Source organism: Ornithinimicrobium cavernae (genome assembly GCF_003121625.1).
GTDB classification, from domain to species: Bacteria; Actinomycetota; Actinomycetes; order Actinomycetales; family Dermatophilaceae; genus Ornithinicoccus; species Ornithinicoccus cavernae.
Map to the genome: position 1 here is coordinate 57672 of NZ_QDDJ01000020.1, position 48326 is coordinate 105997.

46 protein-coding genes (1 of these 46 only partly in view) are annotated in these 48326 nt (G+C 69.8%); 36 read left to right on the forward strand and 10 right to left on the reverse strand.

Annotated elements, in window-relative coordinates; genetic code table 11:
* The 8 genes from DA085_RS19510 to DA085_RS19545 form a co-directional block, all read left to right on the forward strand.
* On the forward strand, positions 1 to 831 hold the 3' end of the coding sequence (locus tag DA085_RS19510) for an LVIVD repeat-containing protein (protein WP_202619334.1). 1050 nt of this gene lie to the left of the window's left edge; 831 of the gene's 1881 nt are visible here — the last part of the coding sequence; its start codon lies off the left edge, out of view; its stop codon occupies positions 829 to 831.
* Positions 832 to 988: 157 nt separating this feature from the next.
* The gene (locus tag DA085_RS19515; protein ID WP_109474669.1) at positions 989 to 2371 is read left to right on the forward strand and encodes a VOC family protein; all 1383 of its coding nucleotides are present in this window, start codon (positions 989 to 991) and stop codon (positions 2369 to 2371) included.
* Between the two features lie 124 nt (positions 2372 to 2495).
* Positions 2496 to 5087: a PxKF domain-containing protein gene (locus DA085_RS19520; RefSeq protein ID WP_109474670.1), complete on the forward strand. Its 2592-nt coding sequence runs from the start codon at positions 2496 to 2498 to the stop codon at positions 5085 to 5087.
* Between the two features lie 205 nt (positions 5088 to 5292).
* On the forward strand, positions 5293 to 6213 hold the full coding sequence (locus tag DA085_RS19525; protein ID WP_161958582.1) for an ABC transporter substrate-binding protein: 921 nt from the start codon (positions 5293 to 5295) through the stop codon (positions 6211 to 6213).
* The gene (locus tag DA085_RS19530; RefSeq protein ID WP_237565623.1) at positions 6210 to 7169 is read left to right on the forward strand and encodes an amino acid ABC transporter permease; all 960 of its coding nucleotides are present in this window, start codon (positions 6210 to 6212) and stop codon (positions 7167 to 7169) included. The genes DA085_RS19525 and DA085_RS19530 overlap by 4 nt, the downstream gene beginning before the upstream one ends.
* Positions 7166 to 7942 (forward strand): amino acid ABC transporter ATP-binding protein, encoded by a 777-nt coding sequence (locus tag DA085_RS19535; RefSeq protein ID WP_272914506.1) that lies wholly within the window; start codon positions 7166 to 7168, stop codon positions 7940 to 7942. Before DA085_RS19530 ends, DA085_RS19535 begins: the two co-directional genes overlap by 4 nt.
* Positions 7943 to 8005: 63 nt before the next feature.
* Positions 8006 to 9160: an NAD(P)/FAD-dependent oxidoreductase gene (locus DA085_RS19540; RefSeq protein ID WP_109474673.1), complete on the forward strand. Its 1155-nt coding sequence runs from the start codon at positions 8006 to 8008 to the stop codon at positions 9158 to 9160.
* Positions 9161 to 9220: 60 nt separating this feature from the next.
* Entirely contained in the window at positions 9221 to 9934 is a 714-nt protein-coding gene (locus DA085_RS19545; protein ID WP_109474674.1) for a GntR family transcriptional regulator, read from the forward strand.
* A 38-nt stretch (positions 9935 to 9972) separates the two neighbouring features.
* Here the strand turns inward: DA085_RS19545 and DA085_RS19550 are convergent, their stop codons facing one another.
* Positions 9973 to 11079 carry a hypothetical protein gene (locus DA085_RS19550; protein WP_109474675.1) on the reverse strand — a complete coding sequence of 369 codons (1107 nt, stop codon included), beginning with the start codon at positions 11077 to 11079 and terminating at the stop codon, positions 9973 to 9975.
* Positions 11076 to 11603: a SigE family RNA polymerase sigma factor gene (locus tag DA085_RS19555; RefSeq protein ID WP_237565624.1), complete on the reverse strand. Its 528-nt coding sequence runs from the start codon at positions 11601 to 11603 to the stop codon at positions 11076 to 11078. Before DA085_RS19555 ends, DA085_RS19550 begins: the two co-directional genes overlap by 4 nt.
* A 198-nt stretch (positions 11604 to 11801) precedes the next feature.
* Here DA085_RS19555 and DA085_RS19560 point away from each other — a divergent pair, with 198 nt between their 5' ends.
* The 10 genes from DA085_RS19560 (at position 11802) to DA085_RS19605 (ending at position 22107) form a co-directional block, all read left to right on the forward strand.
* Positions 11802 to 13976, forward strand: coding sequence for a malate synthase G (locus tag DA085_RS19560; protein ID WP_109474676.1), 2175 nt, complete (start codon positions 11802 to 11804; stop codon positions 13974 to 13976).
* 308 nt (positions 13977 to 14284) lie between these two features.
* The gene (locus DA085_RS19565; protein WP_109474677.1) at positions 14285 to 14629 is read left to right on the forward strand and encodes a carboxymuconolactone decarboxylase family protein; all 345 of its coding nucleotides are present in this window, start codon (positions 14285 to 14287) and stop codon (positions 14627 to 14629) included.
* A gap of 11 nt (positions 14630 to 14640) precedes the next feature.
* Complete coding sequence (locus tag DA085_RS19570; protein ID WP_109474678.1) at positions 14641 to 15855, forward strand: CaiB/BaiF CoA transferase family protein; 1215 nt, start codon at positions 14641 to 14643, stop codon at positions 15853 to 15855.
* On the forward strand, positions 15852 to 16577 hold the full coding sequence (locus DA085_RS19575; protein ID WP_109474679.1) for an enoyl-CoA hydratase-related protein: 726 nt from the start codon (positions 15852 to 15854) through the stop codon (positions 16575 to 16577). The genes DA085_RS19570 and DA085_RS19575 overlap by 4 nt, the downstream gene beginning before the upstream one ends.
* Before the next feature lie 92 nt (positions 16578 to 16669).
* Positions 16670 to 17650: a Bug family tripartite tricarboxylate transporter substrate binding protein gene (locus tag DA085_RS19580; protein ID WP_109474680.1), complete on the forward strand. Its 981-nt coding sequence runs from the start codon at positions 16670 to 16672 to the stop codon at positions 17648 to 17650.
* 55 nt (positions 17651 to 17705) lie between these two features.
* Entirely contained in the window at positions 17706 to 18152 is a 447-nt protein-coding gene (locus DA085_RS19585; protein WP_161958583.1) for a tripartite tricarboxylate transporter TctB family protein, read from the forward strand.
* Positions 18153 to 18167: 15 nt separating this feature from the next.
* Positions 18168 to 19685, forward strand: coding sequence for a tripartite tricarboxylate transporter permease (locus DA085_RS19590; protein ID WP_109474682.1), 1518 nt, complete (start codon positions 18168 to 18170; stop codon positions 19683 to 19685).
* A gap of 78 nt (positions 19686 to 19763) precedes the next feature.
* On the forward strand, positions 19764 to 21023 hold the full coding sequence (locus DA085_RS21055) for a hypothetical protein (protein ID WP_154402263.1): 1260 nt from the start codon (positions 19764 to 19766) through the stop codon (positions 21021 to 21023).
* A gap of 103 nt (positions 21024 to 21126) precedes the next feature.
* Entirely contained in the window at positions 21127 to 21741 is a 615-nt protein-coding gene (locus DA085_RS19600; protein WP_161958584.1) for a TetR/AcrR family transcriptional regulator, read from the forward strand.
* 90 nt (positions 21742 to 21831) lie between these two features.
* Complete coding sequence (locus DA085_RS19605; RefSeq protein ID WP_109474685.1) at positions 21832 to 22107, forward strand: hypothetical protein; 276 nt, start codon at positions 21832 to 21834, stop codon at positions 22105 to 22107.
* An 84-nt stretch (positions 22108 to 22191) separates the two neighbouring features.
* Here DA085_RS19605 and DA085_RS21060 read toward each other — a convergent pair whose 3' ends face one another.
* From DA085_RS21060 to DA085_RS19620, 4 genes are all read right to left on the reverse strand, one after another.
* On the reverse strand, positions 22192 to 22350 hold the full coding sequence (locus tag DA085_RS21060; RefSeq protein WP_154402264.1) for a hypothetical protein: 159 nt from the start codon (positions 22348 to 22350) through the stop codon (positions 22192 to 22194).
* A 420-nt stretch (positions 22351 to 22770) separates the two neighbouring features.
* A complete protein-coding gene (locus DA085_RS19610) occupies positions 22771 to 23454 on the reverse strand; it encodes a GntR family transcriptional regulator (RefSeq protein ID WP_109474686.1) in 684 nt (227 codons plus the stop codon).
* Between the two features lie 40 nt (positions 23455 to 23494).
* The gene (locus DA085_RS19615; protein WP_109474687.1) at positions 23495 to 24439 is read right to left on the reverse strand and encodes a beta/alpha barrel domain-containing protein; all 945 of its coding nucleotides are present in this window, start codon (positions 24437 to 24439) and stop codon (positions 23495 to 23497) included.
* Positions 24436 to 25665 (reverse strand): CaiB/BaiF CoA transferase family protein, encoded by a 1230-nt coding sequence (locus tag DA085_RS19620; protein ID WP_237565625.1) that lies wholly within the window; start codon positions 25663 to 25665, stop codon positions 24436 to 24438. The genes DA085_RS19615 and DA085_RS19620 overlap by 4 nt, the downstream gene beginning before the upstream one ends.
* A 237-nt stretch (positions 25666 to 25902) precedes the next feature.
* Here DA085_RS19620 and DA085_RS19625 point away from each other — a divergent pair, with 237 nt between their 5' ends.
* The 4 genes from DA085_RS19625 to DA085_RS19640 are packed head-to-tail and all read left to right on the forward strand — an operon-like array spanning position 25903 to position 30939.
* Positions 25903 to 27984 carry a hydantoinase/oxoprolinase family protein gene (locus DA085_RS19625; RefSeq protein ID WP_109474689.1) on the forward strand — a complete coding sequence of 694 codons (2082 nt, stop codon included), beginning with the start codon at positions 25903 to 25905 and terminating at the stop codon, positions 27982 to 27984.
* Positions 27985 to 27987: 3 nt separating this feature from the next.
* A complete protein-coding gene (locus tag DA085_RS19630; protein WP_109474690.1) occupies positions 27988 to 29859 on the forward strand; it encodes a hydantoinase B/oxoprolinase family protein in 1872 nt (623 codons plus the stop codon).
* Positions 29856 to 30482 carry an isochorismatase family protein gene (locus tag DA085_RS19635; RefSeq protein WP_109474691.1) on the forward strand — a complete coding sequence of 209 codons (627 nt, stop codon included), beginning with the start codon at positions 29856 to 29858 and terminating at the stop codon, positions 30480 to 30482. Before DA085_RS19630 ends, DA085_RS19635 begins: the two co-directional genes overlap by 4 nt.
* 31 nt (positions 30483 to 30513) lie before the next feature.
* Positions 30514 to 30939: a nuclear transport factor 2 family protein gene (locus tag DA085_RS19640; RefSeq protein ID WP_161958585.1), complete on the forward strand. Its 426-nt coding sequence runs from the start codon at positions 30514 to 30516 to the stop codon at positions 30937 to 30939.
* 36 nt (positions 30940 to 30975) lie between these two features.
* On the opposite strand, the gene DA085_RS19645 is transcribed toward DA085_RS19640, so the two are convergent.
* On the reverse strand, positions 30976 to 32268 hold the full coding sequence (locus tag DA085_RS19645) for a hypothetical protein (protein ID WP_202619335.1): 1293 nt from the start codon (positions 32266 to 32268) through the stop codon (positions 30976 to 30978).
* A gap of 187 nt (positions 32269 to 32455) precedes the next feature.
* On the opposite strand from DA085_RS19645, the gene DA085_RS21065 reads away from it, so the two are divergent.
* From DA085_RS21065 to DA085_RS19655, 3 genes are read left to right on the forward strand one after another with little or no spacing between them, the layout of a single operon-like run.
* Complete coding sequence (locus tag DA085_RS21065; RefSeq protein ID WP_154402265.1) at positions 32456 to 32923, forward strand: hotdog family protein; 468 nt, start codon at positions 32456 to 32458, stop codon at positions 32921 to 32923.
* A complete protein-coding gene (locus tag DA085_RS19650) occupies positions 32920 to 34500 on the forward strand; it encodes a class I adenylate-forming enzyme family protein (protein WP_161958586.1) in 1581 nt (526 codons plus the stop codon). Before DA085_RS21065 ends, DA085_RS19650 begins: the two co-directional genes overlap by 4 nt.
* Positions 34497 to 35957 (forward strand): APC family permease, encoded by a 1461-nt coding sequence (locus DA085_RS19655; protein WP_109474694.1) that lies wholly within the window; start codon positions 34497 to 34499, stop codon positions 35955 to 35957. The genes DA085_RS19650 and DA085_RS19655 overlap by 4 nt, the downstream gene beginning before the upstream one ends.
* A 13-nt stretch (positions 35958 to 35970) precedes the next feature.
* On the opposite strand, the gene DA085_RS19660 is transcribed toward DA085_RS19655, so the two are convergent.
* The 3 genes from DA085_RS19660 to DA085_RS19670 all read right to left on the reverse strand — a co-directional run bounded on the left by DA085_RS19660 (position 35971) and on the right by DA085_RS19670 (position 38084).
* Positions 35971 to 36579 carry a TetR/AcrR family transcriptional regulator gene (locus DA085_RS19660; RefSeq protein WP_109474695.1) on the reverse strand — a complete coding sequence of 203 codons (609 nt, stop codon included), beginning with the start codon at positions 36577 to 36579 and terminating at the stop codon, positions 35971 to 35973.
* On the reverse strand, positions 36576 to 37358 hold the full coding sequence (locus DA085_RS19665; RefSeq protein WP_109474696.1) for an arylamine N-acetyltransferase: 783 nt from the start codon (positions 37356 to 37358) through the stop codon (positions 36576 to 36578). Before DA085_RS19665 ends, DA085_RS19660 begins: the two co-directional genes overlap by 4 nt.
* A 66-nt stretch (positions 37359 to 37424) precedes the next feature.
* Entirely contained in the window at positions 37425 to 38084 is a 660-nt protein-coding gene (locus DA085_RS19670) for a hypothetical protein (RefSeq protein WP_109474697.1), read from the reverse strand.
* Positions 38085 to 38162: 78 nt separating this feature from the next.
* Here DA085_RS19670 and DA085_RS19675 point away from each other — a divergent pair, with 78 nt between their 5' ends.
* The 11 genes from DA085_RS19675 to DA085_RS21440 all read left to right on the forward strand — a co-directional run bounded on the left by DA085_RS19675 (position 38163) and on the right by DA085_RS21440 (position 47953).
* Positions 38163 to 38897: a YggS family pyridoxal phosphate-dependent enzyme gene (locus DA085_RS19675; protein ID WP_109474698.1), complete on the forward strand. Its 735-nt coding sequence runs from the start codon at positions 38163 to 38165 to the stop codon at positions 38895 to 38897.
* A 44-nt stretch (positions 38898 to 38941) separates the two neighbouring features.
* Complete coding sequence (locus DA085_RS19680; RefSeq protein WP_109474699.1) at positions 38942 to 39454, forward strand: cell division protein SepF; 513 nt, start codon at positions 38942 to 38944, stop codon at positions 39452 to 39454.
* A 104-nt stretch (positions 39455 to 39558) separates the two neighbouring features.
* The gene (locus DA085_RS19685; RefSeq protein ID WP_109474700.1) at positions 39559 to 39843 is read left to right on the forward strand and encodes a YggT family protein; all 285 of its coding nucleotides are present in this window, start codon (positions 39559 to 39561) and stop codon (positions 39841 to 39843) included.
* A 151-nt stretch (positions 39844 to 39994) separates the two neighbouring features.
* A complete protein-coding gene (locus DA085_RS19690) occupies positions 39995 to 41149 on the forward strand; it encodes a DivIVA domain-containing protein (protein WP_161958587.1) in 1155 nt (384 codons plus the stop codon).
* Between the two features lie 314 nt (positions 41150 to 41463).
* Positions 41464 to 42030 (forward strand): TraR/DksA C4-type zinc finger protein, encoded by a 567-nt coding sequence (locus DA085_RS19695; RefSeq protein WP_109474702.1) that lies wholly within the window; start codon positions 41464 to 41466, stop codon positions 42028 to 42030.
* The gene (gene lspA / locus DA085_RS19700; protein ID WP_109474703.1) at positions 42003 to 42713 is read left to right on the forward strand and encodes a signal peptidase II; all 711 of its coding nucleotides are present in this window, start codon (positions 42003 to 42005) and stop codon (positions 42711 to 42713) included. The genes DA085_RS19695 and lspA overlap by 28 nt, the downstream gene beginning before the upstream one ends.
* On the forward strand, positions 42710 to 43639 hold the full coding sequence (locus tag DA085_RS19705) for an RluA family pseudouridine synthase (protein ID WP_109474704.1): 930 nt from the start codon (positions 42710 to 42712) through the stop codon (positions 43637 to 43639). Before lspA ends, DA085_RS19705 begins: the two co-directional genes overlap by 4 nt.
* Positions 43640 to 43656: 17 nt before the next feature.
* Complete coding sequence (locus DA085_RS19710; protein WP_109474705.1) at positions 43657 to 44496, forward strand: META domain-containing protein; 840 nt, start codon at positions 43657 to 43659, stop codon at positions 44494 to 44496.
* 224 nt (positions 44497 to 44720) lie between these two features.
* A complete protein-coding gene (locus DA085_RS19715; protein ID WP_109474706.1) occupies positions 44721 to 45032 on the forward strand; it encodes a hypothetical protein in 312 nt (103 codons plus the stop codon).
* Positions 44999 to 46135 (forward strand): flavin-containing monooxygenase, encoded by a 1137-nt coding sequence (locus DA085_RS19720; RefSeq protein ID WP_109474707.1) that lies wholly within the window; start codon positions 44999 to 45001, stop codon positions 46133 to 46135. Before DA085_RS19715 ends, DA085_RS19720 begins: the two co-directional genes overlap by 34 nt.
* Before the next feature lie 21 nt (positions 46136 to 46156).
* Positions 46157 to 47953, forward strand: coding sequence for a helix-turn-helix transcriptional regulator (locus tag DA085_RS21440; RefSeq protein WP_202619336.1), 1797 nt, complete (start codon positions 46157 to 46159; stop codon positions 47951 to 47953).
* The last annotated feature ends 373 nt before the right edge of the window (positions 47954 to 48326 follow it).

Consider the following 48326-nt stretch of genomic DNA (forward strand, 5'->3'; position numbering starts at 1 on the left):
CCGGTCCGGATCGACGCGGTGGCCGACGAGAACTTCGCCTACTGGCACTCGGCGAACTTCAACAACGACGGCACCACCGTGATGTTCACGGACGAGTGGGGCGGCGGTGTCGGAGCCCGTTGCGCGCCCAACCACCAGCTGGCGTGGGGCGCCAACGCGGTCTTCACCATCGACCGCAGCGGACCGACCCCGCAGCTGGTCTTCCAGGACTACTACAAGCTCCCGACGTCACAGACGAACCAGGAGAACTGCGTCGCGCACCAGGCCAACCTGGTGCCCGTGCCGGGGCGCGACATCGTGGTCCAGGGCTGGTACCAGGGCGGAGTGTCGATGTTCGACATGACCGATCCCGCCAACCCGGTCGAGATCGCCTACTTCGACCGCGGTCCGATCAGCGCTTCCGAGCTCGTCCTCGGCGGGTTCTGGTCCGCCTACTGGTACAACGGCCAGGTCTACGGCTCGGAGATCGCCAGAGGCGTGGACGTCTTTGAGGTCACGCCGACCGACCTGCTCAGCGAGAACGAGATCGAGGCGGCCAAGGAGGTCGTGCTCGAGGAGCACAACGCGATGGCGATGCGTGCCTACACCTGGGACCCCAGCTTCGCCGTGGCCGGTGCGTTCGTCGACCAGGCGGAACGCTCTGGAGCGCTCACCGGGGACACCCTCGCCGAGGTGCGCGAGCACCTCGCGACGGCCGAGGAGCTCGCGGACGGCAATGCGAGGGACCGCGCGGTGGTGGCCCAGCTGGACAACGCGATCCGCAAGGTCGGTGACGCCGACCCGGCGGTGACGCAGGCACTGCAGGAGCTGCGCGCCACGTTCCTGGACTGACTGCCAGGACCCGGAGGGCTACCCGCCTGGGTGGCGTGTTCTCCACGGCGCCCGGGATCTACAGAAAACAGGTCCCGCCGCTGGCGTCACCGGACTGATTTCAGGACCGTCAGTTCCAGGACGCCGATCGTCCGGATCCGGTGGGACGATCGGGGTCATGAGCGAGATCCCGACCTCGACAGAGAGCACGAACACACCACAGACACTGTCGGCCAAGCAGTTCCAGGAGGTCAGCGGCACGGAGCACTGGAGAGTGCTGGGCGCCGGTGCCGCGGCCTGGTTCAGCGCTGCCTCGCACGGCGCGGGGGCAGAGCTCGCGGTGCGGGCGGTGGACGCCGCCGCCGAGTCCGGCCGCGCACTCGAGACGAGCATCCGCTCCCTCGGCGTCCACGTGCGCCTGCCCCTCGGCCCGACCGACGGCGGGTTCACGCAGGAGCACGCGGACCTGGCCCGTGCCGTCTCCGCCGCAGCCGAGGAGCTCGGCCTCGAGGCTGACCCAGCTGCTCTGCAGGACGTGCAGCTGACGATGGACACCATGGACCAGGCCGCGGTCCTGCCCTTCTGGGAGGCTGCGCTCGGCTATGACCCGGTCGGCGACGAGGACCTGCTCGACCGGTTCCACCGGCACCCGCCGATCTGGTTCCAGGACCAGGACGCCCCCCGGCCCCTGCGCAACCGGGTGCACCTGGACTCGGTCATGCCCCAGAAGGTCGCGACGGAGACACTGGCGGCACTCCGCGAGCGCGGCGCGTCCTCGGTGGCCGAGCACGGCTACTACGCGACGGTCGCCGACGCCGAGGGCAACGAGGTCGACGTCCTCCCGCTGCCCGAGGGCAGCGACCGCTGGGAGCGCCCGGGCACCGAGGACTGGCGCCTGGTGTTCTCGGCCATGGCGTGTTACCCCGTCGGGACGGTAGTGCAGGGGACAGGTCGGTCGACCGGGTCGGCTGCCGCGTTCGTGCAGGCCGTGGCCGCGCTCGCCGACGAGGCGGGCCTACCGCTGGGCATCGACGTGCGCCCCGCAGCGGCCGGGCAGAGCCTGGTGGTGCTCGACAGCGGCAAGGACCGCTGGGAGATGACCGAGGGCTACGAGGCGCTGGCGGCGCGCGTGCAGGAGACGGCCCGCGGGATGGGTCTGACCGCGGACGTGGCCGCGCCACGCTTTGTCCAGATCGGCATCGACGCGGTCGACCTCCCTGCTGTCCGGGAGTTCTGGCGTGCTGCCCTCGGCTACGAAGAGGACCCGCGTGCGCACGTCACCGACATCGTCGACCCCCACCAGGTCAATGTGCCGCTCTTCCTCCAGGGTATGGACGCGGGCGACGAGGCCCGGCGTGCCCAGCGCAACCGGATCCACGTCGACCTGTTCCTGCCGCACGACCAGCTCCGGGCCCGTCTGGAGGCGGCACTGGCTGCCGGCGGGACCGTCGTCCGCGACGCCGGGCCGATCTCGTGGACCGTCACCGACCCCGAGGGGAACGAGATCGACCTGACCACCGCCTACGGCCGTGAGGAGCACTGGGCCGCCCAGCAGGGGTAAGGGCTCGGACTCATCCGCTGTATGTATGTGGGCCAGTACTTTTGGCTCACCGCACGCTCCTTCTAGCCGACGCGGTGGCAGGGCCCGCACCGCGAGGGTGGTCGCGTCCCCGAAGGAGGATCCTGTGAGACCACCCCGATCTGCCGCGGCCGGCATCCTGCTCCTGGCGCTGCTCGCGCCGCTTGCCGCGTCTGCCCAACCAATCGATCCGATCGTGCCCGAGCCCGACCCTGGCCCGGGCTCTGGGTTCACGCCGCCGGAGGACGGCTTTTCGTGGCTGGCTCCAGAGCGCTTCCGCGAGCAGTCACCGGGCCACTACAACTTCCGCTGGGTTGCCGGAGCGACCGCGTCCGACGGCCACTATGAGACCGACTATGTGCGCCCCGAGTCCTGGCCGATCGAGGTGAACGGGTGCCGCACCGCCGAGGACTACGCCGCGCAGGCGGGGGCTGATCCGGTCCCCACTCTCAACACCTACACCTTCATCACCGCTCACGACGGACACCGGATCAGTGGGCCGGAGTGCCTGGTGACCCTGGATTTCCCGAGCGAGGGCAGCTACGACGTGCGGATGCTGGTCAACAGCCCGGAGGGCGTGGAGCTCGGCGCGTGGGAGCAGACCGTCACGGTCAACGACCTGTTGATCGTGCAGATCGGTGACTCCTACGGCTCGGGCGAGGGAGCCGTCGAGTGGGCGCGCGGCCCCGATGACCAGTACGGCCGGTGGGTGGATGACAGGTGCCACCGGTCCTCCTACGCCGCCTCCGCTCAGGCCGCCAGGGACCTGGAGCGTGCCGACCCACGCACGACCGTGACCTATCTGTCCTTTGCGTGCTCCGGCGGCACGATCGACCGGGACTACCAGCGGGCGCCGGGGATGGACCAGCCCATCGAGTTCGCCATCCACACGGTCGATCCCTACTTCTATCCCGCCGATGCCCCGATCGAGGGGAGCGGTGTGCTCGGCCGGTATCGCGGGGTGCAACCTGACGCCCCTGACGACTACAGTCCCGGGGCCTACATCCCCTCACAGATGGCGCAGTTGCACGCGGCGCTGGTCGCGGGCGTGCCCGAGGGACAGGTCCGCCAGATCGACGCCCTGATGGTCTCCGCCGGTGGCAACGACGCCGGCTTTGGGCCGCTCGCCGCCGCGTGCGTGGTCCACGACAACTGTCTGCACCCGAAGCACGTCTACACCGATCCGCGACCGGGAGCGACTAGCTCGATCCCGCTGGCCCTGCGAGTCCAGCTGGACATGGGGGAGATGCCGGCGCGCTACGACCGGTTGGCCATGGCGCTCGACGGCTTGGGTGTTCCGATCAGTGACACCTACATCACGGAGTACCCCGACCCCGGCACGGAGTTCCGCACGGACGGGGGCGGCTCTCCCGTCCCCGAGGAGTGCGAGGAGATCCTGGAGGACGTCAAGTGGGAGTTCGGCATGGAGATCGAGGGACGACAGTGGGTCGGTGGCGTAGACCCTGACCCACCGGGTCCGGACCCCTCCAACACGACCGAGCTCGGCTTCGCGCGCTTCACCTTCATGGGCGGCCTGAACGCGCACATTCGTCAGGCGGCCGCACGTCACGACTGGCACTACGTCGGCGGGGTCGCTGAGGCGTTCCAGGGCCACGGCTACTGCGTGGGCGCCAACGATGACCCAGACGTGCCCGACCGCTGGATCCAGACCGCAGCCGTGGCCGAGCTGCAGCAGGGCCCCAAGGGCGACCGCTCCGGAGGCAAGGGGACCCTGCACCCCAACCGTCGTGGCAACCAGGCCGTGAAGGAGCAGATCCTCATCACTGCCCAGGAACAGCTGACCACCCAGGAGCCGGACGGTGGGGTGCACCATCGGTTCGACCCCACGGCGCCCACCGCCACCGCAGTCGTCGACCCCCGGGCCAACGTCAACGGCTGGCACACGGACTCGGTCGAGGTCACCCTCGGGGCGGTTGCCGGGGGCCGCAACACGCTCCACCGGGTGGAATGGTCAGTGGACGGTGCCCCGCAGCTGACGTCGGCGACCGTCCCCGTCGCCGTCCCGGTGACCCGGGAGGGCGTGAGCGTGGTGCGCTATCGAGCGGTCGACACGGCGGAGAACAGCTCGCCCTGGCAGGAGGTCACGGTCCAGATCGACCGAGTGGCGCCGAGCCTGGAGATCATCCGCCCGGTTGCGGTGCCCTACACACTGGATGAGGCGGTGACCATCGACTTCACCTGTGCAGACGAGGGTTCTGGCGTCTCCAGCTGTCTCGGGTCAGCAGCAGTCGGGACCGCTCTGGACACGGCAACGGTGGGCGAGCACCGCTTCACGGTGGAGGCGACCGACCTCGCGGGGCACGACGTCACGGAAGTCGTGGACTATCAGGTCTGGTATCCCTTTGGCGGGATGACCCTCAACGGCAACAACGGTGCCGTGCCGATCCAGGCCGGCAGCACCGTGGTCATCCGCCTGGACCTCGGTGGAGACCGCGGTCCGGGCGTGATCGACCTGAGCGCCAGCTCCTCCCAGGCGGTCGCCTGTGACACCGGGCAGCTGCTGGGTGAGCGGGACCCGATCGCGACGAAGGGCCAGCTCCACGCGTCCTATTCGTCGGGTCGCGGGGAGCACAGCGTCGACTGGGCGACCGACAAGACCTGGCGCGGTACCTGCCGGGAGCTCGCGCTCGTCGTGGCCGACGGCAGTGTGCGGACAGTGCTGGTCACCTTCCGCTAACACCGCCCAGGACACGAACGCGTCTGTGGCCGTCCCCTTGCTCACAAGGGGGCGGCCACTGTGCGATCACGGCGGCAGAACAAGGTGCGCGCTTCCAGTCGGCCTCGCAGATCTTGACGAAGAAATGACCAAATGGGTCTTGACGTCCTGCCCGTGAGCCAGCCAGGCTGACTAACTGTCAGACAGCATGACACTAGGAGCTCACATGCACCCTGCACGTCGCCCGTTGTCCCTTTCCGCCCTCACCGTGCTCGCCGGCCTGACTCTCGCGTCGTGCGGGTTGTCGTCATCTCCCAGTCAGCAGGAGGACGCCGCCGCCGAGTCCGCGGCACCGGCGCAGGAGGTGAACGAGGAGCTCGCCGCGTCGCTGCCTGATGACATCAAGGAGGCAGGCGTGATCCGGATGGCCACCGACCCGAACTATCCACCGTTCGAGACCGTCGCCGACGACGGCAAGACCATCGTGGGGCTCGACCCCGACATCGCCCACGCCGTCGGGGACATCCTCGGTGTGGAGATCGAGTTCGTCGAGACCTCCTTCGACGGGATCATCCCCGCGATCGAGGCGGGCAAGGTGGACATGGCCATGTCCTCCATCGGTGACACCAAGGAGCGCGAGAAGACGGTCGACTTCGCGACCTACTACTGGAACGGCACGCTGGTCCTGGTCGAGAAGGGCAACCCCAAGGGGATCGTCGCCGACCAGGCCTGCGGTGTGTCGATCGGCGTCATCCGGGGGTCCCTGCAGCAGAACACCTTCCTGCCCGCCCAGACGCCCAAGTGCGAGGAGGCCGGCCTCGAGCCGCCCAGCTCGCAGGCCTACCAGAACGGTCCGCAGGCGCAGCTCGCCCTCAAGAGCGGCCGGATCGACGGCGTCATGCTGGACGCCCCACCCCTCCTGGACGCCGCCAAGAAGAGCCCGGACGAGTTCGAGACCGTCGGACCACTGGTGCGCAACCCCAACCCGGGCGGGGTCGCCTTCCCCAAGGGCAGCGAGCTCGTCGAGCCGGTCAACGGGGCGCTGAACATCCTCATCGAGGACGGCACCTACGCCGAGATCCTGGAGAAGTGGAACCTGACCGACATCGCGATCGAGAAGTCGGAGATCAACGGGGCCATCGAGTGAGGCCGGCCACGGCGCCCGGCGAGCAGGCGGTCGCTCCCGCGCCGGGAGCCCACGCGCAGCCGGTCGTCAAGCTGCGGCACCCGATCAGGTGGGCCAGCTACGTCGTCATCGCGGTCCTGGCCGCGATGTTCATCAACACGCTCCTCACCAACCCCAACTTCGGCTGGGACGTCGTCGGTGAGTACTTCACCTCGGTACGGATCCTCGACGGGCTGCTCAAGACGCTGCAGCTGACCGCCATCGCGATGGTCCTGGGGATCGTCCTGGGCGTCGGTCTCGCCGTCATGCGGCTGTCGAGCAACCCCGCGGTGTCGGGTGTCAGCTGGCTCTACATCTGGTTCTTCCGCGGCACACCGATCTTCGTGCAGCTCCTCTTCTGGGGCTACATCTCGGCGCTCTACCCGGTCCTCTCCCTCGGGGTCCCGTTCGGCCCGAGCTTCGTGGAGTTCGACACCAACGTCCTCATCACCCCCGTCATGGCCGCCATCCTCGGGCTGGGCCTCAACGAGGGCGCCTACATGGCGGAGATCGTCCGGGCCGGCATCCTGTCCGTGGACAAGGGACAGACCGAGGCGGCCCAGGCCCTCGGCATGAAGCGTGGCCGGATCCTGCGGCAGATCGTCCTGCCGCAGGCCATGCGGGTGATCATCCCGCCGACCGGCAACAACACGATCTCGATGCTCAAGACGACGTCCCTGGTCAGTGTCCTGGCGTTCCCCGAGCTGCTGTATGCCGCGCAGCTGATCTACTCGGACAACTTCGAGACCATCCCGCTGCTGATCACGGCCTCCATCTGGTACATCATCGTGACCTCGGTGCTGACCGTGGGGCAGTACTACATCGAACGTCACTACAGCCGCAGCGAGCGGCTGGCCGGGGCGGGCGTGCTGAGCCGGCTCGCCGAGCTCCAGCGCCGCCGGGGCATCAAGGTCGACACCGAGGGGGAGGGCCGATGACCACCGACACACGAGTGCCCATGGTCCGCGCGGAGGACGTCCGCAAGTCCTTCGGGCACCTGGAGGTGCTCCGGGGCATCAACCTGGAGGTCCACCGGGGCGAGGTGATGACTCTGCTGGGCCCCTCGGGCTCGGGCAAGACGACGTTCATCCGGCTGATCAACCACCTGGAGACGATCAGCGCCGGCCGGCTCACCGTCGACGGGCAGCTGGTCGGCTACCGCGAGCACCAGGGACGGCTCCACGAGCTCCGGGAGTCCGAGGTCGCCGGCATGCGCGCCGAGATCGGCATGGTCTTCCAGCGCTTCAACCTCTTCCCGCACATGACTGCGCTGCAGAACATCATGGCCGCACCGATCGGGGTGCGGCGCGAGCCGAAGAGTGTCGTGCGCGAGCGGGCGCTGAGGCTCCTGGAGCGGGTGGGGATGTCCGACAAGAGCGGCGCCTACCCCGGTGCGCTCTCGGGCGGGCAGCAGCAGCGGGTCGCCATCGCGCGGGCCCTGGCCATGGAGCCCAAGCTGATGCTCTTTGACGAGCCGACCTCGGCGCTGGACCCCGAGCTCGTCGGCGAGGTCCTCGACGTGATGAAGGACCTCGCCCGCTCCGGCATGACCATGATCGTGGTCACCCACGAGATGGGCTTCGCCAAGGAGGTCGCCGACTCCGTGGTCTTCATGGACAACGGGGTCGTCGTGGAGGCCGGACCGCCCGACGCGGTGCTCGTCGACCCCCAGCACCAGCGCACCCGGGACTTCCTCAGCAAGGTGCTCTGACCAGCACCGAGTCCGCAGCACGGTGCGCAGACCAGCACCGCCCCGAGCACACAAGGAGAAGGTATGCAGATCGTCGTCATCGGTGCAGGCGTGGTGGGAGCCTCCATCGCGACCAGGCTCGCCCAGCGAGGGGCCGTCGTCACCCTCGTCGACCAGGGACTCCCCGGCACCGGCACGTCCTCGACGTCGTTCGCCTGGATCAACGCCAACGGCAAGGAGCCGGAGAGCTACTACGCGCTGAACCTGGCGGGGCTCAGGGCCCACCACGGCCTCGGCGGCAACGAGGAGTGGCTGCGGCCCGGTGGGCACGTCGAGATCGCCGTCGACGAGGCGCACGTCCGGCACCTGCGGGGGCGGATGGAGCGGCTCGTCGCCCGCGGCTACGCGGTGGAGGAGATCGGTGCCGATCGGGCGCGCGAGCTCCTGCCCGACGTGGTGGTGCCCGACCAGGCCGACACGATCGCGTACTTCCCGCAGGAGGCCTACTGCTTCCCCCTCCTCTACCTGGCCCGGATGCTGGCGGAGGGACGCGCAGCCGGCGTCACCCTCCGCGACAACACAGGGGTCGTCGCCCTCGACCCCGACGGGGACGGTGCGAGGGTCACCCTGAGTGACGGGACCGTGCTGCGCGCCGACGCCGTGGTCTCGGCCGTCGGCCGGCGCACGTCCGAGCTGGCGGCGCTCGCCGGTGCGACGGTGCCGATGGCCGGCTTCACCGAGCCCGGCGATGTGACCGTCGGCTACCTGCTCCGCACGATCCCGCTGCCCGTCCGGTTGAGTCGCGTGCTCACCACACCCTGGCTCAACGTGCGTCCCGACGGCGGGGGCCGGCTGCTGCTCCAGGCACTTGACCTCGACGCCACCGCCGACCCTGCTGCGGTCCCGGCGCCCGACTCGCCGCTGGTGGAGGACTACCTCGAGCGGCTGCGGGCCGTGGTCCCCAACGCGGGGTCCGCCCGGATCGCCGAGGTGGTGGTCGGGCAGCGGGTGATCCCGGCCGACGGCCTCACCGTCGCGGGCAGACTGCCGGAGATCCCCTGGCTGTATGCCGTAGCGACCCACAGTGGTGTCACGCTCGCCCCCCTGCTGGGGGCGGCCGTGGCCGGCGAGCTCTTCGGCGAGGAGGAGCCGCTGCTGGCCGACTTCCGACCGGACAGGTTCGCCGAGGGCGCACAGATCGTGGCACCCAGCAGCCCCCGAAAGCCGGGGGAGCAGTGAGTCGGGGGGATAGGTTGGCGTCTGGGTGAGGGACCGGGCACCGGTCCACGGCAACGAGAGGTGAGCGTGTCGAAGGTCCGCAGGGAGACGGTGGCCGACCAGGGCCTGTCCATCCTGCGCGGACGGATCCTCGACGGTGACCTGCGGCCGGGGGACCCGGTGACCGAGGAGGCGATGGCCCGGGAGATCGGTGTCTCGCGACCCACGATGCGCGAGGTCCTGACGATCCTGGTCGGCGAGGGGCTGCTGACGCGGCACCCGAGCACCCGGATCCTGCAGGTCACCACCCTCACGGCCGCCGAGGTCAGGGAGATCTATGCGGCACGGCGGGTGCTCGAGGCGGCCGGGGTCGACGCGGCCCCGCAGGCGGGCGCCGAGCAGCGCGCCCGGCTGGAGGACACCATCCGGGAGATGGAGGCCGCGGTCGCGGACAACGACCTGTATGCGCTGGTCCAGGCGGACACCCGGTGTCACACCGAGACCGTGGCGCTGGCGCAGTCACGGTACCTGTCGGCTCTGCACAACCAGCTGATGGCCAAGCTCAACCTCACGCTCTCCCAGGTGGAGAGTGACCAGCCCAGTGACAACGCCGAGCTGCTGCGGCTGCACCGGGAGTACGTCCGGCTCATGCTCGACGGAGACACCGAGGGCGCCAAGGACCAGCTGCTAGCCCGGCTGGCGTCCGCCGAGCAGGATGTGCTCGAGGGTCTGCAGCGACAGGAGACCGCGGGCCGGGCGCAGCGCCGGACCCTGCCGGCCGCCCGCACGCGATAGGTCCGGCACCTGCGCGGCCTGGCACCACGCCGTTCCCGCTACGACCCGTCGCGCCGGGGCCGCACCGGCTCGGTCAGCTCCTCGCGCGTGCCCTCGCCGTCGACCCACGAGATCTCTGAACCGCTGGGCGCGGAGACCCAGGCGAACCGTCCGGCGGCCACGGACGGCTCGGCGTAGCGGATCTCCGCTCCCACCGCCTCGCCCCCGTCCGGGGTAGTCACCTCGATCCGGTGGTCTGCGCTGGGCAGGTAGGCCACGACCTGACGACCCTCGCCCTCGACGAACTCGACACCCAGCCACGTCCCGAGCAGGCCCTCCAGGACACCCTGCTCGTCGCCGAACCAGATCCGCCAGAGCCCGTTCCGGTCCTGCGCGATCAGGGGCTCGGTGGCCGTGCCCGGTGCGTCGAAGTCCGCCGTGTCCAACACCTGGAGCCAGACGACCTCGACACCGGCCCGACTGCGCCAGGTCATGCCCAGGGTCTCGGTCTCCGGGTCGCTGAACTCGGTCGACACGTAGGCGTCCAGCCCGGTGTCCGGCAGCGGCTGGCGCTGGACGTCGACGGGGCCGGCGACGGAGAGCACCTGCACCTCCGTGGCGCCCGAGGCGATCACACCGATCAGCACCTCTCCCTCCGGGGTCCGGTTCGGCTGGGGCGTGACGGTCCGCCCCTCGCGCAGGGCCTCGAGGGTCTCCTCGCCCGGCTCGTTCCAGCCCTCGACCTCCCCCAGCCGGCCCTGCGCGTCGCGGGTCGCGTACGCCACCCGTGCGCCGTCACCCCCGCACCGGTCGACGGCGACCACCACAGACGATCCGGTCGCCGACCCCGAGAGGGGCAGCTCGGCATACGAGACCCTGTCCAGCTCGATCCGGGTCCCGTCGGGCCCGTCCACGATGCCGCTGCAGGCCTGCGCCCAGGGGGCGGCCGGCAGTATGCCGATCGGTCCCACGGTGCTGCCCGTCGCCCAGAGCGCGGCGACCGTCACGGCCGCCAGGGACCCCGTCGTGAGAGCCCCTGTGCGGGCTCGGCGCCGCCGGTCCGCCCGGTGCACGGCACCCAGCACGTCGTCCGGATCGAGGCGTAGCCCGGGCGGCGACTGCACTGCGTGCAGCGAACGTGCCAGGTCGTGCTCGTCGGTGATCATCGGACCGTCTCCTTTGCGCGTGCGTAGTGCTTCCTGAGGTTGGCCAGTCCGCGGGAGGCCGTGCTCTTCACCGTGCCGGTGCTGATGCCCAGCTCCTGGGCCACCGTCGCCTCGGACAGGTCGCAGTAGTGACGCAGCACGACGACCCGGCGCTGTTGCTCGGGCAGGGCCGAGAGCGCGTCGATCAGGTCCTGCTGGGCGACGACGTCGTCGGCCAGGGCCCGCAGGGCCGTCGGGTCCTCCGCGCCGTCCTGCCGCTGCCCCACGTGCGGATCCACGGGAACCTCGCGGCGCCGCCTGCGCCAGGTGTCGTTGCGGTGGTTCACCATCACGGTCCGGGTGTAGGGGACGGCGAGCCCCGGACGCACCCGGGACCACGCGGCGTACGTCTTGGTGAGCGACGCCTGCACGAGCTCCTTGGCGTCCTCGACGTCGCCGGTGAGGAACCAGGCGATGCGGAGCAGCTCCGGAGTGGCCGAGCGCACGAACGTGCTGAACTCCTCGTCCCGCTCCCGCTTGCGCACGTTCCACCTCCCGATCCGTCCTGACACACCACCTACGCGACACCGTGGCCAAAGGTTGCTCCCAGCCTCTCCCTCCGAGGATGTCAGTCCCGTCAGGTGGTGCCTCGACGTTGCTGCCGGCCGCGTCACGTCCCATGGGCTCGGAACGCCCTGGCGGGTAGGTTGACGGTGGATGTCGGACCGGGCAAGGAGCGAGCGATGAGCACACACGTCAGAGTGGGATCCCTCCGGGTGGCTGAGTGCTTGCACCGTTTCGTGGTGGAGGAGGCTCTGCCGGGGTCGGGTGTGGAGGCGGGGAGGTTCTGGGCGGGGTTGGAGTCGGCGGTGGTTGACCTGTCACCGCGGATCCGGTCGGTGCTGGCCAGGCGGGAGGAGCTGCAGGAGGCGATCGACGCCTACCACCGGCAGGGCCCGGGGCCGGTGGATCCGGTGGGGTATGAGGCGTTCCTGCGCTCGATCGGTTATCTGGTCGAGGAGCCGGCGGACTTCACGGTCACCACCGAGGGGGTCGATGTCGAGGTGGGCACCCAGTGCGGCCCGCAGCTGGTCGTGCCGTTGCTGAACGCGCGGTTCGCGCTCAACGCGGTGAACGCCCGGTGGGGCTCGTTGTATGACGCGCTCTACGGCACGGACGTGATCGCCGAGGACGGCGGCAAGGAGAAGGGGGCGGCCTACAACCCGACGCGCGGTGCGGAGGTGGTCCGCCGCGGCCGGGAGTTCCTGGACCAGCACTTCCCCCTGGTGAGCGGTTCGCACGCCGGTGCCACGGCGTACCGGGTGGATGACGACGGCCTGGCCGTGGCCCTGGAGGGAGAGGACGTCGCCCGGTTGGCCGACCCCAGCCAGCTGGTGGGGTTCCGGGGTGAGCGGGGCGCACCGGAGGCGGTGGTGCTCGTCCACCACGAGCTGCACGTCGAGATCCAGCTGGACCGCCAGGACCCGGTCGGGTCCACCGACCCGGCCGGGGTCAAGGACCTCGTGGTGGAGGCCGCGCTGTCCACGATCATGGACCTGGAGGACTCGGTCGCGGCGGTCGACGCGGCGGACAAGGTGCTCGGTTACCGCAACTGGTTGGGGCTGATGCGCGGCACGCTGACCGAGGAGGTCACCAAGGCCGGGGTCAGCTTCACCCGGACGATGGCCCCGGACCGTGCCGTGAGCACCGTCGGGGGCGAGGAGGTGGTCCTGCCCGGCCGGTCGCTGCTGTTCATCCGCCAGGTGGGCCACCTGATGAGCACCGACGCCGTCCTGGACGCCGACGGACAACCGGTCAGCGAGGGCCTGCTGGATGCGTTCCTGACCGGGCTGGGCAGCGCCCACGACGTGCGTGGACACACGCAGCGTCCCAACTCCCGCAGCGGCGCGGTGTATGTCGTCAAGCCCAAGCTGCACGGCCCCGAGGAGGTGGCGCTGACCTGTGAGATCTTCGCCCGTGTCGAGGACGCCCTGGGGCTGGCGCCGTTGACGATCAAGGTCGGCATCATGGACGAGGAGCGGCGCACCTCGGTCAACCTCAAGGCCTGCCTGTCCGCGGCCCGGGACCGGGTGGCGTTCATCAACACCGGCTTCCTGGACCGCACCGGCGACGAGATCCACACCTCGATGGAGGCGGGCCCGGTCGTCCGCAAGAACGACATGAGGGCCCAGCGGTGGATCAGCGCCTACGAGGACGCCAACGTCGACACCGGCCTGGCCTGCGGGCTGCCCGGTCGCGCGCAGATCGGCAAGGGCATGTGGGCCGCGCCGGACAACCTGGCCGACATGCTCGAGCAGAAGGTCGCCCACCCCCGCGCCGGGGCCAACACCGCCTGGGTACCCTCACCCACCGCCGCGACCCTGCACGCCCTGCACTACCACCAGGTCAACGTCAAGACCCGCCAGGACGAGCTCGCCGGCCAGGCCCGCACCAGCCTGACCGACCTGCTCACCCTCCCCCTGGGCGACCCCGCGGACTGGTCCGCCCAGGACCGGCAGGACGAGATCGACAACAACGTCCAGGGCGTCCTGGGCTACGTCGTGCGCTGGGTCGACGCCGGCGTCGGCTGCTCCAAGGTCCCCGACCTGGCCGGCACCCCCCTCATGGAGGACCGCGCCACCTGCCGCATCTCCTCCCAACACCTGGCCAACTGGATCCGACACGGCATCATCACCACCGAGCAGGTCGAACAGGCCCTGCGCCGGGTAGCCGCCCTCGTCGACGAACAGAACGCCGACGACCCCGACTATGTCCCGATGGCGCCCGCCCTCGACGGACACGCCTTCAACGCCGCGCGCGACCTGATCCTGCAGGGCACCACGCAACCGTCGGGCTACACCGAACCGATCCTGCACCACCACCGTGCCGCCGCCAAGGCCGGGACCGGCTCGAAGTGAGCGCCCTGCGCGACTGACCTGACGTCACCTGTGCTGCTGCTCGGGCACCGAGGCCTGCACCGGGCCATCACGCCGGTGGCCTACCTGCACTGCCACCTCTAGCGCCTCGCTCCCGGCCGGTCGCCTGCTCTCCTGCCTGCTTCCTCGAGGGTCGCAGGCCGCATGACGGTCCCCTTTGGGTCGGAGACAGGTCCCAATGAGATGGCCGGAAGCCCTTGACAGCGACAGGGCTCCGCGACAACACTGTCCGTCACTGAACAGAACGGTCTGTCCAGTTTCGTGTCAATGACGATCTCAGGAGACCTTGCATGAGCTACGCCCACCCTCACGACCACACGTTCAACCGGCAGCTGCGCGGTGGTGCGAAGGAGGCGGTCGACGCCTTTGTCGCCTTCGACAAGGCGGTGTTCGCCGAGCGAGAGGGCGGGCTCGATGTCAGGACGCGAGAGCTGATCGCGATCGGTGTGGCGGCCACGACCCAGTGCCCCTACTGCATGGATGCCCACACCAAGGCAGCTCTCGCGGCCGGTGCCACGGAGTCTGACGTCGCGGAGGCTGTGATGGTGGCCGCTGCCCTGCGGGCGGGTGCCGCGTACACGCACGGCTGGCTCGCGATGAAGCTGGTCGACGGGCACTCGTCCGCCGACTCCTGAGAGTCAGTTCGATGCAGCCACTGACCGGGGTCCGCGTCCTGGACTTTAGCCACTTCATCGCCGGGCCCTACTGCTCGCAGACCCTTGCCGACCACGGGGCCGATGTCATCAAGGTGGAGCCGCTCGAGGGCGAGGCCTCGCGCCACGCTGAGCCGCAGTACCGCGGCGAGAGCCTGTACTTCGCGACGATGAACCGCAACAAGCGCAGTCTGGCGATCGACCTCAAGCACCCTGAGGCCACATTGGTGCTGGACCGTCTCGTGGAGAGCGCAGACGTGCTGATCACCAACTACGCCGTGGGTGTCCCGGAGCGCCTGAACATCGGCTATGAGCGGCTGGCTGCTCTCAACCCGCGACTCGTCATGGTCCACATCACGGGCTACGGCCTCACGGGTCCCCGGAGCCAGGATGCGGCCTTCGACGGGGTGGTGCAGGCCCTGAGCGGCATCGCTCATCTCACGGGCGAGCGCGACGGTGCTCCACTCAAGGCGGGTGTCTTCGCGGCGGACTATGTCGCGGCCTTCAACGGAGTGATTGCGGCGCTGCTGGGCCTGCAGGCGCGGGAACGCTCAGGACAGGGACAGCTGATGGACGTCAGCATGCTCGACGCCATGTCCTCGATGCTCCTGACGACGATGTCGGAGGTCGAGCTGCTGGGACACAACCCGTCGCGGAACGGCAGCAGGAGCAAGAACGTCTTCTCGACAACCTTCCCCACAGCTGACGGCTACGTCTATATCGCGGCACTCACTGCGCGCCAGTGGGCGAGCTTTGCTGCCCTGACCGGCGACCTCCGCCTGACCGCTCCGGGGAACAGGTACGAGACGGTCCAGGGCCGCCTCGAGAGCTACGCAGAGCTCGAGGACATCGTCACGGCCTGGACCAGGACCATGACGACCCAGCAGCTCACGGACCTGCTCGACGAGGAGCGAATCCCCAGTGGCGAGGTGAACTCGATCGACGACGTCCTCAGCAACGAGCAGCTGAACGCGCGGGACATGATCCTCCGCCTCCCGCTGCTGCAGGGGCAGGACGTGGTCATGCCCGGCAAGACCATCAAGAGCACCGGTGCCGCGTCCGAGCACACACGAGCCCCGGGACTGGGTGAGCACTCGAGTGCCCTCCTCACCGAGGTGGGTCTGGACGCAGACCACATCACCGCCCTGCTCGAGCGGAACGTCATCGGGCAGCTCGACCGCCAGCGTCAAACGGAAGGCTCACTGTGACCGACTACCTGTCCGACCTCACGCACTTTCGCGTGGAACAGGTCAGCCCACACGTCCTGCACGCGGTCTTCAGTAGTCCGCCACTGAATGCGTTCACGACCGGGTGCTACACCGAACTGAGCGCGATCGTCCGCGAGGTGAACAGCAATGAGGCCATCGCTGCCCTCGCCGTCACCTCGGACCAGAAGCACTTCTCCGCCGGCGCCGACCGCAACCAGCTGAAGCGGGACGCCGAGGCCGGTGCCAGGCACGTCGCCGAGCGGCGCCTGGCCCTCAACGCCGCCTGGGGCGACTTCCGGAACTGCACCGCACCCATCGTGGTCGGGGTGAACGGCGGTGCCGTAGGAATCGGCGCCGCCCTGGCGGCGTGCGCCGATGTGATCATCGCGGCCGAGGACGCCTTCTTCTCCATCCCCGAGATCGACATCGGCCTGGTCGGGGGAGCGAAGGCCCTCACCCGGATCCTCCCGCCGGCGACGGTCCGGGTCATGGCGCTGACCGGGTCCCGACTGCCGGCCGAGCAGCTGTGCCTGCTCGGCGCGGTGCACAAGGTCGTCGACCGTGACCAGCTCACGGCAGAGGTCCTGGCTATGGCGACGGCAATTGGTGAGAAGGGTTCTCCGGTCGCGCGCCAGTGGAGGCAGGCCTTCAAACTCACCGAAAGCATGGCTGTCCCCGACGGAGTCATGGTGGAGTCGGCATTAAACCAGGCGCTGAACTGAGAGCGCGAACCCCGGCATGGTGGTGATTTCTGAATCTGCCAAAAAGCACTTTCCCAGCACATTGCACAGTCATCGTACAAAGGAGTACCAGAATGAAGAAGATTACAGCTCTTGTCGCTGGCGCGGCACTGTTCCTCACCGCCTGCGGAGGCACGTCCGGTAGTGGTGCAAGCGGGGAGGATGCCGCCGACTTCCCCAGCCAGAACATCACCCTCTATGTTCCGTATGCGCCGGGCGGGGCGACGGACCGCACCTCCAGGATCCTCGCTGAGGCGGTCGAGGGCCACCTCCCTGGTGAGTCCAGCATCGTCGTCGAGAACCGCGCGGGTGGCGGCTCCGTCGTGGGGCTGAGCGCGCTGTGGAATGCCAAGCCGGACGGCTACACGATCGGCGTCACGATGGAGACGGGTGTCGCGACAAAGCCCAACACTGAGCAGGTGACCTATGAGTACGCCGGCTTCGAGGAGATCGCACTCCTGGTGCAGTCACCGCAGATCCTCATCGTCGCCGCCGATGCTCCGTGGGCGGACTTCGACGAGTGGGTCGAGTACGTCCGTGCCAACCCGGGCAAGTACAAGTATGGCCACTCGGGAATCGGCTCGATCGGACACCTGACCATGGAGGCCCTCTCGGCCGAGCTGGACCTGGACATCGTCGGCGTCCCGTTTGGAGGAGGCGGCGAGTCCAAGCAGGCCCTCCTCTCCGGTCAGACCGAGGGAGACATCGGCAGCACGGCCGACATCGATCCCTCCCTCAACCGCGGGCTCGTGAACCTGGGGGAGACGATCCCGGGCACGGAGGACATCCCCGTCCTCGCCGACTTCGGTGTCTCCACCGGCGTCGTGCCCTGGATCGGCCTGCTGGCTCCGCCCGAGACCCCGGAGCCGGTCGTCGACGCCCTCAACGCGGCGTTCAAGAGCGCTCTGGAGGACCCGGCGACAGTGGAAAAGCTCGAGGCGCTGGACCTGGCCCCCTACTACCACGACGGGGACGAGTTCGAGGCCATCATCGAGCAGCGCTACGAAGAGATCGGCGCCATCACGGACGAGCTCGGCCTCAGCGTCGACAAGTAGGCACGCCCAGTGCGCGACCACGGGATTTCCTCCCATGCGGAGAGAGGTGACACACATGCTCGCTAAGACAGTCGATGCGCTCGGATGCCTGGTCCTCATCGGTCTGGGAGCCTGGTACTACTCGACGGCAACACAGTTCCAGGACGTCGGTGACGGGTCGACACCGAGTGCCGGGTACTACCCCAAGATCCTGGCGGTTGCCCTGATCCTCCTCGCCGTGGTCGCGCTCGCCATGGTGCTCAAGAGACCCGCTCCTCCTCCGCTGGTCGACAGCCAGCGGGTGAAGCTGGCAGGCACTGTGGTGCTGACCGTGCTCTTCGTCGCCCTGTGGCAGGCGACTGGGCTCTTCTATCCGGCCGTCGCCCTCTACGTGTTCGGGTCGCTCCTGCTCTACCAGGCCTCCTACTCGCCGAAGGCCCTCTTGACCGGCGTGGTGTTCGCAGCAGCCACCGCTGCCAGCGTGTACGTGGTCTTCGAAGTCCTCCTGCAGATTCGCCTCTAGGAAGCAGGCACACCTATGACTGACGCATTCGCCTTCGTCGCGACGGAGCTGCTCACCGTCGACGTCCTGCTCGCCATCTTCTTCGGGTCGTTCGTCGGCATGCTCATCGGGGCGCTGCCCGGGCTGGGCGCCGTCCTGGCGATGGTCCTGATGCTGCCGCTGACCTTCACGATGGACCCGATGGCCGGCATCCTGCTCCTCCTCGCCACCTACCAGGGAGCCGAGTACGGAGGCTCGATCTCTGCGGTCGTGCTCGGCATCCCTGGGACACCAGCGGCCCTCGTGACGGTCTTCGACGGTGCAGCCATGGCGCGCGAGGGGAACCCCGGGAAAGCGCTCGGCTACTCGCTGGTCGCCTCGACCGTCGGCGGCCTCGTCAGTGGGCTGCTGCTGCTGGGTCTGAGTGTGCCCATCGTCCAGTTCGCCCTGTTGCTCGGAGATCCCGAGTTCTTCCTGATCGCGCTGATCGGCCTGCTGGCAGTGGGCTCGCTCAGCTCCGAGGACGTGGTCAAGAGCTTCATCGCCGTCGTGCTCGGGCTGATGGCGGGCACCGTGGGGCTGGACACGATCACCGGCGAGGCGCGCTTCACCCTGGGGCGCGCGGAGCTGATGGAGGGGCTGGGGCTGGTTGCTCTGATGGCGGGCATGTTCGGTGTGGCCGAGCTGCTGTCCCTGGTGTCGAAGAAGGCGAGCGGCCAGGCCTATGTCACCTCGAGAAAGGGACTGCGCACCTCCCTGACCTGGAGAGAGATCCGGTCAGTCGGGCGATCCATCACGCTCGGGTCGGGCATCGGCTCCCTGGTGGGCGTGATCCCGGGCATGGGGGCGGGGCCGTCCTCGTGGTTCGCCTACAGCGCCGCCAAGAAGTGGTCGAAGTCGCCGCAGACCTTCGGCAAGGGGAACCCCGACGGGATCGCCGCGCCGGAGGCGGCCAACAACGCCACGGTGGGTGGGGCAATGATTCCCCTGCTGTCACTGGGGATCCCCGGTTCGCCGTCCGTGGCAATCATCATGGGAGCCTTCATCATCCACGGGTTGCAGCCTGGTCCTGGACTGTTCGAGGCCGAGCCCACCCTGGTCTACGGGATCATCTACGGCTTCCTGCTCACCTCGGTCGCCATGTTCATCGTGGGCAAGCTGCTCACCACGGGCTTTGCGCGGATCCTGACGGTGTCGAACGCCTACCTGATCCCTCTCGTGATGGTGTCGATCATCGTCGGGACCTTCGCCTCCCGCTACCTGTTCTTCGACCTGTGGATCGCCCTGGCGGCGGGTGTGGTCACAGCCCTGGCTGTGAAGCTGCGCTACTCCGTGGCGGCGTTCATCCTGGCCTTCATCCTCGGACCGATCGCGGAGGTGAGCCTGCGGCGCACGCTCGTGCTCTCTGACGGGAGCTTCTCCGTCTTCCTGACCCGCCCCCTGTCGCTGGCCCTCGTCATCCTCATCGCCGTCATCCTGGCCCTGATCGCGTACTCCGTGATCCGACGCGCCACGAAGCCACGCGCGGAGGTCGACGTGATGACGACTGTCTAGTCCGGCCGTGAGGACCGTGCCGGGCGCCTGCCGGACCCCTGGGGGCCTCTCGTGCACGTGTGGCTGAATGGCATTGTCGTGTCCGCACTGGTGTCCCTGGTGTACCCGTGGTTCAGTCTGGTCGGTGGTGCCTTCGCTGCCGGCAGCATGATTCTGGCCCTGCGGATGATCAGCGGCGCGCTCCGCTGGGTCTGCCTGACGCTCCTCGCAGCTGGAGGGCTCGGATACGGGGCGGCCTGGCTGCTCGGCGCACCGTGGGACCTGGCTGCTGTGTTGTCCCTGAACCAGTGGCTGATCGCGATGCTTGTCGGGCTGACCTTCCTGCGACTCCTGCCTCTCCCGGCCCGCGGCGCGGCGAGGCGCCCCACGGGCGTGCGGGCCATGGCAGAGACGATGCTGGCTGCGCATCTGATCGGGTCCGTGGTCAACATCGCCGCGGTGAGTCTCGTGGGGCACGGACTCCGGCGCCACCCCCTGTCGCGGGGTGACGGGTCCTTGGTGGGCTTCGCTTTCGCCCTGTCGGCATTCTGGTCACCGATCTGGGTCGGCTACGCGGCGGTGGCAGCCTATGCACCGTCCGCGCAGATGTGGCTGGTGTCCCTGTTCGGCCTCGGTCTCGCCGTGATGTCACTCGGGCTGCTGCTCGTCGGCCTCCACCGGGCCGAGCCGACCGCCTGGGGTGCCTTCTCCGGGTTCGCTCTGTCGATGGATTCGCTGCGGTTCCCGGCGCTGCTCATGGGGCTGGTGCTCGTGCTGAGGGTCCTGCTGGACGGTCCGTCGATCGTCCTGCTCGTCCTGGTCGCGGCCCTGTGCCTGTCCGTGCTGGCCCTCGGCCTGAGGCACGGGCGCTCGGCGGGTCCCCTGTTGACCCGCCACCTCAAGCACGGTGTGACGCGGATCGCCGGGGAGGTGGCCGTGTTTGCCTCCGCCGGCTTCTTTGGTGGCGGAGTGGGGCTGCTTCTGTCCACGGTCGAGGGCCCGGACTGGCAGCTCGGGCAGAGCACCGGCGTGTGGCTGGCCTGGGCGGGTCCGGTCCTCATGGTCGGCCTGGCCGTCCTGGGAGTCCATCCTCTCGTCTCGCTGGTCATGTTCGCGTCCGCGGCGCTTCCGATGGGACTCGACCCGACCCTCTTTGCCATGGCCGGCGTCATCGGCTGGGGCGCGTCACTGCCGGCCAACCCCCTGTCCGGCCTGAACCTGCTCCTCGGAGGTGCATTCGGTGTCAATGTGAGGGAGATGGTTCCGATGAATGTGCTGTGGAGTGGCGCTATTGTGTTGTTGTCGCTGCCCCTGCTCATGGCTTTTGAGGCAGCAGTGCAGGGATTTGGTCAGGGTTAGCAGGCGAGCCATATACCTGCGGCACGAGACGTTCTCTGCGATCCTATTCGGGGTGAACGAAACTAATTCGGGTTGTTTTTACGTGGGACTGGGAGGTCTTTCCATGAGTGAGGGTCGCGGCGCGGGGAACAAGGCAACGGGACCCCGGAGGCGGGCAGGGGCGAGTCGGGCCCGGATCCTCGACGTGGCCGACCAGTTGTTCTACGCCGACGGCGTGGGGAACATCGGGATCGATCGGATCATCGCGGAGTCCGACGTGGCCAAGGCGACGCTGTACAGCAACTTCGGCAGCAAGGAGGGACTGGTCGACGCCTACCTGGCGGCTCGCCACGAGATCACCGAGCGCAAGATCGAGGACCTCAAGAAGTCGGAGACGGACGACCGCGGCCGGCTGAAGGGCTTCTTTGAGTTCCTCGGAGAGCTGACGCACGAGGACGCGTTCCGCGGGTGTGCGTTCGTCCTTGCAGCCGCCGACTCCGGCCAGAAGGGCGTCGCGTGGGAGTGGGCGCAACGTCACAAGAAGATGGTTCGAGACTTCTTCATGGACATGCTGGCCAGCCTCGTGCCCGAGGACGACGTCCTCGACGTGAGCTGGAAACTGACGATTCTCTACGAGGGCGCGCTGCTCACCGCAGGCCTACACAAGGATTCTGAGGCCGCACGGCGGGCGTATGAGGTGGCGCGCCTTCTGATGGGGGAGAGCGAGGTTCGCGACTGACGGGGCTCTGCCCGAAGGGCTCCGGCCCGGCGCGAGGAGGCCGCCAATGACGTGGCAACCTGCACCTTGGTCCAGGTTTACCGTGGAGGCATGGAGACCCTGTTCACCACGGATGCGTGCACGATGCCGACCACGGAGCGGCCGCTACGGCTGGCGGAGTTCGATGCCCTGTTCGCCGCGGCTGTCCGCAGCGTGGAGCGCCGAGACACGGGGGTCCGACTGCACCTCTCGGGCGCGGACGGCCTGGCAGATCTGGTGCGGGACCTGACTGAGCGGGAGGCCTCGTGCTGCTCGTTCTTCACCTTCACGATCGACGGCAGCGACCAGGCCCTCACCCTCGACGTCTCGGTGGCGCCGGCCCGCTAGGAGATCCTTGACGCTCTGGCCGAGCGTGCCCGGGAACTCTCACCATGAGACTCCGGATCAGTGATGTCGCGCAGGCGGCCGGGATCAGTCGGGAGACCGGTCGGCGGCCCACGAGGTCGGGACTCCGGACTCCAGTCGCGCGCTCGAGACAAGCTTGTCGAGGTCGAGGAGCGCATCGCTGATCTCGAGGTGATCCGGGACAACCTCCGTGCGGCGCTCGACGCTGGCTGCGACGACCTGCACACGTGCGAGAGCAGTGACTGCTGCCCCCTGCCCTTTGTCGAGATCACCACCAGAGCGTGAGCGCGGACGTCAGGGGCCGCACAACGGGCGGGATCGGCTGACGGCCGCTGCGACGCAAACCACCGGCTGCAGAACCGGCGCGGAAGGGCGCCCCGGGGGTGCGGAAGGGGTCCGGTGACCGGCGTCCCGTCGCCACATGGACTGGCAGGTGGGACAATTTGCGGGGCCGTTGAGCACGAGCGACGTCGCAAATCGCGCGAACTGCCAGTCCGTCTGCAGGTTCCCGCTCACCGGAGGCGTCGTCACACGGCGCGCTCGGTCGGGTCGAAACGCGCCACGCCGCGCGCTCATCGCACCAAGCGCGCCCGACTCAGCGGCCAGCCACCCCCTTGGCTGCCCCAGGGGTCCGCAAGGCCCGGATCAGTCGTCCGGCGTCCCAGGGTGCCCGGTGACGTGCCGTGTGGACAGGATGTGCGAGCGCATCACGGCCTCGGCCCACTCACCGTCCCCGGCCCGCGCCGCCTCGACAAGCTGCTGGTGCGCCTGCATGGACCGCTCCAGGGAGCGGGGGTCGTACTGGCGGAAGGTGCGCGTCACGATGGCCGGGCGGAACAGGGCCTGCAGCGCGATCGCCAGGTGACGGTTGCCGCAGCGTTCGACGAAGATCGCGTGGAAGGCGTTGTTGAGGCCGGTGAGCTCGGCCGGGTCGTGCCCGCCGGCGACGATCGCCTGCATCCGCGCGTCGAGGTCCTCGAGCTCGGCCAGGTCCTCCTCGCCGAGCCGGGGAACGGCCAGCCGGCACGCGACCGGTTCGAACTGTGCCCGCAGCTCGTAGAGCGCCGCGGTGTCCTCCGCGGTGAACGACACCACCTGGGCGCCCTTGTTGGGTGTGGTGTCGACCAGCCCCTCGGCCGACAGTCGCTTGAGCGCGTCGCGCACCGGGGTCCGGCTCACTCCCAGCTGACGCGCCAGCGCCTGCTCGAAGAGGCGCTCTCCGGCGGCGAACTCGCCCTCGGAGATCCGGGTGAGCAGCTCGGCATACACCCGGTCGGAGACGTCACCGGTGGCCGGCTCTCCCGCCTCGCCCGCTCGCTCCTGCGCCATGCTCACCCCTCGGTGTGTCGGTCGGGCCGGTGCCCGACGGTCAGTCCGGCCAGCGGGCGCCGGCCAGGTCTGCCCGGCTCCCACCGCGCGTCACGAACGACGTGGACGGTATGCCGGTCAGCTCCACGCTGCGTTCTACCACAGTCAGGTAGGCCGCGAGGTCCACGCCGGTGCGGACGCCCAGGCTGTCGCAGAGGTGGATGAGGTCCTCCAGGGGCGCGTTGCCCAGCACCGTCGGGTCGCCGGGGAACCACAGGTCGCCGCCGAGTCCGGCGAAGGAGCCCTCGAGCCAGCTCGCACCGGCGGTGAGGGCAGCCAGCGCGTTGGCGGGGGCGAACCCGTTGCGGTTGTGCAGGTGCACGCCGACCTCCAACGCCGGGTGCCTGGACAGTGTCTCGGTCACCCCGGCGAACACCTCACCCGGGTGTTCCTGCCCCGAGGTCAGCGCGAGGTAGACCCCGGCAGCCCCGGCGTCCACGGCCGCGTCGACCACCCTGTCGCGCTCCTGAGCGGGCACGGCACCACGGGCGGGCGCGAAGAAGGAGCACGCGACAGCCACGACCAGCCGGGCGCCGGAGGATCGGACGACACGAGCCACCTCGGGGAGCTCGGCCAGGAGGTCAGCGGTGCCACGCCGCTGGTTGCGCCGGCTCACCTCGTCGTCGGCGGAGATCACCACGACCACCTCGTCCAGCCCGCACTCGGCCGCCCGCTCGGCTCCCCGCAGGTTGGGCGCGAGTCCGCGGTAGCGGACGCCCGGCGGGCGGGGCACCGCGGCCATCACCGCGGCGGCGTCGGCCAGCTGGGGGAGCACCTTCGGGTGGGCGAAGGACACCGCCTCGATCTCCGTGACACCGGCGTCGATGAGCAGGCGCACCAGCGCGACCTTGTCCTCGGTCCGGAGCGGGACCGGCACGGCCTGCAGTCCGTCGCGGAGCCCGACCTCCACCAACCGGACGGACTCGGGCAGGGCGAGTGTCGTCATACGAGCCCCCGCTCTCTCAGGGTGGCCAGCTGCGCGCCGTCGATGCCCACCTCCGCGAGCACCTCCTCGGTGTGCTGCCCGAGCTCCGGGCCGGGCCAGCGGACGGTGCCCGTCGTGCGGGACAACCGGGGGAAGACGTTCTGCATCTGCACCTCGCCCAGGACCGGGTGGGGCACCTGCGTGATCGACCCGCGTGCGGCGAAGTGGGGGTCGGCGAGCATCTCGACCGGGCGGAAGATCTTGCCGACCGGGACGGAGTGCTCGATCAGCAGCTCCTCCAGCTCGTCGGCGCCCAGGGTCGCCGTGAACCCGGCGACGAGGTCGTCCAGCTCCGCCTGCCGCTCGCCGCGGGCCACGTGGGTGGCGTAGCGCTCGTCCGTGGCCAGCTCAGGACGGCCCATGGCGGCGGCGAGCCGGGCGAAGACGGTGTCCTGGTTGGCCGCGATGAGGACCCAGGTGCCGTCCCTGGTCGGGTAGACGTTGCTGGGGGCGATGTTGGGCAGCACCGCCCCGGTCCGCTCGCGCTGGTAGCCGGTCAGCTGCCACTCGGGCACCAGCGACTCCATCACCCCCAGGACGGCCTCGTAGATGGCCGAGTCCACGACCTGACCGCGGCCGCTGACATCCCGTTCCCGCAGGGCGGCGAGCGCGCCGATCGTGGCGAACATCGCCGCGAGGGTGTCGCCGATCGAGATGCCCATCCGGGACGGCGGGGTGGTCGGGTCGCCGACGACGTAGCGCAGGCCGCCCATCGCCTCGCCGATCGCGCCGTAACCCGGCCGTGCGGCATACGGCCCGTCCTGACCGAACCCCGAGACGCGGACCATGATGAGACCGGGGTTGAGCTCCCGCAGGGTGTCGTAGCCCAGGCCCCAGCGCTCGAGGGTGCCGGGCCGGAAGTTCTCCACGAGCACGTCGGCACCGGCGACCAGCTGGCGGGCGATGTCCTGGCCCTCCGGCTCCCGCAAGTTGACGGTGACCGACTTCTTGTTGCGCCCCACGATCGACCACCACAGCGACTGGTCCTTCGGCCGCTGACGGCCCCACTGGCGCAACGGGTCACCTCTGCCGGGATCCTCGATCTTCACCACGTCGGCCCCCAGGTCGCCGAGCAGCTGACCGCAGAACGGACCGGCCAGGAGCTGACCGACCTCGACCACCCGCAGGCCCTGCAGCGGGCCCCCGTCGGGTCGGTCGGTGTGCTGCGGATCGGACGGTCCGGTCACGGTCATCGCTCCTGGGTCGGCGGTCGGGTCGGTGCGCGGCGAAGGGCCACACCCTGCCATGTTGCATGCAATCTTGCAGAGTTTGACCGACATCTCAACTGTGGTCAGGGGGTTAGTAGGAAAGATTGCATGCAGAACCCTTGACGGGTGGTCGGGTCCGTGCCATCGTGGGCCCCACCGCAACCCGTGACACGACGACGTCATCCCGGCGCCCCGGCGCTCCCCTCAGGAGGATCTATGACCTTTCGGCTCGGCGTGGACGTCGGGGGCACCTTCACCGACATCCTGCTCATCAACGAAGACACCGGCGAGTCGTTCCGGGGGAAGACCTCCTCGACGCCGGAGGACCAGTCCGTCGGGGTGCTGAGGGGGATCGAGCAGGTATGCCGCACGGCCGGCATCGGGACCGACCAGGTCCGGGCGGTGCTGCACGGCACGACCGTGGCGACGAACGCGATCCTGGAGAAGAAGGGCGCCCGCGTGGGGCTGGTGACCACGCGGGGGTTCCGGCAGATCCTGCAGATCGCGCGCTCGTTCGTCCCGGGTGGGCTCGCCGGGTGGATCATCTGGCCCAAGCCCGAGCCGCTCGCCGCGCTCGAGGACACCGTCGAGGTCACCGAGCGGATCGGCAGCGACGGTCAGGTGGTCCTCGAGCTGGACGAGGACGACGTGCGCACCCAGCTGGCCAGGCTGCGCGACCAGGGCATCCAGGCGCTCAGCATCAGCTTCATCAACGCCTACGCCAACGACCGGCACGAGGTCCGGGTCGCCGAGATCGCCGCCGAGGTGCTGGGGGACATCCCGGTGTCCCGGTCCTCGGCGGTGCTCCCCGAGCTGCGTGAGTACGAACGCACCCTCACCACCGTCGCCAACGCCTACGTGCAGGGCCAGGTGTCGCGCTACGTCGGCAACCTGGAGCGCCAGCTGCACGGATCGGGCCTGGACGCCGACCTGTCCATCCTGCGCAGCGACGGCGGGCTCGTCTCCGCGGGCATCGCTGCCGACAGCCCCGTCTCACTGCTGCTCTCCGGCCCCGCGGGAGGCGTCACGGGCGCCGCCTGGGTGGCCGAGCAGGCAGGGGTCGAGAACATCCTGACCTTCGACATGGGCGGCACCTCCACCGACGTCGCGCTGATCCAGGGCCTGACGCCGCGCGTCGGCCGGGAGACAACGGTCGGCGACCTGACCGTCCGAGCGACGTCCCTGGACGTGCGCACCGTGGGTGCCGGCGGCGGCTCGATCGCCCACGTCCCACAGCTCACCCAGGCACTGCGCGTCGGCCCCCAGTCGGCCGGCGCGGTCCCCGGCCCCGCGTCATACGGCCAGGGAGGCACCGAGCCCACGGTGACCGATGCCGACGTCGTGCTGGGCTATCTGCCGCCGCAACTGGCCGGCGGTGAGATCACCCTCGACGTCGAGGCCGCGCACGCCGCGGTGAAGTCGATCGCCGAGGCGACCGGGCTGCCCTCCGTGCACGCCGCGGCCGAGGGCATCTACGACATCGTCAACGAGAACATCTTCGGAGCCCTCAAGCTGGTCTCCACCCAGCAGGGGTTCGACCCCCGCGACTTCGCCCTGATGGCCTTCGGTGGGGCGGGTCCGTTGCACGCCAACGCGCTCGGCATCCTCACCGGTGCCTGGCCGGTCATCATCCCGCCGTCGCCCGGCGTGCTCGCCGCCTACGGTGACGCCACCACGAGCATGCGGGACGAGGCCGTCCAGACCCTGATCCGCCGGTTCGGGGAGCTGACCGACGCCGAGCTGCGCGACCTGCTCCACGGCCTGGCCGGCACCGCCCGGCAGTCGCTGCTGGAGGCCGGGCTGCCCGAGGAGGACCTGACCGTCACCTACGCGGTGGACCTGCGCTACCACGGGCAGGGCTTCGAGATCCCGGTCACGGTCGACGCGGTCGACCTCGAGGGCGCCGCCCTCGACGTGCTGCGCAAGGCCTTCGACGCCGAGCACGACCGGCTGTTCAACTTCCTGCTCACCAACGAGCACGAGCTGGTGACCGCCCGTGCCACGGTGAGCGGTCCCCGGCCCGAGATGGCCCCGACCGTGCTCGCCGAGGGAGGGGAGGACCCGTCCGCCGCGGCCCGCCGGACCCACGAGCTGTGGGTCGAGGGCCAGGAGGTCGAGGCCACCATCTACGACCGGCACAAGCTGCTCGCCGGCAACGTGGTGACCGGTCCGGCCGTCGTGGCCGAGATGGACTCCACCACCCTCGTGCTGCCCGGGCACGCCGCCACCGTGCACCCCAGTGGCAGCCTCCTCATCCGCCCCATCGACGCCCCCGCCGACTCCGGTTCGAAGGACTGACCCATGGCCGACCTGCTCCAGACCGCGACCGAGCCCCTCCGCACGGTCGACGTCGACGTCATCACCCTCGACCTCATCGAGAACGGGTTGCGCAGCGCCCGCTACGAGATGGACGAGGTGCTCTTCCGCACTGCCCTGTCGCCCGGCATCCGGGAGCAGCACGACGAGTTCCCCCTGATCGGGGACCCGGAGGGGAAGATGGTGGTCGGCCAGTTCGGACTGTCGATCCCCGACTTCCTCGACAACTTCGAGGGCACCATCGAGGAGGGGGACGTGCTCATGACGTCCGACCCCTACTCCTGCGGCGCCGCGATCAGCCACGCCAACGACTGGCTCGTCGTCATGCCGATCTACTACGAGGGTCGGATCGTGGGCTGGGCCTCGCAGTTCGGGCACATGTCGGACGTGGGTGGCAAGACGCCCGCCTCGATGCCCACCGACGCCCGGACCATCTTCGAGGAGGGCGTGGTCATCCCGCCCTTCAAGCTCTACAAGAAGGGTGTCCTCGACGAGGACGCGCTGCGGATCATCCTCAACCAGGTCCGCAAACCGGACTGGAACCGTGCCGACCTCAACGGGATCGTGGCGGCCTGCCGCACCGCCTCGCGGCGGGTGCAGGAGATGTGTGCCCGGTTCGGTGCCGACACCTACACCTCCGCGCTGGACGCCCTGCTCGACCGGAACTACCGGGCCATGAAGACGCTGCTCGCGCTGGTCTTCGAGGAGGGCAAGCCTCTGTCGTTCACCGACTACATCGACGACGACGGACGCGGGAACGGCCCGTTCGAGCTCACCATGACGATCACCCGCACCGGCGACAAGGTGCTCATCGACCTCGCCGGCAGCAGCCCGCAGGCCGAGGGCCCGATCAACTACTACATCAACGAGAACCTCATCCGGATGTTCTTCGGGATCTACATGATCACGGTGGCCGACCCGCAGATCCTGTGGAACGACGGCTACTACCCGCTGGTCGACGTCAACATCCCGGAGGAGTCCTTCTGGAAGCCGAAGTACCCCGCGGCGCTCAACGGCCGCAACCACGGGATCGGCCGGTTGTTCGACCTGTTCGGCGGACTGCTCGGTCAGTCCAACCCGGACCTGCTCAACGGCGCCGGCTTCTCCTCCTCGCCGCACTTCATGTACTCCGGCAACTACTCCGAGGGCGAGCGGAAGGGCGACTGGTTCCAGCTGTACTCCATCGGCTTCGGCGGCATCCCGGGCCGTCCGGTCGGCGACGGCCCGGACGGACACTCGCTGTGGCCCTCCTTCGTCAACATCCCCTGCGAGTACCTGGAGTCCTACTACCCGCTGCGGATCGACCGCTGGGAGACCGTCACCGACACCGGCGGTGCCGGCCTGCACCGCGGCGGCAACGGGGTCGACGTGTCCTACCGGTTCCTGGAGCCCGGCACCATCGCGATCCACGACGACCGCTGGCTGACCTACCCCTGGGGCGTCCTGGGCGGTGAGCCCGGCGCCCGCGGCACCAAGTGGATCGAGCGGGCCGACGGCACCAGGGAGGTCCTGCCCAGCAAGGTCCATGACGTGGACGTGGCGCGCGACGACGTCCTGCACTTCGTCACCTGGGGTGGTGGCGGCTGGGGCGACCCCCTCGAGAGGGAGGTCGACCTGGTGGCGCTGGAGGTCAGGCGCGGCCTCATCTCGGCCGAGGGCGCCCGGCGCTACGGCGTGGTCTGCGACGAGGCGGGCACCGTGGACGCGCAGGCCACCGAGGCGCTGCGCGCCGAGGTGCGGTCCGGGCGCGACGGTGAGCGGCCGCTCTTCGACAAGGGGCCGGACCTCGAGACGATCCTGGCCAACGCGCTGGAGGAGACCGGCCTCCCGGCGCCGACCGCGCCGAAGCCGCTGTGAGAGACGTGCCCTTCGCGGAAGGGTTCGCCGGCTCGCTGTCCCCGGGCACCCGCCCCGCGGTGCTCGTCGTCGACATGATGCGGGCCTACTTCGACCCAGGCAGCCCGTTCTGCCTGCCAGACGACCGGTGCGTCCACGCCGCTGCGGAGGTGCTGGCCGCTGCGCGGGCGGTGGGCGTGCCGGTCCTGCACACCCTCGTCCGCTACGGTCCGGACGGCGTGGACGGTGGCGTCTTCGTCCGGAAGGTCCCGGCCCTGCGGCTCCTCATCGGCGAGTCCCCGCTGGGTGAGCCGATGACCCCCGTGGCGCCCCTGCCGGGGGAGCCGGCCGTGGTCAAGCAGTACGCCAGCGCCTTCTTCGGCACCAGCCTGGCCTCGACCCTCCAGTCACTGCGGGTCGACACCGTGGTGATCCTCGGCGTCAGCACCAGCGGGTGCATCCGGGCCACCGCCGTCGACGCGCTCCAGCACGGGTTCGTCCCCCTCGTCGTGCGCGAGGCGGTGGGGGACCGCGAGCCGGCCGTGCACGATGCCTCCCTCTACGACCTGCAGGCGAAGTATGCCGAGGTCGTCTCGCTCACCGACACCACGGCATACCTGTCCGGTCTCGGCACCACCACCTGACCCACGCACGTCCCTCACCCGAAGGAGCACCATGAGCACTCCCATCCTGCCCACCACCGCGACGGGCGCGATCACCTCCGGCTACCTGATCGACATGGTCGAGTACTACTTCGCCGCCGTCGACCGCAACGACCTCGACGCCGTGCTGTCCTGCTTCCACGAGGACGCCATCGTGACCATCCAGTCGGCCCACTCACCGCACGAGGGGCGCGACTCGGGGATCCGGCAGATGTATGTCGAGCTCTTCGAGAACTACCGGAATCACATGCGGCACATCCACTTCCGGCACGTCGCCGACCCGGAGAACAACCGGGTGGCCAGCCAGTTCAGCGTCGAGCTGACCGACAACGAGGGCACCGACATCTCCCTCACGAACGCCAACTTCTTCTACCTGGAGGACGGCCTGTTCCGCCGGGTGTTCATCTACATGAGCGACGGGGTCAACGTCCTCAACTGAGTTGCACACGACCTGAACAGGGCCGCGCCGAGCGTCCTAGTGCCAGAGGTCGTGGTGCGTGCGGTGAGTTGACAGGTAGCCCTTGTCGGTCAGCACCGTGTCGTAGTAGTCCAGGTCGATGTGCTGGGCCTGCAGGTAGTTCATGATCCACACCGTGGGCACCGTGCCGGGGAACTTGCCGAAGGTCTCGTCGATGTACGTGGCCTGCAGGGTGAGCAGGTCCTTGAACTGCTGCGTGTGCGGAGCGGCCTGGGAGCGCACGCTCCTGCTGTCCGCCCATGGGCCGGGTGTGTCCGGGTGGAACGGGCCTCCTGGGCCGAACTTGCGCTCGGTGAAGGCCTCGACGGCCTCGCCCATCGAGGGGAAGTGGGGGCGGCAGTAGGCCTCGAAGACGCCCTCGCGCCCGGTGGCGTTCGCGAAGGGCCAGCGCTCGTCCTCGTCGTAGCGGAGGAAGCCCAGCCCCGGCACCTCCGGGTTGCCCGAAGCGCCCAGCATCGTGAGTCGGTCGATGCCGTCGAACGACCAGCCGCCGAGCCCCATGCCGCCCAGCACCAGGTGTCCGTTGTAGGTGGAGGTCATCAGCTCGGCGCTGGCCTCGGTGATCGAGTACTGCTCGACGAACGACAGCGGGAACGGTTCGGCATGGCGCAGGAGGTCGGTGAACCTGTCCTGGCCGGGGATCTCGCGACCGTTGATGTCGTCATAGATGCCGTAGCCGTTCTGGATGAAGAAGGCCAGGTTCGCCAGGAGGTGCTGGGCAATGTCGGCGACCGGGATCACGAGGAGTGACCCGGGGTGGTTGGCGATCCAGGTGTTGTGACCCTCAAGGTAGGGCTCCTCGCGCGGGATCCAGATGCGCTCGTCGGACAGCTGGGTGGCCCGGTTGAGCACGGCGTTGAGCCGTTGCTCGGTGAATCCCTCGCCCTCGACGAAATCCACCTCGGGGTGGGCGTCGCGGGTCGGCAGGAAGTAGGTGCCGGACTCGTCGGTGAAGAAGAACTCGACGATCTCGAACCCTGCCGCGGAGGGGAAGGTCCTGCCACCGGCCCCGCCGCTGTAGTTCGGTAGCGCTGGTGCGTACCCCGGATGGTGGGTGATGCCGTGGTGCCACCCGGTAACTCCCGTGGTGGTGGCCAGCACGATGGCCCGCTCCAGGTCGCTCAGTGGCATCGGCTCGTGCCTGCTCTTGTAGGCCAACGGCCCGGCCGGTACGTGGCCACCGAGAGGGAACCGGCGGGAGCGGCGCCCATGGATGGCGTCGAGGAGGGGGAACTGGGCCAGCCCTTCCAGGGCGCGCTGGTGTTCGGGTCCGATCGCGACAGGCTGCACGACTGCTCACTTCCTGCTCAGGGGAGGGTGCGTGTGAGAGCACCCGGTGACATAACGCTCTCTAGGGGACTGTCAAACTAACATTGATGCTTGCTGCTCAGGCCGTGGGGGGCTCCGCCCCTTGACACGTCACAGATCGCGGGTAAGACTCCGTAGTCAAGTATCTACTTGACTTTGGAGGAGTGCCTTGACCACTGACCAGACCCTTGACCACATGCAGGACCTGACCGGCCGATCAGAGACCTCGGAGTGGCTCCAGATCGACGAGTCCCACCTCAAGGACTTCGCCCGCGCCAGCTACCTGGAACCCGACCGGGTCGACCTGACGCCGAGTCGCAACCACGCCATGGGGCCGACCCTGGTCGACGGCTTCCTCATGCTCAGCCTGCTGGTCTACTTCGACTTCGCCTCGCAGCTCTTCCGGATCCCGGGCGGCTATGGGTTCAACTACGGCCTGGATCGGGTGCGCTTCACCAAGCCGGTCTTCGTCGGCGACAGGGTGCGGCTCACCCGCACGGTGGTGGACGTCGTGCACAAGAGCCCCACCCGGCTGCTCGTGACCCTGGACTGCGAGCTGGAGATGGAGAGCACCGGCGAGACCGCGATGGTCGCCCGCTGGCTCTACATGATCGTCGATGGCAAGGCCGAGGCGTGACGGCGCTAGACACGGCGGACGCGCACCGGCAGCGGATCAGTGACTACGTCGTCCGGCACGCCGAGGCCAGCCCGGACAGGACGGCCCTGATCTCGCACGACTGGAACCTGACCTACCGGGAGCTCCGCGACGAGGTGGACCGGCACGCCAGGGCCCTGCTGGCCGCCGGCGTGCAGCGGGGAGACCGAGTGGCGCTCATGGCGACCCCCGGCCCGGTGTTCGTCATCTCCTTCCTCGCGACGGCCAGCATCGGTGCTGTCTGGCAGGGACTCAACCCGCGCTACAGCTCGCGTGAGCTGTCTTTCGTCATCGGGGACTCCGCTCCCCGGGTGGTCCTCAGCACGATGGAGGGCGATGCCGGAAGCCCTCTGGCGGAGGCCCTGGCGGACAACGGGGCCACGCCGGCTGTCGCCCTGCGGAGCCGGGAGGATCTCGAGGCGTTCAACGCCGCGGGTGCGGGAGCTGACGACTCCGAGCTCCGGACCCGACGGCAGGCGGTCGACCCCGCCGACCCCGCCCTGATCGTCTACACCTCGGGCACGACCGGGGCGCCCAAGGGTGCGCTCCTGCGACACTCCGGGCTCGTCCGCCTCGGCCACGTCGAGGCGGACGCGTGGGCCGTCGAGGCACCGGTGATGATCTGCAACCTGCCGGTCAACCACATCGCCAGCGTCGGCGACCTGGTCAGTGTCCCCCTCGTCGCCGGGGGCACGCTGCTCCTGCGCGAGGGCTTCGACGTCGACGAACTGCTGGCCGACATCGCGGAGCACCGGATCACGACGCTCTTCCAGATCCCGACGCAGCTTCAGCGGCTGGCCAGTCATCCCGACTTCGGGTCCGCCGACCTGAGCTCCCTGCAGGTGGTCGCCTGGGGTGGGTCCCCCCTGCCGGCCGAGTCGCTGCGGCGTTACCGCGACGCGGGCTGTCGTCTGGTGTCCACCTACGGGCTCACCGAGGCGACCTCCTCGGTGACCTACTCCTCCCCGGGCGCCTCCGACGAGGTGCTGCTGCACACCGTCGGTGCACCTGACCCCGGCATGAACGTGCGGATCCTCGACGATGCCGGTGAGTGGACCACAACCGGCAGCGGTGAGATCTGCGTGCGGCACGACACGGTGATGGCCGGCTACCTGAACCGCCCTGACGCAACCGCTGAGGCCTTCACTGCGGACGGCTGGCTGCGCACGGGCGATGTCGGGCACCTGCGTGAGGACGGCAACCTCGTCCTCGTCGGCCGGACCAAGGAGATGTTCAAGTCGGGTGGCTACAACATCTACCCCCGCGAGATCGAGGCCGTCATCGAGTCCCACCCGGACACCCAGATGTGCGCCGTCGTGCCCCGCCCCGACCCGGAGTACCACGAGGTCGGCGTCGCCTTCGTCCAGCGCCGACCGGCTTCGCCGCTGGACGAGCAGTCCCTCCGGGAGTGGTGCCGTGAGCGGCTGGCCAACTTCAAGATCCCCAAGGGCTTCGTCTTCCTGGACGAACTGCCCCTCCTACCCGTGGGCAAGGTCGACAAGAACGCCCTCCGTGCCGTCGCCGCTGACGGCCTGACAGATGCAGGAACCCGCGCATGAGCGAACTTCGCAAGACCATCAGTACTCCCGCCCTGATCGCCATCGGCGCCGCCGGCGTCATCGGCTCCAGCTGGCTCTACCTCGGCAGCGCCTTCTTCGCCGACTTCGGTGCGGGCGGCACGATCCTCGGCTTCGTCATCGCCACCGCCCTGGCGGCCTTCGTGGCGCTCGCCTACAGCGCGCTGGCCAACCGGTTACCGCGTGCCGGCGGTGAGGTGGTGTACGCCGTCGTGGCCGGGAACAGCTTCCTGGGCTTCATCGTGGGCTGGCTGCTCATCGGCGCCTACGCCAGCATGGTCGCCTTCTATGTCACTGCGACGGGTCGACTGCTGAGCGCGGTGTGGCCGGAGCTGAACTCCGTCCCCCTGTATGCCGTGGGTGGCGAGACGATCTATCTCCCGATCATCGCGATCGGCTTTGCCCTCACGCTCGTCGTGCTGGCGATGAACTGGTACGGCGCGGAGTTCAGCTCGCGGGCGCAGCTGGCCCTGTTCACGATCATGGTCGTGTTCGGTGTCGCGGTGGCCGCCGCCGGCTTCGTCCGCGGCAGCTTCGACAACTTCTGGCCGATGTTCGACAGCGGCTCCGGAACCTCCCCTGTCGTCAGCACCCTGAGCTTCGTGCTGCCGGCGTTCTCCTTCCTCACTGGCTTCGGCGTCGTGGCGATCCTGGCCGAGGAGGCGCGTGCCAGCGCCAAGCGGATCGGTCAGATCGTCGTGCTGTCGGTCGTCCTGGCGGGTGCCTTCTACACGATCGTGCTTCTCGCGACGGCGTGGGTGCTGCCGTGGGAGCAGGTGGCCGGCATGACGAACGGCACGATCGAGGCCTTCGAGGTGGCGGGCATGCCGCTGCTGTCCACGGGGGCGTTCGTCATCGGCGCGCTCGGCATCATCACCACCTTCATCGCCGTGTTCTCCGCCTCCTCGCGGCTGATGTTCGCCCTGGCCCGCATCGAGCTGCTGCCGCCGGTGCTGCACCGGCTGGACGCCCGGACCGGCACCCCCCGCAACGCGCTGCTGTTCACCACGGCGATCGGCCTGGTGCTCGGCCTGCTCGGTCCGGGGGCGCTGGTGTGGTTCCTCAACACCATCGGCGTGTTCATCGCCGTGGTGTGGGCGGTGACCGTCTGGGTCTACTACCGGCTGCGCAGCCAGGGTGGGCTCGGTCCGGAGCCGAGCCGCTCCTGGACGGTGCTGCTGCCCGCCGTGGGTGGGCTCGCGTCGGTCGTCATGGTGTTCGCGGCGCTCATCCCCACCAGTCCACTGGCCCTGCGCTGGCCCTTCGAGTACCTCATCTTCATCGGCTGGATCGCGCTGGGCATCGGGCTCTACTACCTCTCGCCGCGGCGGATGCCTCGCACGGAGGTGCTGCGCTCGCTGCTGGGCGACTACTACGACCGGCAGTTCGGGTCGGCCGAGGGCGCGGAGGCCGAGGCCGAAGACCACACGGTCCGCTGATCGCGCGGGGCGGTCAGGGTGTGTAGGACGACAGCACCCGGACCGCCTCCCGCAGGATGAGCGGGTCGCCGTGGTCATCCTGCTCGAAGGCCATGTCGAGCAGGTGCGTGAGGTTGGCGATCACCACGCTCGCCATGGCCCCGGCAACCTGCTCATCCAGGTCAGGGGAGACCGTCCTGAGAGCCCGAGCCAGCTCGGCAGCTGTCTGGTCGCTCGACTGCCGGTCCAGCGCGTGCAGCTCAGGGAAGGCCGAGATCACCCGTCGGATCGCGACACCGCCCACCTGCTGGCGTCGGATCCGTGCCAGACCCTCAACCACCTCAGCGACCCAGACCGGCCAGGACTCTCGTTGGGTGAGGGCAGGCAGGTGCCCGACGAAGAAGGCGACGCGGTCGCTCTCAAAGTCCTTCATCAAGGCGTGCAGCAGGTGGGACTTGTCCGGGAAGTAGCGGTAGAGCGTCGAGATGTTCACCCCGGCCCGGTCGGCAACGTGGTTGGTCGTGAACCTCTCAACGCCCGCTTCGCGGATCAGCTCAAGAGCGGCGGTCTTGATCCGCGCGACAGTGGCCCGCGCCCGGTCCTGGCGCGGCTGCGTGCGAAGGCCCCGCCCGCTGACTGTCATTGACGCAGCCCTTCCAGTCGCGCCCAGGCCGCCACCAGGTCCTCGTCAGCGAACGTGCCGGGGAACCAGGCCTGCACTGCTGTCTGCCAGTCGTCCCGGTCGCTGAAGGTCCTGCGACAGGTGGTGCCCTCGCTCGACCGCACCGAGACCGTGGAGCCGTAGGCCGTGACGAGCCGTCCCGCGTCCCAGCCCTGGATGAGCAGCACGTCACGCAGAGGACTGGTCGCGGCCGACAGGAAGTGGCCCGCACGCGCCTGCGCACGAGGGGCGTCGGGCAGGTCGCAGAACTCCATCGCGGTGAAGGCACGGCTCAGGGCATCGGGTATGCCGAGGCGCCACCACCGTTGCCCGTCCCGTTCGAGGGTGGTCAGGCGAAAATCAAAACCGCTGAAGGCGTGCGTCCCTGCACGCAGCGGGATCGGTCGCAGGGGCCCGCAGCCCAACCCGACGTCGGTGAGGTGCCGCACGCCGTCCAGCTCCGTGACGACCGTCAGGTGACTGCCGACGTCCGGCTTGTCCGGACTGTCGTGGTCCTGCACCCCGGCGAGGTGGATCGACGTAGCGGTGCCAGTGCTCCTGAGGTGGGCGGCGAACCCGGTGTTCAGAGTGAAGCAGACCCCCGGGCGTGGGTCCTCCGTGCGCACGTCCTCGACGGACCTGCCCAGGAAGATGTCCAGCGTGGAGTACGGGTGCCTCGTGCCCCACTCCTGCATCACCTCGGCCAGGCGGGTGGCCTCGACGGCCGGCCCGGTCCTCTCCATCACACTGTCGTGGCTCATTTGCCCCGATCGTACGCAAGCCAGGCCCCGGACCGTGGGCAGAGCCCGCGTACGCGCGGTCCGGGGTCAAGGAGAGGCGTAGGCGTAGACCAGGTCGACGAGCTCGCTCCCCGGCACCTGGACATAGGTCGCCTGCACCAGGACCGTGTTGGCGCTGCTCTCCACGCACAGCAGGACCGGCCCGACGCTGAGCTGGCCCACGGTCACCAGGGGGTCGCTGCGGACCGCCAGCGCCTCGAGGCAGTCGTCGGGGTGGGTCGCCCCCGGCGCCAGAGCGGCGGCGGAGGCGTGGCTGAGATCCAGGCCAGCGGCAGTGAGGGTGAGGTCGAGGCCGGTGACGTCGTAGCCCTCGAGCGGGACAGCCCCGCGGTCCAGGTCCACCCCGAACCCGGGGCTGATGGTGTCCGAGAAGGTCATGGCACCCTCGAAGGGGTCCGTGCCTCCCGTTGGCTCGTTCTGTCCCTCTGGCGCCGGTCGATCTGACGAGCCCGGCGCATCGTCGGTCCCGCTGCCAGGCGAGGGCGGGTCCGGCGACGACGGCCCGGGCACGACGGGGGAGGTCGTGGGCTGGTCGGGGTCCGGCGCGACCTGTGGTGTGGCCACGCCCTGAGGCGGGGCCGCGGTGTCCGCCCGGTCGATGCCCCGGAGGAGCCCGGCGCCGACCAGAGCCGTGATGAGCATGGCGAGAGCAGTCAGGAAGCCTGGCAGCGAGAGCCAGAACGTCATGATCCGTCCGCTCGGTGGGCTGTTCGCTCGGGTCCCCACGCGCTCGGTCGGGGGGAGGGCGACGGGTAGCCTCGCCCCATGACCCGGCGTGAGGAGATCGAGACGAACCTGGCGGCGGTGCGTGGCCGGATCGAGCGCGCGTGCACTGCTGCCGGTCGTGACGCGGACGAGGTCACGCTCGTCGTCGTCACCAAGTTCCACCCGGTCACCGATCTGGCCCACCTGGTCGACCTCGGCGTCACCGACATCGGGGAGAACCGTGACCAGGAGGCCGGCGCCAAGATCGCCGAGCTCGATCCGGTGACGAGGGCGGCGCTCACGGTGCACTTCATCGGCCAGCTGCAGACCAACAAGGCCCGGAACGTCGCGGCGTATGCCGACTGCGTCCAGTCCGTGGACCGGCCCAGGTTGGTCGGGGCCCTGGACCGCGCGGTGGCCAACAGGGCGGGTGCGGCCGGGGGAGAGGCCACGCTGGACGTCCTGCTCCAGGTCGACCTCGGTGAGGGCGAGGACGCGGGGCGTGGCGGCATCCTCCCCGCGGACGTGAGCACGCTCGCGGACCAGGTGGCCGAGACGGAGCACCTCCGTCTCAAGGGGCTGATGGCGGTGGCGCCGCTGGGGCTGGACGAGGCGGGTACGACCGCGGCGTTCGGGCGCCTCGCGGACCTGTCCGCACACGTGCGAGAGGCGCACCCGGGGGCCACCACGTTGTCCGCGGGCATGAGTGGCGACCTGGAGCTCGCCGTGAGCGCCGGCGCGACACACCTGCGTGTCGGCACGGCAATCCTCGGTTCCCGGCCTGTCCAGCGGTAGTTTCGTTATCGACCACAGACGGACGCACCAAGGAGCTCGCACACATGGCTGGGGCGCTGCGCAAGACCATGGAGTACCTCGGACTCTCCGAGGCCGATGAGCGCTACGACGACTACGACTACGACGAGCCCGAGCGCGCGCCGGAGCGGGACACCCGCGCGGCACCCGAGCCCGAGCGTCCCCGCGGGGCCGAGGTGACTCAGCTGCCCACGCGCCACAACGCTCAGGAGCAGCAGCGCACGCCCGTCGCGCGCGTCGTCCGCGAGGCGGAGGTTGACCCGATGAACCGCATCACCACGATCCACCCGCGCACCTACAACGAGGCCAAGAACATCGGCGAGGCCTTCCGCGAGGGCATCCCGGTGATCATGAACCTCTCGGACATGGACGACTCGGACGCCAAGCGCCTGGTCGACTTCGCCGCCGGCCTGGCGTTCGGGCTGCACGGCTCCATCGAGCGCGTCACCAGCAAGGTCTTCCTGTTGTCGCCGTCGCACGTGGAGGTCGAGGGCCCCGAGCCCGACGCCCCCAAGCAGGCACTGTTCAACCAGAGCTGACCACACGGCATACCGCCCCGGCGCCGCCGACCTGCACGGTCGGCGGCGTCTCGCCGTTCCCCGCCACCTAGGATTGACCCCGTGACGAACAGGACCGCTGCCCGATGATCGCGACCATCCTCTACTGGCTGCTGTCCGCCTACTTCCTCGTCCTGATCCTGCGGCTGATCCTGGACTGGGTGCAGGTCTTCTCCCGCGACTGGCGGCCCTCCGGCGTCCTGCTGATCCTGGCCGAGGTGGTCTACAGCCTCACCGACCCGCCCATCCGCTTCCTGCGCCAGTTCATCCCCCCGCTGCGCCTGGGGGGCGTCGCCCTGGACCTCGCCTTCCTCGTCCTGATCCTCGCGGTGAGCATCGGTCGCGGGGTAGTCAGGATGCTGCCGATCTGAGCCCTGTCGGACCCCGCCACGCGGTGGGGCGGGTGGTGCCCGTTGGGCTATGGTGAACCCTGCAATGAGCAGTTGAGCCAGTGCCACGTGGGCCCCGCTCGCCATGAGGCGCGGCAGGAGCCTGTGCGGATCTCCAGAGCGAGGTGAACCCATGGCGTTGTCCCCCGAGGACGTCATCAAGAAGAGCTTCAGCGCGACCCACCTGCGTCGGGGCTACGACGAGACCCAGGTCGACGACTTCCTGGACGAGGTGGTCGTCGAGCTCCGCCGGTTGATCGCCGAGCAGGACGAGCTGGCCGCCCAGCTGGAGGAGTGCCGGTCCGGGCAGTATGACGGAACCTCCGAGGGTGCAGGCGTCGCCGTGGCAGGTGGTGGCAGTCCTGACGAGGTGCAGCTCGCCCAGGTGCGCAAGGAGCGTGAGGAGCTCGTCGCCGAGCTCGAGGCGCTGTCCCAGCAGCTGGACAGCCGCAAGGCCGAGGTCGAGCAGGCCGAGACCGAGGCCGAGCGCCGCGTCGCCGCAGCCAAGGAGAAGGCCGCCCAGGCCGACGAGGAGCTCGAGGGCAGCCTGTCCGGCGAGCTCAAGGAGCTGCAGCAGCGCGTCGAGACCACCCGGACCGAGGCCGAGGAGGCCGAGGCCCGCCTGGCGGAGCTGCGGGCCCAGCTCGCTGAGGCCGAGGAGGCTGCCGCGGCCGCGCCTGCTGCTCCGGCCGCAGCCGAGGGTGAGGGCGCCGACGCCGCTGCCGTGGGCGTCGCGGCCGCTGCCGGCGGTGCGACCGCCGTCGGGACCGGTGCCCGCGCCGAGGACTCCACCAAGATCATCGAGCTGGCCCAGCGCCTGCACGACCAGCACGTCGCCGAGGGCGAGGAGACCAAGGCGCGCCTGATCACCGAGGGTGATGAGTATCGCGAGAAGGTCGTCACCGAGGCCGACGAGAAGGCCAGCACCCTGATCCGCGACGGTCAGCAGAAGCACGACGAGCTCATCGAGACCGGTCAGGCCGAGCACGACAAGCTGGTCAACACCGGTCAGGCCCGCCACGACGAGCTCGTCCAGACCGGTCAGGCCGAGCACGACCGCCTGGTCACCGAGGGCACCGACAAGCGTGACGCGATGGTCGGCGAGGCGGAGACCAAGCGCTCCACCATCCTGGCGGACCTGGAGACCAAGCGCGCCGGGCTCAACACCAAGATCGAGGAGCTGCGGACCTTCGAGGGTGACTACCGCACCACGCTGCGCGGTTACCTCAACGAGCAGATCGGCTTCTTGGACCGCGACGGCGACGGCATCGACGACCGCCAGCAGTGACCGCGCAGGCCCGCCCGCACCGCCGTGGCGAGCCAGCCGTCCTGCTCCGGTGAGCACGGTGACCCAGCGGCGAGCCTGCCGGGTCCGCCCGTGGTGAGCACGCGGCATACGCCCTGACGCTCTGAACCCGACCCCCGTGTCCGGCCTGTTGGCCGGCGCGGGGGTCGGTCTGTACCCCCGATCTGCCGTCCCGTCAACTTTTGTTCACTTACAGGGTTGTCATTCGCACCCCCGAGCACCTATCCTTCGGCGCACCTGATCAAACAGCGGTCGGGACCGTGTCGTGACGCACGACGAACAGAGCAAGGGGTCGCATGGCAACCAAGGGTGGCGCTGCTGCCACGAGGACGACGGCCAAGGCAGTGGTCGCCAAGAACAGCACGCCGGCGAAGGCCGCGACGCGCAAGACCACCCCGAGCAAGGGATCGGCCGCCGGCAAGACCACGGCGAGCCCTGCCAAGCGCGTGAGCAAACCCGCCAAGAAGGTGGCCGACCTGCCCGTGCTGGAGCAGGAGGACCCGTGGACCCCGGCGGAGCTGGCCGAGGTCCGCACCGAGCTGGAGGCCGACCGTGAGCGGCTGCAGGCGGAGGTCGACGAGGCCGAGGCCGACCTGGCCGAGCTGATGCGCGACAGCGGCGAGGGCTCCGGCGACGACCAGGCCGACGCCGGTGCCGCCACCTGGGAGCGCGAGCACGAGCTGTCCCTGACCAACAACGCCAAGGAGCTGCTCGAGCAGATCGAGCACGCGCTGGAGCGGATCGAGGAGGGCACCTACGGGACGTGCGAGTCCTGCGGCAACCCCATCGGCAAGATGCGGCTGCAGGCGTTCCCTCGTGCGACCCTGTGTCTGACATGCAAGCAGAAGCAGGAGCGGCGCTGACCCCCGAGGCCGGGGATGACGTCACGGACTCCCCGAGACGGCCGCACCGACGATCCCTCTTCTGGCTGGTCCTGGCCATCGCCGCCGTGTGGGTGGCCAGCGACCAGGTCACCAAGAACATCGCCGAGGACGCGCTGTCGGATGGTTCCACGCGACCGTTCATCGGGGAGCTGCTGCAGTTCCACCTGACCTACAACCCGGGTGCGGCGTTCTCGATGGGCACCGGCTCCACCGGGTTGCTGACCATCCTCGCGGTCACCGTCTGCATCGTCATCATCTGGAACGCGCGGCGCCTGGGCAGCCTGCCCTGGGCCGTCGGGTTGGGCCTGCTGCTCGGCGGGGCGCTGGGCAACCTGATCGACCGGCTCACCCGCGAGCCCGGCTTCGGCAAGGGCCACGTCGTGGACTTCCTCATGCTGCCGAACTTCCCGATCTTCAACGTCGCGGACATCGGGATCACCTCCGCGGCCGTGCTCATCGGCCTGCTGGCCCTGCGGGGCATCAACCCGGACGGCACCCTCGCGCCCGAGGACGAGGAGAAGAAGCCGAGGCGCAAGCGGGGGCGCCACGCGGCGGGAACCGCGACGGAGGGTGACCCGGCCGGCGCAGACGAGCGTGCCGAATCTCCCCAAGAAAGCGCGACGGACGGTCCGAACCTCCCCAAAAATAGGGGGGACAGGTGAGCGACAGCCGCACGGTCAACGTGCCCGACGGGTTGGACGGCGAGCGGGTCGACGCCGGCCTCGCGCGGCTCCTCGGGCTCTCGCGCAGCCGTGCCGCCGACCTGGCGGCCGAGGGGCACGTCACGATCTCCGGGCGGGCCGTCGGCAAGTCCGACCGCCTCCAGGCGGGGGACTGGGTGGAGGTCACGCTCCCGCCGGTGCGCGAGCCGGAGGAGCTGACCGTCCGCGCCGAGCCGGTCGAGGGCATGCGCATCGTGCACGACGACACCGAGATCGTGGTCGTCGACAAGCCGGCCTTCGTGGCGGCCCACCCCAGCGTCGGGTGGAGCGGACCGACCGTGGTCGGGGGACTCGCCGCGGCGGGCTACCGCATCTCGACCTCCGGGGCGCCCGAGCGGCAGGGCATCGTGCAGCGCCTCGACGTCGGCACCAGCGGGTTGATGGTGGTGGCCAAGTCCGAGCGGGCCTACACCGTGCTCAAGCAGGCGTTCCGCGACCGGGTCGTCGACAAGACCTACCACACGCTCGTGCAGGGGCTGCCCGACCCGCACGAGGGCACCATCGAGGCACCGATCGGGCGGCACCCGGGACACGACTACCGCTTCGCCGTCCGGAACGACGGTCGGCACTCGGTCACCCACTACGAGCTGCTGGAGGCGCACCGGCGCGCCAGCCTGCTCCAGGTGCACCTGGAGACCGGCCGCACCCACCAGATCCGGGTGCACTTCTCCGCGTTGCGGCACCCGTGCTGCGGCGACCTGACCTATGGCGCCGACCCGCGGCTGGCCGCCGAGCTCGGGCTCCAGCGGCAGTGGCTGCACGCGGTCAGGCTGGGCTTCGAGCACCCGGGCAGCGGCGACTACGTGTCCTTCGACAGCCCCTATCCGGACGACCTCCGTGTCGCTCTGGACAGGATCGCCTCCTGACGGCAGGGTGGACCGTTGTGAACCGGACTCTCCTCGCCCGCCCCGCCCGTGCCGAGCTCCGGCACACCCGGACCCGGCGCACCGCAGGGCTGCGGCTCCCGGTCGTCGTCGCGCTCGGGGCGGCCCTGCTGCTGAGCTCGTGCTCGGTGGAGACCGACCCCGGTGGCTGGTCGCCACCCTCGGACGGGGCGGCCACCTCCGGCGACGAGGCACACACCACCGGTGACGAGGCCCCGACCACAGGTGACGCGGGCCCGACCACGGGTGACACTTCCCCGACGACCGACGCACCCACGGCGTCCGCGGAGGACCTCGAGGGCACGTGGGCGCTGGGGGTGTCCTTCCTCGACGGGGCGACCGACGCCGGGGACGCCCCCGGTCCGGCGCGGCTGACGTTCCGCGACGGCACGCTCCAGGTGCGGACCGGCTGCAACCAGGGGAGCGCGTCCTTCGAGGTCGACGGTGACCAGGTCAGCCTGGGTGCGCTCCGGCTCACCAAGCGCGCGTGCGAGGGCACCGGCGCCGCGATCGAGGCGCTGATGGTCGGGCTGCTGGACCAGCAGGAGCTCACGTATGCCGTCGAGGGCCGGGGCCTGACCCTCACCGCCGAGGACGGCACGGCGCTCGGCTTCCACCGGGTCACGGGCTCCGACGGCGACAGCGCCACCACGACAGCTGAGCCGACCGGCGCCGCGCCCACCAGCACGGCGACCGGTGCTGCGCCCACGGGCACGGCCACCGCGACAGGGCCGGCGCCCACCGGCACGGCCACCGCGACCGGTCCTGCGCCGACAGGGGACGCGACGGCCACGGGCAGGGCCACGCCGCCCGCTCCGACCCAGACCACCACTCCCTGACCGCGAGGCCCTGCGGCTCTGCAGAAGGTGTGGCCCGCCGCCACGGCTCTGCACAACACGTCGCACACGACACCTTCTGCAGAGCCACGAGGCCGGGAACACCGCACCACGCCGCCCAGCCGACCACGCACGGGCCGGCATGGGCAGAACTGACCATGCGAGCGGCATACAGATGGGCAGTTCGGCCGACGCGGCCGGTGCCCCCGCCTCCCTAACGTCGAGGCATGTCCGGTCTCGCAGTTCTCGCGGGTCTTGTCTCGACCGTCTTCTTCGTCGGCGCAGCCCTGCCGATGGTCGTCAAGGCCCTGCTGACGCGTGACCTGGAGTCCTACAGCCTGGGCAACCTGCTGCTGGCCAACGGCGGCAACGCCGTGCACTGCCTGTACGTCTTCTCCCTGCCGGCCGGCCCGCTCTGGGTGCTGCACAGCTTCTACGCGGTCACGTCCGCGGTGATGCTGGTGCTCTACCTGCGGTACGCCGGCACCCACCACCGGAGGACCCCATGTCCACAGCCACCGGCGCGGACCGCGCCGTAGACACCCTGATCATCGGTGCGGGGCAGGCCGGCCTGACCACCGCGCACCTGCTCACCCGCGCCGGTCGCGACTGCCTCGTCGTCGACGCCGCCCACCGCGTCGGTGACAACTGGCGTCACCAGTACGACTCGCTCACCCTGTTCACCCCGAACCGGGTGAACGGCCTGCCGGGCCAGCCCTTCCCGGGGCGGCCCTGGGACTTCCCCGGCAAGGACGAGGTGGGCGACTACCTCGAGCTGTATGCCGCGCAGCTGGCTCTGCCGGTCCGGCTCGGCACCCGCGTGGGGCACCTGGGGAGCGACGGCTCCGGGTTCCGCGCCCAGACCTCGACCGGGGTGGTGCACTGTCGCAACGTGGTCATCGCCACCGGCCCGTCCGGTCGCACCCCAGCGGTCCCGGCCTGTGCCGACGACCTCGACCCGGCGATCCTGCAGCTGCACTCCAGCGAGTACCGCCGGCCGGGGCAGCTGCGGGACGGCCCGGCGCTGGTCGTCGGCGCGGCCCACTCCGGGTGCGACATCGCTCTGGAGCTGGCCGCGTCCCGGCCGACGACGCTGGTCGGTCGCGACCCCGGGCAGGTGCCCGTCTCCTGGGACAGCCCGGCCTTCAAGGTCGTCCTGTCCGCGCTGGTGGTCGCCCAGCGGCACGTGCTCACGCGGCGGACGCCGATGGGGCGGCGCCAGCGCGGCCACGTGCTGGCCCACGGCGGCCCGATGCTGCGGGTCAAGCGGGCGGACCTCGCGGACGCGGGGGTCGTGCGGTCGCACGCACGCGTGGTGGGCACGGTCGACGGGCAGCCCCAGCTCGACGACGGCAAGGTCGTCGAGGTGGCCAATGTCATCTGGGCGACCGGCTACCGGCACGACTACTCGTGGCTGGACCTGCCCGTGCTGGACGAGTCGGGGTGGCCGCGGGAGTTCCGCGGCGTGGCCCGGGACGTGGACGGCGTGTTCTTCTGCGGTCTGTCCTACCAGTACGCCTTCTCCTCGATGCTGCTGCACGGGGTCGGTCGGGACGCGGAGTACCTCACGCGCCGCATCCTCGCCCGCGACCCGTCCGCGGCCCCCGCGGACACACTGTCGCTGCTGCCCCGGGCGGAGTAGCCTGCGGTTGGAGGACTGAGCATGGACCCGGACGGGCTCGCGCGGGCGCGAGGCGCCGACGGCCGGCCCCGGCAGGACCCGGGGCCGGGCGGACACGAGGTCGCGCCGGTGCCGGGCCCGGCCGCTGTGTCCGAGTCAGTCGCCGCGCCCGACCTGGTCGCCAGGGGGACCAGCGAGTTCCTCACGGGCCACAGTGACGCGGCCGTCCGCTCCCTGCAGGAGGCCTATCGCCTCCAGACCCAGGCCGGGGCCGCCTCGGCGGCACTGCGCACGGCGTTCCTGCTGGCGACGATCTTCGACCGCACCAGCCAGCACTCCCTGTTCCAGGGCTGGCTCGGGCGGGCGCAACGGCACCTGACCTCGCTCGCCGCGACCAGCCCTGACGTGCCGGTGGAGCGCGGTCTCGTCGCGATGCTCGAGCTGCGCCGGGCCCTGGCCGGGGGGCGGTTCGACCTGATGGGCCCCCTCGCCGAGGAGATCAGTGCGGTCGGGCTCCGGCACGGCGACCCCGACCTCATCGCGCTGGGCGCGCTGTGCCGGGGACGTCTGGCGATCTACGGCGGAGACGTGGCCGGCGGCCTGACCCTGCTCGACGAGGCCGTCACCGGGGTGCTGGCCGGCGACGTGAGCCCGCTGACGGCCGGCGTCGTCTACTGCACGGCGATCGAGGGTTGCCAGGAGATCGGTGCGCTCGACCGGTTGTGCCAGTGGACCGAGGGGCTGGTGACCTGGTGCGGTGACCAGCCAGGGCTCGCGGCCTACGCCGGGGCCTGCGCACTGCACCACGGCCAGGTCCTCACGCTCAAGGGGGACTGGGACCGGGCCCTGGAGATGTTCGCGGCCGCGCACACCCGCTATCTGAGCCAGGGCGAACGGGGCGCGGCGGGTGCCGCCCAGCGTGAGCGTGGCGACCTGCTGCGGGTGCGCGGGGACCTGGCGGGTGCCGAGGAGGCTTACCAGTATGCGGTGGGGCTGGGCTGTGACCCCCAGCCCGGTCTCGCTCTGCTCTGGTTGGCGCGGGGGAGACGGGAGGCCGCGTCGGCGGCGGTCCGTCGCTGGCTCGACGAGACCCAGCTTCCGGCCCAGCGCACCCAGCACCTCCCGGCTGTCATCGAGGTGCTGATCGGGGTCGGTGACGACGGACTCGCCCGCACGCTCGCCGAGGAGCTGGACTCGCGGGCGGCACTGACCGGCTGCGAGCCGGTGGCCGCGGCCGCGGCGCAGGTGCATGCTCTCGTGGAGCTCGCGAGCGGCGACGCCGCCGCCGCACTGCCGTATGCCCGCAAGGCGATCCAGCTCTGGCTCGCCGTCGACGCCCCCTATGAGGGGGCGCGCTCCAGGCTCGTCCTGGCCCGTGCCCTGGAGACGCTCGGGGACGAGGACTCCGCGGTCCAGGAGCTGCGTGAGGCAGCCACGGTGCTGCAGGGCCTCGAGGTGGCGGTCGACTCGGCACTGGGCGCCCTCGGTGGGGGACCCCGCGCCGCAGGGTTCGCGCCCAGTGCGCGGGAGGGGACCGGGGGAGCAGGGGCACGCTTCGGCTCTGCCTCTGCTCCTGGTCCTGGGGGCGGAACCGTGGCTGGAGGGGCCGCGCACCTGACCGAGCGTGAGGTGGAGGTGCTCCGCCTCGTGGCGGCCGGCCACAGCAACCGACAGATCGCGACCCAGCTGGTGCTGAGCGAGCGCACGGTCGCCCGCCACCTGAGCAACATCTTCGGCAAGCTGCGGGTCGGCTCCCGCACGGCGGCTGCCGCCTATGCCTTCGAGCACGGTCTGGGCCCCTCGGTAGCGGCACCGCCGCAGTCCGCTGACCTGCAGTGATGACGCCTGACAGACCCGTCGGACACCTGCTGTTGGGCCGGAGTTGGCCCACCCGCACATCTGGTGCTACAGTTACATCTCGCCGCTGCGGCCACGCCGCGCGGACAACCTTGTCGAAGGACCTGGCCAGGGCGCTCTCAACAGAGAGAAAGCCGATTTGGACAAGCGACACCGACAAGTTAGACTGAACAGGTTGCCCCAAACACTGTGACTGGTTGTGGTGGGTGGTGTGTGTCCGATCTTTGAGAACTCAACAGCGTGTCAGTAATCGATGCCAATTTTCCTGTCCTGGGGCATGGTGTGCATTCTTTGTGGGTGTGTGTTGTGTTCTGGTGGCAAGGATTTCTTTGAATTTGATGGATGAGTCAGTTGA

Excerpts from the sequence above, each read along its gene's own strand:
- DA085_RS19630 (WP_109474690.1), top strand. The coding sequence starts at position 27,988 with ATGGCCGACCTGCTCCAGACCGCGACCGAGCCCCTCCGCACGGTCGAC.
- DA085_RS19715 (WP_109474706.1), top strand. The coding sequence starts at position 44,721 with ATGTCCGGTCTCGCAGTTCTCGCGGGTCTTGTCTCGACCGTCTTCTTC.
- DA085_RS21440 (WP_202619336.1), top strand. The coding sequence starts at position 46,157 with ATGGACCCGGACGGGCTCGCGCGGGCGCGAGGCGCCGACGGCCGGCCC.
- DA085_RS19680 (WP_109474699.1), top strand. The coding sequence starts at position 38,942 with ATGGCTGGGGCGCTGCGCAAGACCATGGAGTACCTCGGACTCTCCGAG.
- DA085_RS19720 (WP_109474707.1), top strand. The coding sequence starts at position 44,999 with ATGTCCACAGCCACCGGCGCGGACCGCGCCGTAGACACCCTGATCATC.
- DA085_RS19660 (WP_109474695.1), bottom strand. The coding sequence starts at position 36,579 with ATGACAGTCAGCGGGCGGGGCCTTCGCACGCAGCCGCGCCAGGACCGG.
- DA085_RS19590 (WP_109474682.1), top strand. The coding sequence starts at position 18,168 with ATGACTGACGCATTCGCCTTCGTCGCGACGGAGCTGCTCACCGTCGAC.
- DA085_RS19585 (WP_161958583.1), top strand. The coding sequence starts at position 17,706 with ATGCTCGCTAAGACAGTCGATGCGCTCGGATGCCTGGTCCTCATCGGT.
- DA085_RS19535 (WP_272914506.1), top strand. The coding sequence starts at position 7,166 with ATGACCACCGACACACGAGTGCCCATGGTCCGCGCGGAGGACGTCCGC.
- DA085_RS19670 (WP_109474697.1), bottom strand. The coding sequence starts at position 38,084 with ATGACGTTCTGGCTCTCGCTGCCAGGCTTCCTGACTGCTCTCGCCATG.
- DA085_RS19615 (WP_109474687.1), bottom strand. The coding sequence starts at position 24,439 with ATGACGACACTCGCCCTGCCCGAGTCCGTCCGGTTGGTGGAGGTCGGG.
- DA085_RS19525 (WP_161958582.1), top strand. The coding sequence starts at position 5,293 with ATGCACCCTGCACGTCGCCCGTTGTCCCTTTCCGCCCTCACCGTGCTC.
- DA085_RS19655 (WP_109474694.1), top strand. The coding sequence starts at position 34,497 with ATGAGCGAACTTCGCAAGACCATCAGTACTCCCGCCCTGATCGCCATC.
- DA085_RS19565 (WP_109474677.1), top strand. The coding sequence starts at position 14,285 with ATGAGCTACGCCCACCCTCACGACCACACGTTCAACCGGCAGCTGCGC.
- lspA (WP_109474703.1), top strand. The coding sequence starts at position 42,003 with ATGCAAGCAGAAGCAGGAGCGGCGCTGACCCCCGAGGCCGGGGATGAC.
- DA085_RS19570 (WP_109474678.1), top strand. The coding sequence starts at position 14,641 with ATGCAGCCACTGACCGGGGTCCGCGTCCTGGACTTTAGCCACTTCATC.
- DA085_RS19640 (WP_161958585.1), top strand. The coding sequence starts at position 30,514 with ATGAGCACTCCCATCCTGCCCACCACCGCGACGGGCGCGATCACCTCC.
- DA085_RS19550 (WP_109474675.1), bottom strand. The coding sequence starts at position 11,079 with ATGATCACCGACGAGCACGACCTGGCACGTTCGCTGCACGCAGTGCAG.
- DA085_RS19580 (WP_109474680.1), top strand. The coding sequence starts at position 16,670 with ATGAAGAAGATTACAGCTCTTGTCGCTGGCGCGGCACTGTTCCTCACC.
- DA085_RS19515 (WP_109474669.1), top strand. The coding sequence starts at position 989 with ATGAGCGAGATCCCGACCTCGACAGAGAGCACGAACACACCACAGACA.
- DA085_RS19690 (WP_161958587.1), top strand. The coding sequence starts at position 39,995 with ATGGCGTTGTCCCCCGAGGACGTCATCAAGAAGAGCTTCAGCGCGACC.
- DA085_RS19625 (WP_109474689.1), top strand. The coding sequence starts at position 25,903 with ATGACCTTTCGGCTCGGCGTGGACGTCGGGGGCACCTTCACCGACATC.
- DA085_RS19605 (WP_109474685.1), top strand. The coding sequence starts at position 21,832 with ATGGAGACCCTGTTCACCACGGATGCGTGCACGATGCCGACCACGGAG.
- DA085_RS19685 (WP_109474700.1), top strand. The coding sequence starts at position 39,559 with ATGATCGCGACCATCCTCTACTGGCTGCTGTCCGCCTACTTCCTCGTC.
- DA085_RS19540 (WP_109474673.1), top strand. The coding sequence starts at position 8,006 with ATGCAGATCGTCGTCATCGGTGCAGGCGTGGTGGGAGCCTCCATCGCG.
- DA085_RS19695 (WP_109474702.1), top strand. The coding sequence starts at position 41,464 with ATGGCAACCAAGGGTGGCGCTGCTGCCACGAGGACGACGGCCAAGGCA.
- DA085_RS19560 (WP_109474676.1), top strand. The coding sequence starts at position 11,802 with ATGAGCACACACGTCAGAGTGGGATCCCTCCGGGTGGCTGAGTGCTTG.
- DA085_RS19675 (WP_109474698.1), top strand. The coding sequence starts at position 38,163 with ATGACCCGGCGTGAGGAGATCGAGACGAACCTGGCGGCGGTGCGTGGC.
- DA085_RS19610 (WP_109474686.1), bottom strand. The coding sequence starts at position 23,454 with ATGGCGCAGGAGCGAGCGGGCGAGGCGGGAGAGCCGGCCACCGGTGAC.
- DA085_RS19600 (WP_161958584.1), top strand. The coding sequence starts at position 21,127 with ATGAGTGAGGGTCGCGGCGCGGGGAACAAGGCAACGGGACCCCGGAGG.
- DA085_RS19665 (WP_109474696.1), bottom strand. The coding sequence starts at position 37,358 with ATGAGCCACGACAGTGTGATGGAGAGGACCGGGCCGGCCGTCGAGGCC.